The 40,935-nt window shown below is 64.3% G+C and carries 43 protein-coding genes and 1 pseudogene; 19 read left to right on the top strand and 25 right to left on the bottom strand.

Features of this window, described 5'->3' with window-relative positions:
• Together HKL97_RS02670 and HKL97_RS02675 are read right to left on the bottom strand one after the other, a co-directional pair.
• Positions 1 to 321, bottom strand: a pseudogene (locus HKL97_RS02670) (hypothetical protein); the annotation flags it as partial.
• Positions 318 to 1,745, bottom strand: a complete 1,428-nt coding sequence (locus HKL97_RS02675) for an FMN-binding glutamate synthase family protein (RefSeq protein ID WP_291422559.1) — start codon at positions 1,743 to 1,745, stop codon at positions 318 to 320. The pseudogene HKL97_RS02670 and the gene HKL97_RS02675, both read right to left, overlap by 4 nt.
• 107 nt (positions 1,746 to 1,852) lie before the next feature.
• Here HKL97_RS02675 and ppk2 point away from each other — a divergent pair, with 107 nt between their 5' ends.
• The 6 genes from ppk2 to lpxB all read left to right on the top strand — a co-directional run bounded on the left by ppk2 (position 1,853) and on the right by lpxB (position 7,335).
• Entirely contained in the window at positions 1,853 to 2,608 is a 756-nt protein-coding gene (ppk2, locus tag HKL97_RS02680; RefSeq protein WP_291422560.1) for a polyphosphate kinase 2, read from the top strand.
• The gene (gene hisI, locus HKL97_RS02685) at positions 2,605 to 2,985 is read left to right on the top strand and encodes a phosphoribosyl-AMP cyclohydrolase (protein WP_291422561.1); all 381 of its coding nucleotides are present in this window, start codon (positions 2,605 to 2,607) and stop codon (positions 2,983 to 2,985) included. The genes ppk2 and hisI overlap by 4 nt, the downstream gene beginning before the upstream one ends.
• A gap of 73 nt (positions 2,986 to 3,058) precedes the next feature.
• Entirely contained in the window at positions 3,059 to 4,705 is a 1,647-nt protein-coding gene (locus HKL97_RS02690; protein WP_291422562.1) for a cytochrome c, read from the top strand.
• Entirely contained in the window at positions 4,686 to 5,282 is a 597-nt protein-coding gene (locus HKL97_RS02695) for a GNAT family N-acetyltransferase (protein ID WP_291422563.1), read from the top strand. Before HKL97_RS02690 ends, HKL97_RS02695 begins: the two co-directional genes overlap by 20 nt.
• Positions 5,279 to 6,145, top strand: a complete 867-nt coding sequence (locus HKL97_RS02700; protein ID WP_291422564.1) for a carbon-nitrogen hydrolase family protein — start codon at positions 5,279 to 5,281, stop codon at positions 6,143 to 6,145. The genes HKL97_RS02695 and HKL97_RS02700 overlap by 4 nt, the downstream gene beginning before the upstream one ends.
• Positions 6,142 to 7,335 (top strand): lipid-A-disaccharide synthase, encoded by a 1,194-nt coding sequence (lpxB, locus tag HKL97_RS02705; protein ID WP_291422565.1) that lies wholly within the window; start codon positions 6,142 to 6,144, stop codon positions 7,333 to 7,335. Before HKL97_RS02700 ends, lpxB begins: the two co-directional genes overlap by 4 nt.
• 84 nt (positions 7,336 to 7,419) lie before the next feature.
• On the opposite strand, the gene HKL97_RS02710 is transcribed toward lpxB, so the two are convergent.
• The 3 genes from HKL97_RS02710 to HKL97_RS02720 are packed head-to-tail and all read right to left on the bottom strand — an operon-like array spanning position 7,420 to position 11,458.
• A complete protein-coding gene (locus HKL97_RS02710) occupies positions 7,420 to 8,943 on the bottom strand; it encodes a glycosyltransferase family 39 protein (protein WP_291422566.1) in 1,524 nt (507 codons plus the stop codon).
• Entirely contained in the window at positions 8,940 to 9,986 is a 1,047-nt protein-coding gene (locus tag HKL97_RS02715; protein ID WP_291422567.1) for an alpha-E domain-containing protein, read from the bottom strand. The genes HKL97_RS02710 and HKL97_RS02715 overlap by 4 nt, the downstream gene beginning before the upstream one ends.
• Positions 9,983 to 11,458 carry a circularly permuted type 2 ATP-grasp protein gene (locus HKL97_RS02720; RefSeq protein ID WP_291422568.1) on the bottom strand — a complete coding sequence of 492 codons (1,476 nt, stop codon included), beginning with the start codon at positions 11,456 to 11,458 and terminating at the stop codon, positions 9,983 to 9,985. Before HKL97_RS02720 ends, HKL97_RS02715 begins: the two co-directional genes overlap by 4 nt.
• A gap of 332 nt (positions 11,459 to 11,790) precedes the next feature.
• Here HKL97_RS02720 and HKL97_RS02725 point away from each other — a divergent pair, with 332 nt between their 5' ends.
• A complete protein-coding gene (locus tag HKL97_RS02725) occupies positions 11,791 to 14,001 on the top strand; it encodes a circularly permuted type 2 ATP-grasp protein (protein ID WP_291422569.1) in 2,211 nt (736 codons plus the stop codon).
• Entirely contained in the window at positions 13,998 to 14,864 is an 867-nt protein-coding gene (locus tag HKL97_RS02730; RefSeq protein WP_291422570.1) for a transglutaminase family protein, read from the top strand. Before HKL97_RS02725 ends, HKL97_RS02730 begins: the two co-directional genes overlap by 4 nt.
• On the opposite strand, the gene HKL97_RS02735 is transcribed toward HKL97_RS02730, so the two are convergent.
• From HKL97_RS02735 to HKL97_RS02750, 4 genes are all read right to left on the bottom strand, one after another.
• Positions 14,861 to 15,100, bottom strand: a complete 240-nt coding sequence (locus HKL97_RS02735; protein ID WP_291422571.1) for a hypothetical protein — start codon at positions 15,098 to 15,100, stop codon at positions 14,861 to 14,863. The two genes, HKL97_RS02730 and HKL97_RS02735, sit on opposite strands and share 4 nt — an antisense overlap.
• A gap of 30 nt (positions 15,101 to 15,130) precedes the next feature.
• A complete protein-coding gene (locus HKL97_RS02740; RefSeq protein WP_291422572.1) occupies positions 15,131 to 15,997 on the bottom strand; it encodes a phosphotransferase in 867 nt (288 codons plus the stop codon).
• Positions 15,998 to 16,061: 64 nt separating this feature from the next.
• On the bottom strand, positions 16,062 to 16,928 hold the full coding sequence (locus HKL97_RS02745) for a YihY/virulence factor BrkB family protein (RefSeq protein WP_291422573.1): 867 nt from the start codon (positions 16,926 to 16,928) through the stop codon (positions 16,062 to 16,064).
• A gap of 56 nt (positions 16,929 to 16,984) precedes the next feature.
• Positions 16,985 to 17,875: an alpha/beta fold hydrolase gene (locus tag HKL97_RS02750; RefSeq protein WP_291422574.1), complete on the bottom strand. Its 891-nt coding sequence runs from the start codon at positions 17,873 to 17,875 to the stop codon at positions 16,985 to 16,987.
• Positions 17,876 to 18,171: 296 nt separating this feature from the next.
• On the opposite strand from HKL97_RS02750, the gene HKL97_RS02755 reads away from it, so the two are divergent.
• Both HKL97_RS02755 and HKL97_RS02760 read left to right on the top strand, forming a co-directional pair.
• The gene (locus HKL97_RS02755) at positions 18,172 to 18,939 is read left to right on the top strand and encodes an arginyltransferase (protein ID WP_291422575.1); all 768 of its coding nucleotides are present in this window, start codon (positions 18,172 to 18,174) and stop codon (positions 18,937 to 18,939) included.
• Between the two features lie 48 nt (positions 18,940 to 18,987).
• Positions 18,988 to 19,305, top strand: a complete 318-nt coding sequence (locus tag HKL97_RS02760; RefSeq protein ID WP_291422576.1) for a cupin domain-containing protein — start codon at positions 18,988 to 18,990, stop codon at positions 19,303 to 19,305.
• Here the strand turns inward: HKL97_RS02760 and HKL97_RS02765 are convergent.
• Positions 19,302 to 21,188, bottom strand: coding sequence for a hypothetical protein (locus HKL97_RS02765; protein ID WP_291422601.1), 1,887 nt, complete (start codon positions 21,186 to 21,188; stop codon positions 19,302 to 19,304). The genes HKL97_RS02760 and HKL97_RS02765 overlap by 4 nt on opposite strands.
• Before the next feature lie 2 nt (positions 21,189 to 21,190).
• Positions 21,191 to 22,123, bottom strand: coding sequence for a mitochondrial fission ELM1 family protein (locus tag HKL97_RS02770; protein ID WP_291422577.1), 933 nt, complete (start codon positions 22,121 to 22,123; stop codon positions 21,191 to 21,193).
• Between the two features lie 89 nt (positions 22,124 to 22,212).
• On the opposite strand from HKL97_RS02770, the gene HKL97_RS02775 reads away from it, so the two are divergent.
• Positions 22,213 to 23,184 carry a succinylglutamate desuccinylase/aspartoacylase family protein gene (locus HKL97_RS02775; protein ID WP_291422578.1) on the top strand — a complete coding sequence of 324 codons (972 nt, stop codon included), beginning with the start codon at positions 22,213 to 22,215 and terminating at the stop codon, positions 23,182 to 23,184.
• Between the two features lie 22 nt (positions 23,185 to 23,206).
• Here HKL97_RS02775 and cobA read toward each other — a convergent pair whose 3' ends face one another.
• Together cobA and HKL97_RS02785 are read right to left on the bottom strand one after the other, a co-directional pair.
• Positions 23,207 to 23,980: a uroporphyrinogen-III C-methyltransferase gene (gene cobA / locus HKL97_RS02780; RefSeq protein WP_291422579.1), complete on the bottom strand. Its 774-nt coding sequence runs from the start codon at positions 23,978 to 23,980 to the stop codon at positions 23,207 to 23,209.
• Positions 23,981 to 24,033: 53 nt separating this feature from the next.
• Positions 24,034 to 24,873, bottom strand: coding sequence for a division plane positioning ATPase MipZ (locus HKL97_RS02785; protein WP_291422580.1), 840 nt, complete (start codon positions 24,871 to 24,873; stop codon positions 24,034 to 24,036).
• Positions 24,874 to 24,997: 124 nt separating this feature from the next.
• Here HKL97_RS02785 and HKL97_RS02790 point away from each other — a divergent pair, with 124 nt between their 5' ends.
• Entirely contained in the window at positions 24,998 to 25,603 is a 606-nt protein-coding gene (locus HKL97_RS02790) for a Pr6Pr family membrane protein (protein WP_291422581.1), read from the top strand.
• A gap of 3 nt (positions 25,604 to 25,606) precedes the next feature.
• Here the strand turns inward: HKL97_RS02790 and HKL97_RS02795 are convergent, their stop codons facing one another.
• Positions 25,607 to 27,022 (bottom strand): nitronate monooxygenase family protein, encoded by a 1,416-nt coding sequence (locus tag HKL97_RS02795; RefSeq protein ID WP_291422582.1) that lies wholly within the window; start codon positions 27,020 to 27,022, stop codon positions 25,607 to 25,609.
• 211 nt (positions 27,023 to 27,233) lie between these two features.
• Between HKL97_RS02795 and eno the strand changes: the two genes are divergently transcribed.
• On the top strand, positions 27,234 to 28,511 hold the full coding sequence (gene eno, locus HKL97_RS02800) for a phosphopyruvate hydratase (RefSeq protein ID WP_291422583.1): 1,278 nt from the start codon (positions 27,234 to 27,236) through the stop codon (positions 28,509 to 28,511).
• Positions 28,512 to 28,590: 79 nt separating this feature from the next.
• On the opposite strand, the gene HKL97_RS02805 is transcribed toward eno, so the two are convergent.
• Complete coding sequence (locus tag HKL97_RS02805; RefSeq protein WP_291422584.1) at positions 28,591 to 28,956, bottom strand: 6-carboxytetrahydropterin synthase; 366 nt, start codon at positions 28,954 to 28,956, stop codon at positions 28,591 to 28,593.
• Positions 28,956 to 29,588, bottom strand: a complete 633-nt coding sequence (gene queE, locus HKL97_RS02810) for a 7-carboxy-7-deazaguanine synthase (protein WP_291422585.1) — start codon at positions 29,586 to 29,588, stop codon at positions 28,956 to 28,958. Before queE ends, HKL97_RS02805 begins: the two co-directional genes overlap by 1 nt.
• Positions 29,589 to 29,811: 223 nt before the next feature.
• Between queE and HKL97_RS02815 the strand changes: the two genes are divergently transcribed.
• The 5 genes from HKL97_RS02815 to HKL97_RS02835 all read left to right on the top strand — a co-directional run bounded on the left by HKL97_RS02815 (position 29,812) and on the right by HKL97_RS02835 (position 33,339).
• Positions 29,812 to 30,318: a YbjN domain-containing protein gene (locus HKL97_RS02815; protein WP_291422586.1), complete on the top strand. Its 507-nt coding sequence runs from the start codon at positions 29,812 to 29,814 to the stop codon at positions 30,316 to 30,318.
• A gap of 13 nt (positions 30,319 to 30,331) precedes the next feature.
• Positions 30,332 to 31,141, top strand: a complete 810-nt coding sequence (gene proC / locus HKL97_RS02820) for a pyrroline-5-carboxylate reductase (protein WP_291422587.1) — start codon at positions 30,332 to 30,334, stop codon at positions 31,139 to 31,141.
• Between the two features lie 69 nt (positions 31,142 to 31,210).
• The gene (locus HKL97_RS02825; RefSeq protein ID WP_291422588.1) at positions 31,211 to 32,143 is read left to right on the top strand and encodes a ribose-phosphate pyrophosphokinase; all 933 of its coding nucleotides are present in this window, start codon (positions 31,211 to 31,213) and stop codon (positions 32,141 to 32,143) included.
• A gap of 29 nt (positions 32,144 to 32,172) precedes the next feature.
• A complete protein-coding gene (locus HKL97_RS02830; RefSeq protein ID WP_291422589.1) occupies positions 32,173 to 32,790 on the top strand; it encodes a glutathione S-transferase family protein in 618 nt (205 codons plus the stop codon).
• Positions 32,791 to 33,339, top strand: a complete 549-nt coding sequence (locus HKL97_RS02835) for a histidine phosphatase family protein (protein WP_291422590.1) — start codon at positions 32,791 to 32,793, stop codon at positions 33,337 to 33,339.
• Here HKL97_RS02835 and HKL97_RS02840 read toward each other — a convergent pair whose 3' ends face one another.
• The 9 genes from HKL97_RS02840 to HKL97_RS02880 form a co-directional block, all read right to left on the bottom strand.
• Positions 33,340 to 34,143, bottom strand: a complete 804-nt coding sequence (locus tag HKL97_RS02840; protein WP_291422591.1) for an exodeoxyribonuclease III — start codon at positions 34,141 to 34,143, stop codon at positions 33,340 to 33,342. It abuts the gene before it with no gap.
• 6 nt (positions 34,144 to 34,149) lie between these two features.
• A complete protein-coding gene (locus tag HKL97_RS02845) occupies positions 34,150 to 34,728 on the bottom strand; it encodes an outer membrane lipoprotein carrier protein LolA (protein ID WP_291422592.1) in 579 nt (192 codons plus the stop codon).
• A gap of 76 nt (positions 34,729 to 34,804) precedes the next feature.
• Positions 34,805 to 35,182 (bottom strand): MarR family transcriptional regulator, encoded by a 378-nt coding sequence (locus HKL97_RS02850; RefSeq protein ID WP_291422593.1) that lies wholly within the window; start codon positions 35,180 to 35,182, stop codon positions 34,805 to 34,807.
• A 275-nt stretch (positions 35,183 to 35,457) separates the two neighbouring features.
• Positions 35,458 to 36,315: a M17 family metallopeptidase gene (locus HKL97_RS02855; RefSeq protein WP_291422594.1), complete on the bottom strand. Its 858-nt coding sequence runs from the start codon at positions 36,313 to 36,315 to the stop codon at positions 35,458 to 35,460.
• The gene (locus tag HKL97_RS02860; RefSeq protein WP_291422595.1) at positions 36,243 to 36,872 is read right to left on the bottom strand and encodes a hypothetical protein; all 630 of its coding nucleotides are present in this window, start codon (positions 36,870 to 36,872) and stop codon (positions 36,243 to 36,245) included. Before HKL97_RS02860 ends, HKL97_RS02855 begins: the two co-directional genes overlap by 73 nt.
• A 102-nt stretch (positions 36,873 to 36,974) precedes the next feature.
• Positions 36,975 to 37,220 carry a cold shock domain-containing protein gene (locus HKL97_RS02865; RefSeq protein WP_291422596.1) on the bottom strand — a complete coding sequence of 82 codons (246 nt, stop codon included), beginning with the start codon at positions 37,218 to 37,220 and terminating at the stop codon, positions 36,975 to 36,977.
• Positions 37,221 to 37,449: 229 nt separating this feature from the next.
• Positions 37,450 to 37,899, bottom strand: coding sequence for a GcrA family cell cycle regulator (locus HKL97_RS02870; RefSeq protein ID WP_291422597.1), 450 nt, complete (start codon positions 37,897 to 37,899; stop codon positions 37,450 to 37,452).
• A 105-nt stretch (positions 37,900 to 38,004) separates the two neighbouring features.
• The gene (locus tag HKL97_RS02875; RefSeq protein WP_291422598.1) at positions 38,005 to 38,529 is read right to left on the bottom strand and encodes an SH3 domain-containing protein; all 525 of its coding nucleotides are present in this window, start codon (positions 38,527 to 38,529) and stop codon (positions 38,005 to 38,007) included.
• Positions 38,511 to 39,272 (bottom strand): molybdopterin-synthase adenylyltransferase MoeB, encoded by a 762-nt coding sequence (locus HKL97_RS02880; protein ID WP_291422599.1) that lies wholly within the window; start codon positions 39,270 to 39,272, stop codon positions 38,511 to 38,513. The genes HKL97_RS02875 and HKL97_RS02880 overlap by 19 nt, the downstream gene beginning before the upstream one ends.
• Before the next feature lie 139 nt (positions 39,273 to 39,411).
• Here HKL97_RS02880 and HKL97_RS02885 point away from each other — a divergent pair, with 139 nt between their 5' ends.
• Entirely contained in the window at positions 39,412 to 40,878 is a 1,467-nt protein-coding gene (locus HKL97_RS02885; RefSeq protein ID WP_291422600.1) for a methyl-accepting chemotaxis protein, read from the top strand.
• Positions 40,879 to 40,935 lie beyond the last annotated feature (57 nt).

Below are 40,935 nucleotides of genomic sequence, written 5' to 3' on the forward strand. Positions count from 1 at the left end.
CGCTGTGCCCCCCAGCGGCCCGAGCGCCACCCCCGCCACATACAGCGCCCGGTGCCAGCCGAGAAACGGCGCGAAAGGCGCCGCCAGCAGCCACAGCACCATATCCAGCAGGCGTGACCACTCCACCATCACCCCCGCGCCGGAATCATCGCGCGCCACCGTTATCACCAGATGCCCGGCGCGGATGCCATCCTCCAGCCGCAGCAGGCGCATGTAGCTGTCAGGGTCGTTCAAACTACCTGCGAGCACGCCGGGCCATTGATGCGCCCCGGCCACGATGTTGAGCGCGGCGGCAAGGAGAAAAAGCAGCGGATACATCATCCCGCATGCGCCCTGAAACCGCCCACACCGCGCTCGATCTCGGTGACATGGCGCGGCCGCAGGCCGCTGGCGTCCGTCAGCCCGCAGGAATGCGCGATCATCTCCACCTCTTCCATCAGCCGTCCGGCATAGCGGCTTACCCGCACCGCCTTGTCCGCCGGGTCCAGCCCCGCGATCAACCGCGGGTCGGCGGCGGTCACCCCCGTGGGGCAGCGCCCGGAGCCGCATTTCATCGCCTGGATACACCCGAGCGAGAACATGAAGCCCCGCGCGGAGGAAACGAAATCCGCCCCCATGCACAGCGCCCAGGCCACCTTGTCCGGCGTTATCAATTTGCCCGCCGCGATGATGCGTATCCGCCCGGTCAGCCCATGTTCATCGCGCAACGCCACCGCATAGGGCAACGCCTGGGTTATTGGCAGCCCCATATAGTCAGCCAGCGGCTCCGGCGCCGCGCCGGTGCCGCCTTCGCCGCCGTCCACCTGGATATAATCAGGGCAATGTTCGGGGTTCTCCACACAGTCGTTGAACCATTCATCAAGGAAGCGCGGGTCGCCGACGACGAACTTAACCCCCACCGGCTTGCCGGTGATCCCCCGCACCCGGGCGATGAAGGCGCCCAGTTCAGCGATGTTGGCGATGTCGCGGTGGCGGTTGGGGGAGATGCTGTCATGCCCTTCGGGAATGCCGCGAATGGCGGCGATTTCCGCTGTCACCTTGCCGCCCGGCAACACGCCGCCCTTGCCCGGCTTGGCGCCCTGCGCCAGCTTCACCTCGAACATCTTCACCTGCGGCATCGCCGCGATCTCGCGCAGCCGCTCCTCGGAAAGTGCGCCGCTGGCATCACGCACGCCATATTTGGCGGTGCCGATCTGCATGATGATATCCGCCCCGCCCTCCAGATGGAATTTAGAGAGTCCGCCCTCGCCGGTGCTCATCCAAACGCCCGCGAGCTTTGCCCCGCGCGAGAGCGCGCTCACCGCCGCATGGCTCAACGCGCCATAGCTCATGCCCGAGATGTTGAAAAAATGCTGCCCCATGTAAGGCTGCGCGCACGCCCCCGGGCCGCTGGTGATGCCGATCAGCTTGCCGGGAAAATGCCGCTTCTCCTCATCGAGCACCGGAAACGCGGCATTGCGGAACACAAAGCTCGGCACATTCTCCGAGCCGAAGCTCACCAGATTGGAAACCCCTTTCGCCGAGCGATACACCCAGCTGCGCTCCAACCGGTTGAACGGCCGCTCCGCCCAGTCCGGCAGATATTGGTACTGGCGCATATATTCGCCCCAGGTCTCGGCAAAGTAGCGGAAATGCCCGATGACGGGGAAATTGCGCAGCACGGTATGTTTTTGCTGGTGCGTGTCGCGCCAATACACCACCGCCAGCCCCGCCGCGGCACCGGCCGCCAATATCCCCAGAACCATATAAGCGCTCCCCGGCCTTTTGCCTGAGCGTGATAGCCTTGAATCGCGCGCATGTCTCTGTTCTCGCGCGATCTGGCATCCGAACCCGCTTGGGCTTATGATTACGCATGGCAAAAGATAAGAGCTACGACAAAACCCTGCGCCACCTGCAAGTCGAGCTGGTGAAACTCCAGCGCCATGTGATTTCACGCGGCCAGAAGGTGCTCATCATCCTTGAAGGCCGCGACGGTGCTGGCAAGGACGGCACCATCAAGCGCATCATCGAGCATCTCTCCCCGCGCGATATCCGCGTCGTGGCGCTCTCCAAACCATCCGACGTTGAAGCCACCCAATGGTATTTCCAGCGTTATGTGAACCATCTGCCGGCCGCCGGCGAGATCGTGCTGTTCAACCGCTCCTGGTACAACCGCGCCGGTGTGGAGCATGTCATGGGCTTCTGCTCGGACCACGACTACCACACCTTCCTGCGCAACGTGCCGGTGTTCGAGTCCATGCTGGCCGATTCCGGCATCACGGTGATCAAATACTACCTCGACATCGACCGCAAGGAACAGAAGAAGCGCCTTGAGGCCCGTCATGACGATCCGCTGAAACAATGGAAAATCAGCCCGATCGACGAGAAGGCCCTGAAACATTTTGATGACTATACCAAGGCCCGCAACATCATGCTGCGCGCGACCGATAGCGCCACCGCGCCATGGATGGTGGTCCGCGCCAACGACAAAAAGACCGCCCGCCTGGCGATTATAGCCGATCTCATCACCCGGGTGGATTACGCCGACGCCACCCCGCATGACACCCATACAGAGATCGTCTGCCGGTTTGATGAAGCCTGCCTCACCAACGGCATGCTCGCCTCATGAACGCGCTGCTGGACAAGCTCACATTCGATGCCAACGGGCTGATCCCCGCCATCGCCCAGCAGCATGACACGGGTGAGGTGCTGATGATGGCCTGGATGAACCGCGACTCCATCGAGGAGACGCTCAAGACCGGCCAGGTCTGCTATTGGTCGCGCTCGCGGCAAAAACTCTGGCGCAAGGGCGAATCCTCCGGCCAGCAACAGAGGCTGGTGGAGTTGAGACTCGACTGCGACGGCGACACGCTGCTGCTCCTGGTCGACCAGAAGGGCGTCGCCTGCCACACCGGGCGGCGAAACTGCTTTTTTCTTGCCTGGCGCGGCGAAGATTTGGTGGAAATCGCCGCGCCACTGGTGGACCCGGCACAGCTTTACAAGTAACCGCGCCCCCTCCACTTGATAGATTCTGAAATTTGGCGAAATAAGTAAGGGCAAAATTCTGATGGGTCCGATCATGTCGCTCAAGCTGCCGAAATTCCTTTCCGCCCGCCCGGTCATCGCCGTGGCGGCCCTTGCGCTTCTCCTCGGTGGCGCGGCAACCAGCCGCTTCGCCAATGCGGATGATACCGCCGATTACCCGGCGGCCAGCCTCACCGCCCCCACCGACCCGGCGGCGCTGATCGCGCGCGGCAAATACCTGACAGAGGCGGCTGACTGCATGCCCTGCCACACCGGACCCAACCACGCGCCCTTCTCCGGCGGCTTGGTCATGGCCACGCCCTTCGGTGGCCTCGCCACCCCCAATATCACGCCTGACAAAGCAACCGGCATCGGCAACTGGACGGATGCGCAATTCTACAACGCCGTGCACTACGGCGAAGCGCCGGGCCGCTCTTATCTGTTGTTCCCCAAATTCCTCTACCCGGCGATGCCCTACACCTCCTACACCAAGCTCTCCTACGCGGACGTGATGGCGATCAAGGCGTATCTCTTCTCGTTGCCGCCGGTGAACGTAGCGCCCACGCCGAGCACCATGCTGTTTCCCTTCAACCAGCGGCCCGTGCTGCTCGGCTGGCGCATCTTGTTCTTCCGCTCGGGCCCGATGCACATGAACCCGGCCTGGAGTGACAGCATGAAGAACGGCGCCTACCTCACCGAGGCGCTGGGCCATTGCGGCGAATGCCACACACCGCGCAACTTCCTGAGCGCCATGATGCTGGACAAAGCCTACGCAGGCGCGCCGATTGACGCCTTCTTCGCCCCCAACATCTCGTCCGACAAAAAATATGGCGTCGGCGGCTGGGCGCAGGCGGACCTCGTGGCCTACCTGCATGACGACGGCAACATGGTCAAAGGCTCGCCCTACGCCGCCATGGGCGAGGTTGTGGACCATTCCACCAGCCAGATCCCCGTGTCTGACGATGTGGACATCGCCAACTACCTGCAGAACGAGACGGTGCCCCAGCATGTGCCGCCCACCCCCGCGGTGCCCAACGCCGCAGCCTCCATCGCCCTTGGCGCCACTGTGTACACCGCCAACTGCGCCGGGTGCCACGGCAAGACCGGCGGCGGCATGGCCCCGATCATTCCCAATCTCGCGGGCAATGACTCCGTCACCGCCTCGGAACCCACAAACGTGATCGGCGCCGTGCTGAGCGGGCTGGACCCGTGGAAGGCCAACGGCCCGGCCATGCCGGCTTTCGCCAACAGCCTGTCGGATGCACAGATCGCCGCCGTCACCAACTATGTGCGCACCAGCATGGGCAACAACGCCACCGCTGATGCCTCCCCGCATGATGTGATGAAGCTGCGCGCAATCGCCGTGGTGCCGCCCTCCGCCACCAAATCGGCTGATCTCTTTGGTTGCCCGCATATCTCCGCCGCCGGCGGGGCCACCAGCATCGCGGACCCTGGCAGCGACCTGTTGAACAGCTACGCGGGCGCCACCCCGGCAACCATGCCGAACCGGACCCGCACGCTGATCTCGGCCATCCGCGCCGGCAACACCACCATCAGCAACGCGGACCTGACCAACGACCTCATCGCGGCATACTGCCCCGTGGTCGCCAACCAGAGCGGGCTGAGCAATGCCGCCAAACATCAGGCAATGCAGAACTTCGTCGCCAGCGTGCAGCCGCTCATTGCCTCGGCCGTCAATTAACATCGAGACGCTGACGGGAGCGGCCGTCGTGCCGCTCCTGCCGGAACTCGCCCGGCTGCGCATCAGCGTCTTCCACGAGTTCCCCTATCTCTACGACGGCGATGCCGCCTACGAGCAAACCTATCTGCGCGTTTACGCGCAGGCGCCGGGTGCTGCCGTCATCGTCGCGCGTGACGGCGGAAAAATCATCGGCGCCTCAACCTGCCTGCCGCTGACGGCTGAAACCGCGAATGTGCAAAAACCCTTCCTCGATGCCGGGGAGGATATCTCCAAGGTTTTCTATTTCGGCGAGAGCGTGCTGGAACAGGCTTATCGCGGCCAGGGCATCGGCGTGCATTTTTTTGATGCCCGCGAGACCCAGGCGCGCGCCACTGGCCATCCCGTCACCGCCTTCTGCGCCGTGCGCCGCCCGGCGGACCACCCGCTGCGCCCGGCGGGTTATGTCCCGCTGGATGAATTTTGGCGCCATCGCGGCTATACCAAACGCCCAGCACTTAGCTGCACCATGTCCTGGCGCGACATCGGCGAGAGAGAACCGAGCGAAAAAATCATGGATTTCTGGACCAGGACCCTATGAAACTCGCGCTGGCGCCCTTTGGCGTCTCTCCACCTCCCAATTTCAAATCCTTCATCACCCGCATTGAACGCCTGGCCGCCGAGGCGGCACTCGGCGGCGCTGATCTGCTCGCTTTGCCGGAATATTTCTCCATGGTCCTGGCCGGGGCCAGCGTCACCACGCCTGATCTCGCGGCCGAGCTTGCCATTGTCACCGCGCAGGCCGATGAGCTGACCGCCGCCCTGCGCGAGACGGCCGCGCGCCACAAAATATACCTGCTAGCGGGTTCCATCCCCATGCGGCTTGGCACCGTGTTCAATAATCGCGCCGCCTTCATCGCCCCTTCCGGCGCGCTGGCCTTTCAGGACAAGCAATGCATGACCCGTTTCGAGGCCGAGCGATGGGGCATCACCGGCGGTAATCCACCCCAGGTGTTCGAGACCAGCTTCGGGCGCATCGGCGTGTCCATCTGTTATGATAGCGAATTCCCGCTGCATGTGCGCGCGCAGGTGACGGCAGGGGCCAGACTCATCCTCATCCCCAGTTGCACCGACAGCCCCGCCGGCTTCAACCGCGTGCGCCTGAGCGCGCGCGCCCGCGCCATCGAGAATCAGTGCTACACCGCCGTCATCCCGCTCACCGGCCAGGCGCCCTGGTCCGTCTCGATTAACGAAAACTACGGCCAAGCGGCCCTGTTCACCCCGTGCGACGCCGGTTTCCCGCCGGACGGCGTGGCTGTGGCGGGGCGCATGAACGCATCGGAGCTGGTGTTCGCCACCGTGGATTTCGCCGCCATTGATACGCTGCGTACCCAGGGTGCGGTGCTCAACCACCGGGACTGGCCAGAGGCAATCCCCCCCTGCCCCGTGGTGCCCCTGGCGTGACCAGGGTTTTCCTTATCGCCGGCGAGGCCAGCGGCGACGTGCTGGGCGCGCGCCTGATGGCGGCGCTGCGCGCACAACGCGAAGATCTGGTGTTCTCGGGCATCGGCGGGGCGCGCATGGCGGAGGCGGGGCTTGAGTCCATCTTCCCCATGCAGGAGCTGGCGGTGATGGGCCTGGCTGAAATCCTGCCCCGGATTTTCGCGCTGAAACGGCGCATCAACCAGACGATCGAGACAATCAAGGCCACCCGGCCGGATATCGTCGTCACCATCGACAGCCCCGGCTTCTGCCTGCGTGTGCTCAAAGGCATCTCCGGCACCGGCATTCCGCGCATCCACTACGTTGCCCCGCAGGTCTGGGCCTGGCGGCAGGAACGGGTGAAGCACTACCCCGGCCTGTGGGACGAGCTGCTCTGCCTGCTCCCCTTCGAGCCCGCGTTTTTTGCCCCGCACGGGTTGAATCCGGTTTTCGTCGGCCATCCGGTTCTGGAATCGGGTGCCAATATGGGCGACGCCGCGCGCTTTCGCGCCCAGCATAACATGGCCCCAGGCGCCGTGCCGGTGGTGCTCATGCCCGGTTCGCGCGTCACTGAAACCTCGCGCCTGCTGCCGGTATTCCGCCAGAGCATGGTGGAGCTTTCCGCACGCATCGCGCAGCTGCAACCCGTGCTCGCCGCCGCCGCCGGCGTTGCCGAGGCCGTGGCCGCCCAAACGCGCGACTGGCCGGTCTCCCCCATCATCGTGCGCGATGTCGCCACCCGTTACGACGCCTTTGCCGCCGCGCGCGCGGCGCTGACCAAATCCGGCACCTCCACGCTGGAACTCGCCATGGCCGGCGTGCCGATGGCGGTGACCTACCGGGTCAACCCGCTCAGCGCGATGCTGGCGCGGCGCATGATCAAGGTGGAACATGTCGCCATGATCAACCTGCTGGCAGGCCGCGCGCTGGTGCCCGAGCTGTTGCAGCAGGATTGCACCCCAGCGAAACTGAGCGCGACGCTGTACGGGTTGATCACCGGCGAGGCCGCCGCCGCAACGCAGCGCGCGGGTTTCGCCACCGCGCTGGCAAGCCTGCGCGCACCCGCCGGAACCCCCTCATCCGCCGCCGCCGCCCGGGTTCTCGCCAGACTTGGAACAGGGGGGAATCAGGCTCTATCGGGACACGTCATTGAAAATGCCGTGTCCCAATAGCGTCATATTTAGCGCGCGCCGCCCACCAACCCGCGCGCAGTACCCTGCGTCATGAATGACGCAGGGTACTATAGCCTCGCCCGCTCATTCAGCAGTGCCGGCCCCATTCTGGTTTGCCGGGTCATAAAGCGCGATCATAATCCGGCTGCCCGCCACCTGCGTCAGGCTGGGTTTGCCAAGCGCCTGCGCCCCGGCGAAAAACTTCGAGAACGCCGCATGCTCCGCGCTCTGCCCCGCGTGGCCATACACCACCCACACGCGCTTACCCTGGCTCGCGGCCTTTTCGGCATGGTTCAGGCCGCCCGCAGCATCCTTCAGCACCACACTGCGCGCGCCCGGCGGCAGATACATGCGCAAAATCGGCAACGCCCCAGTATCGTAGAGATACACCACATCCCCGGGGCTGACATCCTGCGCCAGCAATTTCGCGGCGATATCCCAACGCGGTTTGGTCTCGGCATTGTAGTAGGGCACGAGGTTCACGAGCAGCAGCAGCGCCCCGCCCGCCACCACCAGCGCGCGCGCGCGCGGCGCGGCAAGGTCCAGCAGCGCCGCGCCGCCAATCCCGGCGAGGATCGCGAAGGGCGCGGCACTCCACAAAATATAGCGGGGCAGCAGAATTGGCCGCCAGATCGAAACGATCGTGAACATCAACGGTAGAAACACAAAGGAGATGCCCAGCACCGCAAGCACCGCGGGGCGGCGGCGCAGCGCCCAGGCGGCACTGGCCACGCCCAGGGCCAGGGCTGCATCAATCACCCAGACCAGCGCGAGGGGTGTGGGTACATGCATGAACTTGAAGGTCACCGAATCAGCGATCCGCATGAAGTAGACCGAGCCAAGATCATACCAAAGCCGCGAGGCGTTCAGCGGTGGAATCCACATCACGCTTTGGATGTAGCCCTGTCCCTGGTGCAACGTCATCAGGTAGTAGAACGGCCCGCACAATAGCGCGACGATGAAATCGGAGAGCAGGAAATTGCGCAGCAGCTGCCAGCGGTCCGGCGATTGTACGAGCAGCGCCGCGCCGATGACATTGGCAACAATCAACCAGGGCAGCCCGTCGCCCAGCACATCCAGCGCCACGGCCGAGCCCAGTATGAACACCGCCCAGCAAGCCCCCGTCACATTCCAGCGGATTGGCTTTGAGGCGGCGGAAATATCCATGGCCAGCCGCGTGATTCCATAGAGCGCGACCAGAATCAGAAACATCTCCAGCGTATAGGAGCGCGCCTCCTGGCTGAAGGCGAGCGCCGTCGGCGAGAGGCCGATGATGAGCGCGGCCACGATCCCCGCGGTGCGCCCGGCGATCCGGTACGCGATCATATACACCAGCATCACCGCCAGCGCGCCGAACACCGCCGAGGGCAGACGCAGCCAATATTGCGGGTCGCCCAGCCCTACCAGCGGCGAGAGCATGAGGAAGAAGCTCGGCATATGGTGGTTTATGAAGGAATCGTTCACCAGCGCCGCCGGCGCCAGCGAGGCGCGCTGGAAGGTGAACGCCTCGTCAAGCCAGAACGGCCTGGCGCCCAGGCCGCTCAGCCGGGGCAGCAGCGCCAGCACGAACACCAATGCCGGCCAGCACAACGCACGCAGTCTGTTCACGCAAGCGCCTCCGCCGGTCCCTGTTTCTGGTTCTGTGCCTGGCCTTGCGCAGCCGCCGGCAGCGGGTCAGCCGGTTGCCAGTCGCGAAAAAACGCGCGGCCGACGGCACCCGCGAGCGCCTGAATATGGATCTGGACCATGTCCAGATACTCGTGCAGCCCCGTGGCGAGAATATGGCTGATTGGCTTCTCCAGCAACAATTCGCGCAAATATTGCGCCATCTCAATCGCCTCGGCCGCGGCTGGCAGCCCGTAGATCCGCCGCAAATCGTCCAGATGCAGCTCTGCTCTGCGCACGCACAGCAGCGCCGAGCGCGGCGAGGAGGGATCGCGCAGCAGGAAGTGCACGACATCCTCCGCCGAGAAGCTGGCGCGCGAGCGCCGCTTGAAGGCATGATACCCCGCGGCGGCGCGCAAAATCGCGTTCCACTGCGTCAACTCGGCCACGCGCTTTTCCTCGCGCCCCTGCGGCAGAATGGCGGTGTATTTGATATCAAGCATCCGCGTGGTCTGGTCGGCGCGCTCCAGCAACCGGCCTAGCTCATAAAAATACCAGCCCTGGTCGCGATACAACGTCCCCTCGGTGATGCCGGTATGCGCCTGCACCCCGTCCTTCAGCCTGGTGCACAGCCGCGAGAGCGCGTCGCCTTCCAGATCCTCGGGCGTGATCTGCCCCACGAAGCGGTGGAACATATTGATCTGGCGCCACATCTCCGTGCTCATCAGCGGGCGCAGCGTGCGCGCGTTGGTGCGCGCGTCCTCCAGATTGCCCGGCACGGAGGTTGGGTTGCCGCGGTCCAGCAGATAAAACCGCTTCACATGCGCCGCATCCGGCGAGAACCCGCGCGCCGCGAAATTCTTCTCATCGGCGTTGATGCGGATCAGCCCGAACCAGGCATCCGTCTCAAATCCCGGACTCTCGAAACTCTGCGTCACATCGATCAGCCGTGCCAGATTCTCCACCCGCTCCAGGTAGCGCGCCATCCAGAACAACCCCTCGGCATCGCGCGAGAGCAGCACGGCATCAAAACGCATCGCGCTCATTTTCCCGCCCCTTCCGTCAGATCATCCGCCAGAACCCAGGTGTCCTTGGAGCCGCCGCCCTGGCTGGAATTCACAATCAAACTGCCGCGCTTCATCGCCACGCGGGTCAGCCCGCCGGGCAGCACCCAGCTCTCCCGGCCGGTGATGATGAACGGCCGCAAATCCAGATGCCGCGGCCCAACCCCCTCGGCCGCCAGCGTCGGCGCGACGGAAAGCCCGATCATCGGCTGGCTGATCCAGTTGCCCGGATCGGCCAAAATGGAGGCCCGCGCCGCCTCCAGCTCCTCCTTGCTGGCGCGCGGCCCGATGGTGATGCCATACCCGCCGGACTCGCCCACCGGCTTGGTCACCAGCTTGTGCAGATTCTCCAGCGTATATTGCAGCCCCTCCGGCTCGCGGCAGATATGGGTCTCCACATTCTTCACCAGCGCCTCCTGCCCGAGGTAATATTGGATGATGCGCGGCATGTAGGCATACACCGCCTTGTCATCGGCAACACCGGTGCCCACGGCATTGGCGATCGCGACATTCCCGGCCTTCCACGCGCCAATCAACCCGCGCACGCCCAGCATGGAATCCGGCCGGAACACCGCCGGGTCCAGAAAATCATCGTTCAAACGCCGGTAGATTGTATGCACCCGGCGCAACCCGCTGGTTGTGCGCATGTAGACGCGCTCATCCTCCACCACCAGGTCCGCGCCGACCACCAGCGGCACGCCCATTTCGCGCGCCAGGAACACATGTTCGAAATAGGCGGAGTTATAAATGCCCGGCGAGAGCAGCACGACCTGCGGATCATCCGCCCCTCCCGGCGCGATCTCGCTCATCGCCGCGCGCAGCCTGCGCCCGTAATCATCCACCGGCTTCAGCCGTATCCCCGCCATCAGATCAGGGAAAGCGCGCAGCATCAGGTGCCGGTTCTCAATCACATAGCTCACCCCGGAGGGCGTGCGCGCATTATCCTCCAGCACGCGGAAATCGCCGAATTCGTCGCGAATGATATCAATGCCGCAGACATGCACATACGTCCCGTGCGGTACGGGAAAATCCTTCATCTCCGGCCGGTAGTTGGAGTTGCCATAGACCAGCTCGGCCGGAATCACCCCGTCGCGCACGATATGCCCCGGCCCGTAGATATCGCCCAGAAACGCATTCAGCGCCGCCACCCGCTGGATGCACGCCCGCTCCAGCAGGCTCCATTCCGCCGCCGTGAGCACGCGGGGAATACAGTCAAACGGCAAAATCCGGTCGATGGCGGTGGCATCGGAATACACGGTGAAGGTCACGCCGAGGTCGATCAACTCGGTCTCCGCGGCCGAGGCGCGCGCGCGCAGCGCCTCCAGCCCGATCGTCCCGAGTCGTTCGACCAGCCAGTCCGGCACCGGGCCGGCATCGGCCCGCTTGCGCGTGAGTTCGCAAAAATAGCGGCCCGGATCGTACTCCGGCCAGATGGTGCGAAAGATTTCGTTCATACCAGCAGCTCCGATCGGAAATTGCCCAGACCGGCCTGCGGGGCTGGCGCCGGAACGGTCAAGTCATAGGCAAAAACTGCGCAAATTCGCGCCAAAGCAAAAATAACCGCGAAGGAATTCATCAGCTGCCAACCATCCAACAGTACCTTCTCACCATGGTTCCTGACAGGCTGCATCCAAAATCGGTGTTCCCGCAAGTCCCTGCCGGGTTCCATGCAAACCGCGGACCAGCCGGCCCCACCGGCTGGCAAACCATATGCCCGCGCGGCTCATGTTGCGGCGCAACCTGATTCGCCATAGCCCGCGGGCAATCAGTCTGTTAACCAGGACGAATGAGTGCAGTGGCTTCCTGCGATGAAATGATCGACCGGTCCGGCCGGGTACGGGGCCACTGGGCGCCACTGCTCGAGGCCGTGCGCGATGTCGGGCATGAGGAGCTGGCCCGCCGCGCCGCCGCACTGAACCGGCAGATGCGCCTCGCCGCCCCCTTCGGCGCCGCGCCAACCCGCCATTACGATCCCTTGCCCGCACTGCTCACCCCGTTCGAATTCTCCGGGCTTGAGGCGGGGCTGCTGCAACGCGCGCAACTGCTCAGCGCCGCGCTGCAAGACCTCTACGGCCCGCAAACCTTGCTGCGCGATGGCAGCCTCCCGCCCGCGCTGGTACTGGGCAACCCGCATTTCCTGCGCAGCCTGCACACGCAAACCCCGCTCAACTTCCCGCGCCTCAGTCTCTACGCGGCCGATCTCATCCGCGGGCCGGACGGGCATTTCCAGGTCCTGCGCGACCATACCGGCGTCATCCCCGGTCTTGGCCATGCGCTGTCGCTGCGGCGCATCGCCTCCGGCACTGTGCCTGAGCTTTTCCGCGCCGGGGGGCTGCGTAGCCTGCGCCCGGTGCGTGAGATGCTGGTGGACAATCTGCAACGCGCGGCCCAGGGCGGGCTGGTCGCCGTGCTTTCGGCCGGGGCCGCCAACCCGGCCCTGGCGCCCGACGCGATGGACGATGCCCTGCTCGCCCGCGCGCTCGGCGTGCTGCTGATTGAACCCGGTGACCTCGCCACCCGCAACGGCGGCCTGCACATGAAAACCCTAAGCGGCCTGCTGCCCGTCGCCAGCCTCATCCGCGGGCTCCCGGGAATTGATCTGGACCCGCTGGAACAAGGCGGGCGGCCCGGCGCCGGTATCCCCGGCGCCTTTGGCGCCATCCGCTCCGGGGCGCTGAAAATGCTCAACGCCCCCGGCAGCGCATTGATGGAAGCCGCTGAACTTGCGGGATATATTGAACCACTGTTCCAGCGCCTGCTCGGTGCCGCCCCGCTGCTGGCGAAAGCCTCCGGCGACCCGGTGGCAAGCGCGTCCCGCGCCCCTTTCGTCAGCGGCACCAGTCTGGTCTCCCCCCCCATCCTCTTCCGGCTCTACGCATGGCACGACGGCAACACCTGGCAGGTTCTCCCCGGCGGCCTCGGTTTCGGCCTGGAGCAGACGAACGCGGCACAGGGCATCATCCTCACCGGCATGAAGGACCTTTGGGTGCTGGACGCCGACGAGCCGCATATCATCTCCGGCGCCGCCCAGTCGGACGTTCCAAGGCGCACCCAGTTTCTCGCCGCCGCGCATCTGCCCTCGCGCGTGGCTGACAATTTGTTCTGGCTCGGCCGCTCGGTCGAGCGGCTGGAAGCCGCCGCGCGTCTGCTCATGCTGGCGCTGCCCCGGCTGGAATCCGGCACTTCGCTGCCGCGCGACCTGGCCGAACGCGCGCTGATCGCCAAATGCCTTGCCCAGGCCGGGCTGCTCCCGGCTGACCTCGCGGGCGGCGCGCTCTCGGGCCGCCAGCTGCGCGGCGCGTTGGCGCGGCGTAAGCCAGTTACCGGGCAGCTCAAGGAAGTCGCCCGGCTGGTCAACGCCGCCAGCGAGCGCTTGAGCCCCAGCATGCTGGCCACTGTGCGCTTCGCTCTGAACCAGGCCACCGAATCCCTGCCCAACGAGGAGCTGGCCCTGCCCGCCATGCTCAGTTTCGCCGCCACTTTCGCGGGCATCGCGGCGGAGAACATGTCGCGCGACGGCGGCTGGCTGTTCCTGGAGATGGGCCGCAGGCTGGAACGCGCCGAAACCCTGGCCGAAAACCTCGCCATTTTGCTCAACGCCCCGCCCGAGCGGCTGGAACCCGGCATGGCGCTCGGCATCGAGCTGGCTGATTCCGTGCTCAGCTATGATTTGCGCCACGCGGGCATTCTGGCGCCCGGCCCCGTGCTCTCCATGCTGCTGGCCGATTCCGGCAACCCGCGCAGCCTGGCTTATCAATTCATCGTGTTGCGTAGCTGCCTGCAGCATCTGGGCGCCGAGGATGACGCCGAATCCCTGAAGCAGTTGCAGCAGGAGGCGGTGAACCTTAGTGGCGAGACCATCGGCCTGGCCAAGCCGCTGGCCGCCATCGCCGCCCGCCTGCGGCTGATCTCCGACCATGTGCACCGCCGCTTCTTCAGCCTGCTGCCAGAGGCCCACCAGCTCGAGGACGAGCTGGAGCTGGAAGCCGCGCAATGATCTACCGGCTGCACCACACCACCACTTATGACTATGCGGAGCCCGTCGTCCTCGGCACGCATTTCATGCACCTGCTGCCGCGCGCGCGGCCCGGCCAGTTCATCCGTGAGGCTATGCTCAGCGTCTCCCCGCAACCGGAAACAAGGCGCGACGAGACCGACCATTTCGGCAACATCACCACCACCATCTCCCTCACCGCCCCGCACCGGCAGTTCTCCGTGGCGCTCAGCGCCACCATTGAGGTGGAGCAGCCTCCCCCGCCGCCACCCGCGCAAACGCCGCGATGGGAGGCCATCGCGCTATGGGGTCTTAAAGACCCGGATGTTGCCGAATTCTGTCTGCCCAGCGCGCTGGCCAAGCCGAATGGGGAAATCGCTGACTACACCGCCCTCAGCTTTCCCCCCGGCCGCACCATCCTGGCCGGCCTGCTGGAGTTGAACCTGCGCATCTGGACGGACATGACCTACACCCCAGGCGTGACCAACAATTCCACCACGGCGGCGCATGTCTTCAAAACCCGCGCCGGCGTCTGCCAGGATTATGCGCATTTCATGCTGGCCTGCCTACGCGCTCTGGGCCTGCCTGGGCGCTACGTCTCCGGCTATCTGCGTACCTCGCCCCCCGCCGGGCAGATCAAACGCCGCGGGGCCGATCAGTCTCACGCCTGGGTCTCCGCCTGGCTCGGGCCGGAAATCGGCTGGGTTGACTTTGACCCCACCAATAATCTGCTGGTCAGCGATGAACATGTAACGCTCGCCTGGGGGCGTAATTTTCAGGATGTCAGCCCCCTGCGGGGCATCATCCTCGGCGGCGGGCGGCACTCGCTGCGCGTGAATGTGGACCTAGACCCGGTGCTGACCTAGCGGCCTGCTTGTCCCTGAAGCTTCATAAACAAAAACCCCGCGAGGCCGAGCAGCACCAGAACCGGAACCACGAACACCGCGGCCCAGAACATCAGCCAGAACATTACCCCGGCGAGGCATAAAAAAAGCCCGAACATCACCAGCCGGAGCAATATCTCCCCCAGCTTGGGTTTGGGTGGCTCAATGAAGTTGCCCTCCGGTGTCATGTCGATCACCGGACCGTTTGAATTTGCCATCACGCCAATATAATCCCCGCCCGCCGCAATTCAACCAAGCCCCGCCAGCGCGCCCTCGAAGCGCGCCAGATTCTCCGCCGTATACGCTGCATAGTCGAAATCCAGCTTGGAGGTAATCTCCGAGACAGCGCTCCAAAGCGTCTCGCGCAACAGCGAGGCGCATTGGCTCACCCTGAAGCCATCCCACACCGCGGCACCCGGCGGCCTGCCGAAATAAGCCTCCAGCAGCGCCGCATCGTGCTGCGGGCCAAATCCGTTGTTGGAGGCAAGGTTCGCCAGATCAAACAACGATGAATTAAACCCGGCGTAGTCCCAGTCCAGCAGCCACAGCCGCGCCCCGTCATCGAAGATATTCCCCGCCAGCAGGTCGTTATGCGAAAATACGACTTCCACCAGCCCCATCCGCCGCTCCAGCATGTCATTCAACCCCAGCAGCCGCTCCAGCTGTCCATCCAGGCTGGAGCGATTACCGCGCAACGCCGCGCCATAGGAGCGGTTGATATGAAACACCCAGAAAGCCAGGATCGGCCCTTGCAAATAAGGCCCCAGCCCGGTGTGGCATTGCTTTATCAACGCCGCCACGCGCGGCAGGTTCGCGGGCGCGCGGATTTCCTCCGGGCTCAGCGTGCGCCCCGCCAGCAGCCGGCTCACCATCACCCCCGGCGCGGTGTAATAAATCTCGGGCGAAAGCCCGGCCCGCGCCGCCGCTCTGGCCGCCGCCTGCTCGTTGAAGCGCATCACCCCGTGCTCGGGAATGTCCTTGCCCAGCCGCACGGCAAACCGCCGCCCGTCGTCCTGTTCCACGCCGAAATTGCGGTTGGTGATCCCCCCGGTGAGCGGCCAGATTTTAATCTCCCCCGTCCAGACCGGCAGCGCCTTAACCTCAGCCTCGCCCATTTGCCCCCCGGGTTGGAATGTTGCGGTCAGGTTTCCACATTCCACCACCTGCGGCAATGCGGGGCTACACCTCGCGCCCGGCCTGGCGCTTCCATTCGCGGTCCATCGCCGCGTTCACCTCGGCGCCGAACAGCACCACATAGGCCGAGAGATAAAACCACATCATCAGGCCGATCAGCGTGGAGAGCGGCCCATAAGTGGCGCTGTAGGCCGCGAAATGCCCGACATAGAAGCCAAACGCCCAGGACACCAGCAGCCACAGCAGGGTCGCGATGCCAGCCCCCGGCGCGTAGAAAATCCGGTTGCTCCCGGCTGGGCCAAAGCGATACAGCAGCCCCAGCGCCACCAGCACGAACAGCACCATTGCCCCCAGGCTGAGCAGGTTGACGATGATTTTCGTATTCCCCGGCAGGCCAAGGAACGCCAGCGCGACGGGGATGAACACCAGCAGGCCGATGGCCAGGGCCGCGCCGATCACCGCCACCAGCGTCATGCCCAGCGAGACCAGCTGAAACCGGATGATCCCGCGCTCCTCGCGCTCGTGATACGCCAGCGAGAGCGCGTTGAGGATTGATTTTGTCCCCGTCGATGACGACCAGAACGAGATCAGCAAGCTCAACCCAAAGCCCAGCCCCAGCCCCTGCGCCGGGGCCTGCACCAGGCTCTGAATCCGATCCGAGATCAGCGCGAAAGCCGCCGGCGGCATGAAGGTCTGCAGATATTGCAGCTGCGGCTGCACCGTCGCCGGATTATACACCAAGCCGTAGAACGAGATGAGCATGGTGATGGTGGGGAACAGCGCCAGCGTCGCGTAGAAGGCGCAGCCCGCCGCCACCAGCGAAACCCGCTGCGAGGCCGTGGCCTGCCCCGCCGCCACGAAGGAGCGCCGCAGAAACGGCATATGCGCGCAGTCCAGAATCCTGCCGATCATGCGCTGACCCTACGGATTTTCCCGTGCCGCGCAATCGCGCCACGAAAGCTTAACAACTACCGGCGCAACAAAAACGCCCGCACCGCCGCGATCGCGGGCGCGTCCATCAGCGCCGGGGCATGCCCGGCATCTTCCACCACATAACCCTCCGCGCCGGCCTCGCGCATACGCTCAAAGGTGCTGGGCAGCAGCAAATCGCTGGCGGCGCCGCGAATGGCCATGATCGGGAGCTTCAGCATCTCCCACAGCGGCCACATGTCCACATCCAGCGGCACGGTATTGCGCAGCGGCTCGGCGATCTTCGGATCATAATTCATGGCGAAGGCCCCGGCCCCGGTCTGGTCCAGCACCACCCGGGCGGAAAACCGCGCCAGATGCGCCCATTGCCTGTCGCTCAGCCGGCCAAAGGGCGCGTAGATCTCGCGCAGATGCGCCTCCAGCGCCGCCATGGTGGCAAAACGCTCCCCCTGCGTGGCCAGCGTGCCGCCAATGCGCTTCAGCGAGGCGGCGGGAATATGCGGGCCGATGTCATTAAGCACCAGCCGGGTGATCGGCGTGTTTTGCGCCGCGGCGATCATCATGCCGCAGATGCCGCCCAGCGAGGTGCCCACCCACGCCACCGGCTTGTTCAGCGCCGCCAGCAAATACGTCAGCGCCGTCACATAGCTCGGCGGCTGGTAGGCTAGGGCGTCGGGCAACCAGTCAGACTTGCCGCGCCCCGGCAGGTCCGGGCAGATGACATGGAAACGATCCGAGAGGGCCTCGGCCAGCGGGTCGAAATCGCGCCCGTTGCGCGAGAGCCCATGCACACACACCACAGCGGGCGCGGCCGGGTTGCCGAACTCGACATAGGCCATTTTGTGGAAGCTCGTGCCCAGCAGATAGTTAACCGAATTCGCCCGCGCCATGCCCAATCCCTTGCCAAACGCCGTGCGGGAATCGACCATCCGGCGCGGCTCGGTTATGGCTTAAATGATGCCGCGCCGTGCCACAACCAACCCCGGAAAACTCATCGTCACCGCCATGCTTGGCGCCTGCGCGGCCCTCAATCTCACCGTTTGAACCTTCTGCCTGCTGCACCCGCCCGCCCTTAACGGCGATTTCATGGCCTTCTGGTCCTACCCTCAATTTGCCGCCACGCACCCCATCGCCCAGATTTACAACACACAGGCGCTAGGCGCGGCGGGCAGCCTCCGCAAAACAGTTGTTGACGCAGGCCCCTGAACACCCAAACATACGCATAATGAGCTTCAAGCCCGCCCGCCGCCCGCATTTCTTCTACACCACGGCGCCGCTGCCCTGCCCCTATGTGGAGGGCCGCACCGAGCGCAAGGTGGTGACCGAGCTTGCCGGCGTCTCGGCCGAAACCCTGCACGACCGTCTCTCCCGCGGCGGCTTCCGGCGCAGCCACAACATCGCCTACGCGCCGGTTTGCCCCAGTTGCAGCGCCTGCGTGCCCATCCGCATCCGCGCGCGCGACTTTACCCCCAACCGCACGCAAAAACGCATCGCCCGCATCAACGCCGATCTGGTGGTGCAGGAAATCCCGCCGCGCGCCACCACCGAGCAATACCAGCTCTTCCAGCGCTACCAGCAGGCCCGCCACGGCGAGGGCGACATGGCGAGCATGAGTTTTTATGACTACCGCGCCATGGTCGAGGACACGCCGATTGAAACCTCGGTCATCGAATTCCGCACCCACCAGGGCGCCTTGCTCGGCGCCTGCCTCACCGACCATCTCGGCGACGGGCTTTCCGCCGTCTACAGCTTCTTTGAAACCAGCATGGACGAACGCTCGCTCGGCACTTACGCCATCATCTGGCTGGCGGCGCGCGCGGTGGCGATGGGCCTGCCGTTCGTCTACCTCGGCTACTGGGTCGAAGAGAGCCGCAAAATGGCCTATAAGGCCAAATTCCGCCCCAGCGAGGTGTTAAAACACGGGCAATGGGTGCCGCTGGCGGAGCACCGGGTGCATCAATTTACCCCGGCGGCTTTGGCGCCCGCCGGATAGGCCGCGCATTCCCCACCAGAACATTCCCCACCAGAACAAGGAGCCTGAATGGCCTTCGCATGCACCACCCCCGCGGTCCCCACCCTACAGCGCGACGATGCCGATGTTCGGATCACGCGCTGGGATTTCGCCCCCGGCGCGGTGACCGGATGGCACAGCCACGGATTACCCTATTTCATCGTCATGCTGACCGATTCAACAATGCGCGTTGACGACGGCAAAAACATTACCGACTACCCGCGCAAGGCCGGAGACTCATACAGCCGCGCCTCGGGCATCGCGCATGACGTGATGAACGCCTCCGACACGCCGATGGCCTTCGTCGAAATCGAGGTCAAACGGCTCGAGGCGCTGATTTTCAGCTAAAATCCAAACATATGGTCGAATGAAAACCCGCCCGCGCCATCGTCAACCCCATGAAACCCGAACAGCCGGCAGGTGGTATCGCGGATGAGCACATAACCCGCCTCCCCCGCCGCGCTTAATTCGGCTCCGGAAAAATACTTCGCCGGATACACAATGGCCGAACCCGAACACGCGATCCGCAGCGCCGCGCTCGCCAGCAACGTGCCCGCCGCATCATAAAGCTCCAGAGCCGTGCTGGAAAAATCAAGCCACCGTGCGGATGCCGGATAGATCAGCACGCAAAAACTCTGCCGCCCGCCAAACCCCAGCTTCAAAAACAACCGCGTCGAGAGCCCCGGCGCCTTGCCGGTGTAGCTCTGCGGCTCGTTTTTATAGGTCATGATCGTATTGAAAATATGCCCGCCAAAACTGCTCTCCGCCGCATGGCCGCTCGCCCGGTCCTCAAACCGGAACAGTGCATGCAGCCAGCCGTTGGCCTCCCCGCCCTCACGAAAATCGTAGACCAGCTCGGCATGCCCGCCATCGGCCAGCACGCCGGGGCGCAGCACATCGTCCATATCCACAGCCAGGCCATGGCCGCGCGGCAGCACGCCCAAGAACCGCTCCGCCAGCTTCTCGCCCTGCGCGCTGAAAACATCCAGCCTTAGCGGCATGTTGTGCTCATGCACCGCCATCGGCGTCGGCTGCACGATGGTTTTGAACCGCCCGCGCGGCAGCACCGGGAAGGGCAGCAGAAACCCCCGCCCCATCTCTGAATACAGCGCTTTGATCCCGGCGTCGTCGCGCAAATCCGCGCGCTCCACATTCACATGCGCGATGCGCGTGCGCGCGGCGCGCGTAACCTCATAACGCGGGCGCACCACATGCCGCCCGGCGCGCAATTCCACTTGCGCCGGCCAGGAAACACCCGGCAGCACCGCCGCCACATCCACCGCCAGAGTCGCGAAGGGCGCAACCCCGGCGGCAATTCCCACCGGCGCCTCGGCGCCCATGCGGTCCAGCGCCATCGCCCCGGCGGGGACCGGCACGGCATGGCTGTTCTGCACCCACAGAATCACCCGTTCATCCGCGCGCGGCGCGGGCAATCCGGCAAACCGCTCCGACGGCCAGGCATTCGCATCATGCGTGCAGGAGAGCGAGGCCCCATTGTCAGCGGCGTAGGTGTCCAGCGCATATTTCACCACATCATGCCCCGCCACGCCGATCGCGTGCAGGAACAACTGCCCGGTGAACGGCCCCAGCCCGAAGCGCGCGCGCACGGCGGCGCTATCCAGCACGAAACCGCCCGCCCCGGCCGGCGCCGGATCTTCCCATTGCGCCAGAACCTCGCCCGCCGCGCCGTAGAGGCGGCAGAAAAACCGCACTGCCTTCGCACCATATCCGGCCCAGTAATTCGCCGTGGTCAGCCGCGTGGAAAAATGCCCATCCTCACGGAAAAACACGAAATTGGTGGCGAAATTGAGCGGATCCAGGTAGCGCGCCGCATTGGTCAGCATCGCCTCCGGCAGTTTCGCGCCGTCCAGCGTCAACACCCGCGCGCCCGGCGGCGCAAAGCGTGCCAGCCGCTCCACCGCCCGCCCGGCATCGAAGGCGGCAACCAGCACGCTTTCCACCTGGGCCGCGCACAGGCAGGTGAGCGCGCGCGCCACATGCCCGCCGCGCAGCTGGCCGATGGCCAAACTATCCTGCACATACACACCCTCGGCATCCAGCCCTGGGCAAAGCGCCAGCAGCGGCCCGGCAATGCCGTCGGGGTCGAAAATCGCCACCCGCCCGGCCCGCGCCGCCAGCTGCTTCAGCCCCTCGGCCGCCACCGGATGCGCCAGCGCCTTATAGGCCACGTTGCCGCCACGCAGATTATCGAAAGTCTCAATATCCAGCATCATTACAATCCCAAGCGGTCACGCATCTGTTGCGCCGCCATCTGCGTGTCATCCAGGGGCCCGGTATCCCACAGCTCCAATTTTCCGGCAAAATCGCGTACCCGCCCGGCATCCACCAGACTATCCATGAACGCGCCGATCCGCGCGGACTTGCCCGGCAGCCGGAGCAGAAACACCGGTGCGGATGTCGCCACCGCCTCGGAGACCATGGAGACCGAATCCGCCGTGCACAAAATTGCATCGGCGCAGGCCAGCATGCCGAAATAAGGATTTTCCCCGGCGCCATCCCAGATCCAGGCCCCCAGCGGCTCCAGCGTCTCTCGTAGAATTTTTACAATCTCCGGCCCTGTGCGGCGCGAGGGGGTTATCACCACGCCGATTTTCTCCTGGCGGATCAGCGCGGCCAGCTGCCCGGCCAGCTCGCGCCCCTGCGCCGGCTCAAACCGGTAGCGCCCATTGCTGCCGCCCAGCAGCACCGCCAGCAGCGGGTGCTGATACGGCGCAAACACCGGCGCCCATTTCAGCAGCTCCGCCGCCAGGCGCGGCTGTGTCACCCGGTGCAGCGCCGTGCGGGTCACGATCACATTTCCGCCAGTTATGCCATCATGGCGCGCCGCCATCACCAAGTCGAACTTATTGAGATTCATGCGCGGATGCTGAATCGCCACCGCCTTCACCCCCGGCCCGCGCAAGCTCGCCGCCACCCGCGCGCCCGCGCCGCCGCAGCCCAGCAACACCTGCGGCAAGGGCGGCGCGAACGCCTCGCTCTTCACCGCCCAGCGGATTCCCGGCCACAACCGGGGCGAAACCTTATCCCATGGCGGCAAAAACGCCAGCGTGCGCATGTCCACCTCCATGCCCGCGGCCTCTGCCAGACCAATCCCCTGCGAGCGCAACCCCGCGATGTCGGTGCATAAAATTCTTGCGGTAACCATGCGGCGGCTTTGCGGCGTGTGCTCGCTGGCGTCAATCCCGCACAAACCCGCGCGATTGCGCCTTGTCACAACTTCGTTACACTGCACCCATGACTCCTGGCCACCCGCCGGCTGATTCCGCCCCCGCAGACCCCGCCAGCCCGGCGGAAATACCCGCGTTTGCGGTCCAAATTGCAACACCGGACATCTCCCCCTTCCGCCAGGGCAACACCGGCATTCCCGGCTTCACCACGCGTGACTCCCGCACACCCGGCCCGCATGTGGTTCTGGTCAGCCTCATCCACGGCAACGAGATCGCGGGTGCCGCCATCCTGGCTGAGCTGCTGCGCGCGCGTTTCATGCCCCTGCGGGGCAAGCTCACCCTCGGTTTCGCCAATCTCGCGGCGTTTGACCGATTCAACCCCCAATCCCCCCTCGCCTCGCGCCATGTCGAGGAAGACCTCAACCGCGTCTGGGATGATCTGCAATTATTCGGCGTGCGCCGCTCGCTGGAACTGAACCGCGCGCGCGAAATCCGCCCATTGATCGACACGGCCGACATTCTGCTGGACCTGCACACAATGCTCTGGCCCTCATGCCCGGTGCTGCTCTGCGGCCCCACCGCCCGTGGGCGCGAACTGGCGATGAAGCTGGGCACGCCGGCCACCGTCGTCGCGGACCGCGGCCATGCCGGGGGCAAGCGCCTCATTGACTACGGCCGCTTCAGCGAAGCCGCCGGCATACTGGCTGAAGCCGGGCAGCACTGGGAACCCGCGGCCCTGAGCCAAACCCGCGCCACCGTGCACGCCCTGCTGCGCCAGACCGGCATGCTCACGGCACCGCCGCCGCCGCCATCACCCATCACCTTCGCGCAGGTCACCCACACCCTCACCGCGCGGACCAACCGCTTCGTCTTTCTGCGCAACTTCCATGGCGGCGAAATCATCCCCGCCGCGGGCACCCTCATCGCGCATGACGGCGAAACCGAAATCCGCACCCCTTATGATAATTGCATGCTGGTAATGCCGAGCCTGCGCGTCAGCCATGGCCACACCGCCGTGCGGCTGGCCCAGGTTGGGTGAGTATTCCTTCAAAAACAGATAATTATACTTCCATTTCAATTTGCAGCAACAAGCTGTCCAGCGCATCCGGCTCAGCCAGCGCCTCGCCGATCAGCACGATCACCGGCCCCGCGGCCCTGGCGTCCACCACCAGCCCGGGCAGCGAGCCGATGGTGCCGCGCATAATCCGCTGCCCCTCAAGGCTCACACTCTCAACCGCCACCGCCGGCATGCCCGGCGCCATCCCCGCCTCAATGAAATGCGCGGCCAAACCGGGCAACGTCTGCCCGCCCATATACACCACCAGCGTACCGCCGGATTTGGTGAGGGAAACCCAATCATGCGCCGGCAATCCGCTCTCGGCGCCATGCCCGGTGAGAAAATGCAGCGAGCGCGCCACGCCACGCCGTGTCAGCGAGCAGCGCAGCGCCGCCGCCGCCGCCGTCGCCGCCGTCACCCCGGGGATCACCTCAAAACCGATCCCCGCAGCCCGCAGCGCGTCCATCTCCTCGGTGGCGCGGCCAAAAACCATCGGGTCGCCGCCCTTCAGCCGCACCACAAGCGCGCCGGTGCGGCCCTGCGCCACCAGCAGGCGGCAAATCTCCGCCTGGCTGGCCGAATGCCGGCCGCAACGCTTGCCGACATCAATCAACCGCGCATCCGCCCTGGCCATCGCCACCACGCGCGGGTCCACCAGGCTGTCATACAGCAGCACATCCGCCGCCGCGATCACCCGCGCGGCCTTCACAGTCAGCAATTCCGGGTCTCCGGGACCAGCCCCCGCCAGAAACACGCGCGCCATCATACACTCCAGCATTTTGCCGCGATATAATGCGCCCGCCGCGCGAGCGTGAGTCCTAAATCCGCGTTTCAGGCCACCAGCGACATTTTCGCCGGCGGCAGCTTGATCGCGCTGATCAGCGAACGCACCTCATTACGGGCGGCAATATGCGAAAGCCCCAGCGCGATGCCGATATTCGCCTCACGCACATCCATCAGGGTCAGCCCCTGCAGGTAGAGCTCGCGGAAAATCACCCGCTCGCCAAACCCTTTCAGCGTGCGAAAGCCGATCCGCTTGGCCAGCAGGTCCAGCGTCTCGCCCACATCGCGCTTGTTGCGCGCCTCAGAGGCGGCAAGCCGGTTGCGCATCACCATCCAGTCGATCTTGCCGCGATCACGCGAGAAGCGGTTCTTGCGCGCCTCCCACACCATTTCCGAGTAGATGCTAGGGTTCACGATGTCGTGATTGTCCGGGTCCACCTTCGCCAGCATCGAAAAATCGACAAAACTGTCGTTGATCGGGGTGATCAGCGTGTCCGCGTGGCTATGCCCGTAGCGTGAGAGATATGTGTCGGCCCCCGGGCAGTCGATCACCACCACATCCATGCCCTCGAATTCGGCCAGCGCCGTATCGAAGCGCAAGCGTTCCTCCGCCTCCGCCTCTAGCCGGTTATCCAGGATCGCGCGATGCACGGAGCGAAACGCGGGCAAAGGCAGCACAATCCCCTTGCTCTCCACGAAATGTTTCCGGGCCGCCAGCGTGCCGGCCAGCGTACCCTGCCGCGCGTCAAGATCCATGGCGCCCACGCTGTAGCCATCGCGCAGCAGCGAGACGATGATATGGATGGAGGTAGTGGATTTGCCCGAGCCGCCCTTCTCATTGCCCAGCACAATGACATAAGGACGCGATTGGGCAGACACGCTGGCCATGGGTAACTCTCCGACTCGGGTTTCGAATCCTCCTTTAACCGAGTCCATCGATTCTGCCCAAGGATTCGTTATGCTGCACCGCCGCGCCCGCTTATAACTTCGCTGAAACAGGAGGTGGGATGCCATGAAGCCATACCGTATTCTGGGCGCATGCTCCGGCTGGTCCGCGCTGCTCACCCAATACTGTCTCACCACCGCGCACGCGGGCCTGCTCCCCGGCAGCATCACCTATTTCGGCTTCTTCACCATCTGGGGCAACCTTCTCGTGGCCCTGGCCTTCACCGCGCCGCTGCTGCCAGCCGCCACCCGGCCCACGTTTTTCCTCCGCCCCGGCGTGCGCGCGGCCATCGGGGTCTATATCCTCGTCATCGCGGTGGTGTATTATTTTCTATTGCGAAAGCTCTACCACCTCACCGGGCTGGACTGGTACGTGAACCTCCAGCTGCACGACATCAACCCGCCGCTTTATGTGCTGGATTGGGCGTTCTTCGTGCCCAAAGGGCAGTTACGTTTCCGCCAGATACCCTACTGGCTCATCTGCCCGCTGGTCTACGCGGGTTACGTCCTGCTGCACGGCGCGCTTAGCAGCTATTACCCTTACCCGTTCCTCAACGCGGCCACGCTGGGCTATCCTCGGGTCAGCCTGAACATCGCCGGTCTCGCCCTGCTGTTCGCGGGCACGGGCGCCGGCTTCATCGCTGCCGGGCGCTACCTGCCCAACCCCGCCTGAGGCTTATTTTCCGGTCAAAATCCGGTCCACCAGCTCGCGCACTGTCGGGATGAACCCGTTGGAATAGAACGGATCGCTGCCAAAACGGCAGGCATTATGCCCGGCGAACATCAGATTATGGTCCAGCGCATCCAGATCATCCGGCGCGGCATGGGCAATATCCTGCAAGGTCTTCTGGATGCAGAAGCTGCGCGGATCGGCCTTTTTGCCGTTGTCATATTCCGGCGGCTCCTGGCTCCAGTTGGAGAACCGGCATTGGCTCAGGCAGCCCATGCAGTTCACCTGGTCGGTATGGATCTCCTCGGCCTTCGCCGGGGTCACGAAGATCAGCGTGGAATCCGGGGTGCGCAGTGCATCCACATAACCGGCCTCTTCCCAGTCCCTCACCCGCGCATAATCCGGCGCGGTGAGGTACACGGAGCGCTTACGCGCACCCACGCCATATTCCACCACATGCTCGCCAACCGGCTCGGGCGAATACGCCACCTGCCGCTCGTTGCGCCCGCGCAGCTCCTGGATGAAGCTGTTGTTCACGGCGGATGAATAAAACCCCGTGGGGGAGAATTTGTTGAGGAACACATCGCCCGGCTTGAGCGTGCGCAGGCGCTCCTTCCAGCTCGCTGGAATCGGGCTTTCCCTGGTCAGCAGCGGGCGGCTGCCGAACTGAAAGGCAATCGGCCCCAACTCGGGATTATCGATCCAGTCTTCCCATTCCTCCAGCGCCCACACGCCGCCGGCCATGATGATCGGGGTCTCCCCCAGGCCGAATTCGCGCATGATCTTGCGCAGCGCCAGCACGCGCGGAAACGGCGCCTCGGGCTTGCCCGGGTCCTCGCTGTTGGAAAGCCCGTTATGCCCCCCGGCCAGCCATGGGTCCTCATACACCACCCCGCCGAGCAGATTCGCCGCCTTGGAATAGGCCCGCTTCCACAGTGCCGAGAACGCGCGCCCGGAAGACACGATGGGATAATAATGCACATTGAACTTGGAGGCGATCTCCGAGAGCCGGTAGGGCATCCCCGCACCGCAGGTGATGCCGTTCACCAGCCCCTTGGTGCGCTCCAGAACGCCGGTGATCACCCGCTCCGCACCGCCCATCTCCCACAGGATATTGGCATGGATGCGCCCCTTGCCGCCGGAAATCTCATAAGCGCGCTCAGCCTGGGCAACGCCGCCCTCGATCGCGTAGGCAATCAGCTCCTCATGGCGGTCCCGCCGGGTCTTGCCATGATAAACCGGCGAGATCACGTGCCCCTCCGCGTCGTAATTATCAGGATTGACCGCCGAGAACGTCCCCGCCCCGCCGCCCGCGGCCCAATGGCCGGCGGTTACGCCGTTGGAAACAGCAACACCCTTGCCGCCCTCCACGAGGGGCAGAATTTCAGTTCCGCCCATGCGGATGGCATTGATAAGCTTCATTTTCCGAACACCCTGGTTTGGCTTTTAGCCCACCCCCTTGAGTGGACGCGCCCATATATATGGAGTTCTATTACCAGATTGAAACACGGCGTGAAGTGGGGGCGTTCATTTAGCCTCATCATGCTTGGTAATTTACGCTAAAACCTTGCCTGTCCGCGTCCGCTGGTCTACCCCGCCCGCACAACGCGCCCATCAACCGGAGGATGCCAACATGACCGCCATTGCCGATATCGTCGCCCGCGAAATCCTGGACAGCCGGGGCAACCCCACCGTCGAGGTCGATGTGTTGCTGGAATCCGGCGCCTTTGGCCGCGCCGCCGTGCCCTCCGGCGCCTCCACCGGCGCGCATGAGGCCGTGGAACTGCGCGACGGCGATAAATCGCGCTACGGCGGCAAGGGCGTCACCATGGCCATCGCCGCGGTTGAGACCGAAATCCTCGACGCCATCGGCGGGATGGATGCCGAGGAACAGGTCGCGATCGACAATATCATGATCGACCTGGACGGCACCCCCAACAAGGCGCGCCTGGGCGCCAACGCCATCCTCGGCGTCTCGCTCGCGCTGGCCAAAGCCGCCGCGGCTGATAACGGCATGCCGCTGTATCGCTACATCGGCGGCGTCTCGGCCCGTACCCTGCCGGTGCCGATGATGAACATCGTCAACGGCGGCCAGCACGCCGATAATCCCATCGACATCCAGGAATTCATGATCCAGCCGGTCGGCGCCTCCTCCATCGCCGAGGCGGTGCGCATGGGCTCGGAAGTCTTCCACGCGCTGAAGAAATCCCTCGCCGAGGCTGGCCACAACACCAACGTGGGTGACGAGGGCGGCTTCGCTCCCAACCTGAAATCCGCCGACGAGGCGCTCAGCTTCATCGCCAAGGCGGTTGAGCGCGCCGGCTACCGCCCCGGCGAGGACATCACCTTCGCCATGGATTGTGCCGCCACCGAGTTCTACAAGGACGGCATCTACAACCTGCACGGCGAAGGCAAAAAATACGACGCCGCCGGGTTTATCGACTATCTGGCCGGGCTCTGCTCGCGCTTCCCCATCACCAGCATCGAAGACGCCTGCTCCGAGGATGACTGGGATGGCTGGAAACTTCTCACCGAGCGCCTCGGCGCCACCGTGCAGCTGGTCGGCGACGATCTCTTCGTCACCAACCCCGCCCGCCTGCGCCGCGGCATCGCGGCCGGCACCGCCAACTCCATCCTGGTCAAGGTCAACCAGATCGGCACGCTGACCGAAACGCTGGAAGCCGTGGATATCGCGCATCGCGCCGGCTACACCGCCGTGATGTCGCACCGCTCCGGCGAGACCGAGGATTCCACTATCGCCGACCTTGCGGTCGCCACCAACTGCGGCCAGATCAAAACCGGCTCGCTCGCCCGCTCTGACCGCACGGCGAAGTATAACCAGCTCATGCGCATCGAAGACGAGCTGGGCCTCACCGCCCGCTACAACGGCCCGGCCCTGCGCCGCGCCTGATTTCCGGCGATCGTCTAAAACACAAAGGCCCCGGCGGTTCGCCACCGGGGCTTTTGTTGTGCCGGATTTATTAGCCCGCCTACCCCGGCCCGAAATAGCTGCAGGCATCGCCCTCGCTGTCACGGTACACGCTCACCCGCGCCAGCCCCGCGCAATCGCCTTCCAGCCTGTGCCAGATCCAGCTTGCGAGATTCTCCAGCGTCGCCGGGCCCAAATCCGCGATCTCATCTAAAAACCGATGATCCAGCGCCTCGCGCACCTCGGCGATGCGCCGGGCAAAATGTCCCAGATCAATCAACATCCCGGTCCCGGCGTCAGGCGCACCGCGCAGCGCCACCTCGGCGCGGTACGAATGACCATGGATCCGCCGGCTGGGCTCGGCATCAATGCGCCGTTGCAGGGTATGCGCCGCCTCGAAGCGGAATTGTTTACTCAGCTCATGCATTAAGGAATACCCAGATATTTATGTGTCTGCACTGAAAGCCGCCACCGCGGGTTGGCGAGGCAGAAGGCGATGGCCGCCTCGGTATTGGCGGCGCGCTGGGGCCCATCCATCGGCTGCAACAGGAAATGCGTGAAACCCAGCGCCTCGAACCGCGCGGGCGGCGCCGCCTCCTGCGGAAACACCAGCTTCAGCTCATCGCCCCCGTTCACCGCGAGCGGCGCCCCGGCTTTGGGGCTGATGCAGAGCCAGTCGATCCCCTGGGGCGGCGCCAGCGTGCCGTTGCTCTCCGCGGCAACGCGAAACCCCCGCGCGTGCAGCGCCGCGGTCAACGCGGCATCAACCTGCAAAAACGGCTCCCCGCCGGTCAGCACCACCAGCCGCTCCGCCGCGCCGCCGCGCCAGGCCGCCTCAACCGCCCCAGCCAGCGCCTGCGCATCGCCAAAGCGCCCACCACCGGGACCATCCGTGCCAATGAAATCCGTATCGCAGAACGTGCATACCGCGCCGGCGCGGTCCTCCTCGCGGCCAGACCACAGGTTACAGCCCGCGAAACGGCAGAATACCGCCGCTCGCCCGGCCTGCAGCCCTTCTCCCTGCAGGGTCAGGAAAATTTCCTTCACCGCGTAACTCATCAGCCCATCCCTTCTGGCGCCCGGCCCAAACCGCACGCGGCCACAACCGGCGCCTCTATCATCGCCCCGGGCAAAACTGGCAAGACCGTCTCCGCCCCGAATTCCTTTATTGCAGCGCGGCACCAAAAACCGGTACACTCGGATTCGCGGGGGAGAGACGCTCCCGGCACCAAGGCTTGAGCCGTCTTCCCCGCGTTGACCACCTCTGGATCAGGAGACTCCCATGCCGAGCCTCGCTCTTTCTCTGGACAATACCTCCGTCGCCAATCCGCTGGACCTCGTCGAGCAGGTCATCTCCGCCAACGACTGGGCGTTCGACCGCCGTTCAGACTCTGACATGGCCGCGCAAGCCCCCGGCAAATGGTGCGACTACGGGCTGTATTTCTGCTGGTCGGATGAAATTTCCGTCATGCATTTCTCCTGCGCCTTCGAATTGAAATCCCCGCCCAAGCGCCGCGGCGCCCTCTATGAGCTGCTGGCCAAAGCCAATGAGCGCTTGTGGATCGGCCATTTCGGCATGGACGAGGACACCGGCATGCCAATCTACCGCCATTCGGTGCTGCTGCGCGGCACCCCCAGCGCCTCGGCGGAATCCATCGAGGACCTGGTGGACATCGCCATCACCGAATGCGAGCGCTTCTTCCCCGCCTTCCAGTTCACCCTCTGGGGCGGCAAATCCCCCAGCGATGCGCTGGAAGCCGCCATGCTGGAATGTGCCGGCGAGGCGTGATACCCCGCCCTGCATGACCGAATCTTTCCCCTCGCTTCTTCTCGTCGGCGGCGGCCGCATGGGCTCCGCTTTGTTGGCCGGCTGGCGCGAGCGCGGGCTCTCCTGCGCGCTGGTGGTAGACCCCTCACCCGGCGCCGCCGCGCTGGCCGGGCCAAATGTAACCGTCGTAGCCTCGGTGACGGATATTCCGCACGGCTTCGCGCCCAGCGCCGTCATCCTCGCGGTCAAGCCGCAAATGGCCGCGCAGGCCCTGCCCGCCTATGCCCGCTTTGCCGGCCATGCGGTGTTCATCTCCATCATGGCCGGCAAAACCCTTAACGCCATCGCCGCCATGCTCGGGGTCAAGACTGCCATCGTGCGCGCCATGCCCAACACCCCCGCCGCGGTGCGCCAGGGCATCACCGTCGCGGTGGCGGGCAGCCATGTCACCCCCGCGCAAAAATCCCTGGCTGATGATCTGCTCGCCGCCACCGGGCTAATCTCCTGGGTCGAGAGCGAAGCCCTGCTCGACCCCGTGACCGCTATTTCCGGCGGCGGCCCCGCCTATGTATTCCTCCTCACCGAGCTGATGGAGCAGGCCGGGCTGGACCAGGGCCTGCCCCCCGCGCTGGCCCGCCAGATGGCTCGCCAGACCGTCATCGGCTCCGCCGCCCTGCTCGCCGCCAGCGATGAGGACGCAGCCGCCTTGCGCGTCGCCGTTACCTCTCCCGGCGGCACCACCGAGCGCGCCCTGGCAGTGTTGCGCGCGGATGACGCCTGGCCGGAAACTTTCACAAAAGCGATTCAGGCTGCCACGGAACGGTCACGCGAGCTCTCCAGTTAATGGACATTGCCCCCCCCGGTTGCTAAACCCCGCCCAATTTAAATTTTAGCCAGCCCGGAAAGAAATTCCATGAAAATTGTTGCCTGCAACAGCAACCGCCCGCTGGCCGAAGCTGTCGCCGCCGGTTTGAACATCCCCTTGGCCAAAGCCTCCATCCGCCGCTTCGCCGACATGGAGGTTTTCGTGGAAATTCACGAGAACGTGCGCGGGGAGGACGTGTTCGTCATCCAGTCCACCTCCTATCCAACCAACGATAACCTGATGGAGCTGCTGATCACCTGCGACGCCCTGCGCCGCGGTTCGGCCCGGCGCATCACCCCGGTCATCCCCTATTTCGGCTACGCCCGGCAGGACCGTAAATCCGGCCCGCGCACACCCATCTCCGCTAAGCTGGTCGCCAACCTCATCACCGAGGCCGGCGCCAACCGCGTTCTCACCATGGACCTGCATGCCGGCCAGATCCAAGGCTTCTTCGATATCCCGGTGGACAATCTCCCCGCCGCCCCGCTGTTCTCGGCGGACATCACCGAGCGTTTCGCCGGGCGCGACCCGATGATCGTCTCGCCCGATGTCGGCGGCGTGCTGCGCGCGCGCATCATCGCCCGGCGCCTCAACACCGATCTCGCGATCATTGACAAACGCCGCGAGCGCGCCGGCGTCTCCGAGGTCATGAACATCATCGGCGAGGTGGAAGGCCGCGACTGCATCATCATTGACGACATCGTGGATTCCGGCGGCACGCTCTGCAACGCCGCTGAAGCGCTCATCAACGAGGGCGCGCGCTCGGTAAGCGTCTATGTCAGCCACGGCGTGCTCTCGGGCGGCGCCGTCGCGCGCATCGCCGCCTCCAAGATCGAGATGCTGACCATCACCGACTCCATCGCCGCCACCGAAGCCGTGCGCCTGGCCCATAACGTGCGCCAACTCTCCATCGCCCCGCTGCTGGCCGAAGCCGTGCGCCGCATTTCGACCGAAAGTTCCGTCAGCTCATTGTTCGACTAACCGCGCATCCCCATATCGCAAGGCATCTCATGAAACTCTTCTACTCCCCCGGTGCCTGCTCCATCGGCATCCAGATCCTGCTGCGCGAGATCGGCAACCCCTTCGAGCTGGTCAAAACCGACCTGCACAAGGGCGCGCAGCACACGCCTGAATTTCTGGCCGTAAACCCCAAGGCCAAAGTGCCAGTCCTGCAACGTGACGATGCCAGCATCCTCACCGAATTTCCCGCCATCTGCATCTACCTGGCGCGCACCAATCCAGACAAAAACCTGCTTCCCGCCGGGCTGGAGGGTGAGGTCCGCACGCTGGAACTGCTCGACTACATGGTCGCCACCATCCACATGCGCGGCTTTGCCCGCCTGATACGCACCGGCATGTTCAGCACAACCCCCGGCGATGAGGATAAAATCCGCCAGACCGGGCGCGAGATTGTTCTCCAGGGCTTTGCCAACCTGCAAGCGGCGCTGGGCGGCAAGCCCTATCTCTTCGGGGATTTCTCAATTGCCGACGCCGCGCTCTTCTACCTGGAATTCTGGGCCCGCAACCGCGCGCAAGTCCCCCTGCCGGCAAATCTTGACGCGCATCTGGACCGCATGCTCGCCCGCCCAAGCGTGCAGGCTTCCCTGGCAGCCGAAGGTCTGGCCTGAATGCAGCTCCCCGCGGTTCCGTTCTGGTTCCTTCGCCACGGCGAGACGGATTATAACGCCGCCGGCCTCTCCCAGGGCGCGCTGGACATTTCCCTGAACGCCACCGGCCGCGCGCAGGCGGAGGTGGCCGCCCCGCTGCTGGCCGGCCAGGGGATTCGCGCCATTATCTCCTCCCCCATGATCCGCACCCGCGAGACGACCGCCATCGTCAATGAATTTCTTAACCTGCCGGTCAGCTTCGAGGCTGATCTGCGCGAGGTGATTTTCGGCGGCATGGAGGGCAAGCCCCTGCAGCCCTGGTTCCCTGAATGGATGGAGGGCCGCTACACCCCCGAGGGCGCCGAAACCTTTGCCGAGGTCACCATCCGCGCGCGCATTGCCATGCGCCGCGTGCTGGCACAGCCCGGCCCGGTGCTCATCGTCGCCCATGGCGGCATTTTCCGCGCACTGCGCGACCTCATGGGCCTGAGCAAGGAGGGCCTGACCCCCAACGCCGTCCCCCTGTTTTGTGACCCAACGGAAAACGGCTGGGAAGTCCGCATGCCCTGATCAGCCCAGTTTGAGCGTCACGCTCACGGGCACATGGTCCGATGGCTGCTCCCAATTGCGCGCCTCCTTCAGAATTTTATACCCCGCCAGCACGGGTTCCAGGTCGCGGCTCACCCACACATGGTCCAGCCGCCGCCCCCGGTTGGAAGCCTCCCAGTCGCGGTTGCGATACGACCACCAGGTATAGAGCTTGCGCTCCGGCGCCACGAAATGGCGGAGCGCATCAACAAAGCCTTCCGCCATCCAGGCGTTCAGCCCCTGCGTCTCCACCGGCGTATGGCTGACAATGCCAAGCAACTGCTTGTGGTTCCACACATCGTTTTCCAGCGGCGCGATGTTCAAATCCCCCACCAGCACGCTGCGCCGCGGCGGATACGCAGCGAAATGCTCGCGCGCCTGCGTAATGAAATCCAGCTTATGAGCAAACTTCACGTTCAGCGCCGGGTCCGCGATATCGCCGCCCGCCGGCACATAAAAATTATGCAATACCAGCGCCGCGCCGCCTGTCTCCAGCCGGGCGGAAATATGCCTGCAATCATTTTTACCGCACCAGTCAGGCGTGTTCTCCTCCAGCGTCAGCGGCAGCCGGGAGAGGATCGCAACGCCGTTATAGCCCTTCATGCCGCGCTTCAGCACATGTGGAAAACCAATTTCCCCGGCAATGGCCTCGGGAAACAGCTCATCAGGCACCTTGGTTTCCTGCAGGCAGATTACATCGGGCGCCAGCCCGCTCATCAGCCTGGGCAGCAACCCCTGGCGCAGCCGCAATGAATTAATGTTCCAGCTTGCAATCGTCAGATCCATGAAGATTTAACCGCCGGAGGGCATCGGAGATGTGGCGGGAATGAACCGGAACAATGAATCCGGATACGGGCCGCCCGGCACGATGTCATAAAGGCTCACCCGCGTCTGCCGCCCCTGCGCGTCCATCACAACCCATTGCCGCAGTTCCAGCGGATCGGTGGCAAACACCAGGGTCAGGCTGCCCTCGGCGGCCTTGCCCTTGCGGATCAGCGTGATGTCATCTTCCCCCGGCTGCATCTGAATATTCGTGACCACCACGCCGGCGGAGTTCAAATTCACATGCTTGGCCAGCAAAATCCCGAGCGGCGTGCTACCCAGCGGAATATTCGTCGTCTGATTCAACGCCGGATCGTAATACACCAACAGCCCAAAACCCGCCACGAGCAGCTGCTTGTCGGGCGGATCATACTCAAAGCGCATCTTGCCCGGCCGCTGCAGCCAGGCTTTGCCAGTGCGCGTTGAACCATCAGCCGCCACCTGCAAAAAATTAGCAGTCAGCCCGGTCTGCTGGTTCAAATACGTCTCCACCTGCGAGACCAGAGTCTGGTCCGCCGGGGTCATCACAAAGGGCGCCGGCTGTGCCATTGCGGGCACGCCGCGCATAAGCAGCCCCCCCAGCATCGCCGCCAGGAGAACGCGCCGGGGATGCAAAGCCACCGCTCTAGCTCGCGCTGCGGCGGCTCGCGGCTTCTGTCTTGTTCGCGGCTAGGGCCTCGGTCATGATATGGCGCGTCTCACGCAAAAACGCAGCCCCCTTCACCGTACGCTGCACCAGCACACTGCGCCGGTCAGACGGGTCAACCTTCCGGCGAACAAAATCAAGCTCGGTCAAACGGTCCAGAGCGCGGGTGATCGCTGGCTTGGAAACATTGAGATCCTGCGCCAGTCCGCGCACGGTATGCCCGCCCTCGTTCAGATAGCAGGTCAGAAACACGCCTAGCTGCCGGGCGGAAAGATCAACCCCCTCGCGCCGTACCAGCGAGACAATTGTATCACGAAGAATTCCAACCAACTGGTCGGAAGAAAGTTGCGCCGCCATAAACTGAGATCCTTAACCAAAAATTTGAAAGTCGTTTTATTTTTACACGTGGCTTTATATCCACACCGTTGACGATCAAGGCACCACCATAAAGACATGGCAGACGATCAACAAGCCAAAAGCCATTCCCCGCTTGTCCCTGGTCAATAAACCGAAACCAGACAGCCAAAACATCCTGCAACGAAACAAGCATCTCAGGAAATACGCATTGTAGCTACATAATTCAAGCAGTTGAAACATAAAAACATTTCAACTTCGTTGAATGTTTCAAAGATTTAATCATCTCGTGATTGCAACCGGTTGGCCCGCGCACCAAGCGTTTCAACCGTTGCGAGCAACGCCCGCAAACTCTGCGCCTCGCCGCCTTCCGGCCTGCCGGGGCGGCTGGAATCGTTCCATGCGTAAACATCCACATGTGCCCAGGCGATTCCGGAAGGAATAAAACGTTGCAGGAATAAAGCCGCAACAATCGCGCCCGCCATGGGTTTCGCGGAAACAGTGTTGAAATCGGCAACCGGGCTATCCAGCCACGCGGCGTAACCATCGAACAACGGCAGGCGCCAGAGCGGATCGTTAACCAATTGCCCCGCCACCAGAATGGATTGCGCAAGCCGCTCATCGTTACAAAACAACGCCGGCAAATCCGGCCCCAGCGCCACGCGCGCCGCACCCGTCAACGTTGCGGCGTCTATCAGCCAATCTGGCGTTTCGCTGGCCGCCTCCGCGAGCAGGTCACACAGCACAAGCCGGCCCTCCGCATCCGTATTGCCAACTTCCACGCTCAAACCAGCAGCCGTTTGCAACACGTCAGATGGCCGCATGGCATGGCCGGAGATGCTGTTTTCCACGCAGCCAATCCGCAGTTGCAACCGTAACGGTAAATCCAGCGCCATCACCGCTTGCGCCAGTCCCAGCAAAATTGCAGCACCGCCCATATCTTTTTTCATGCGCAACATCGCAGCGCCCGGCTTCAGGTCATAGCCGCCCGTATCGAAGCACACGCCCTTGCCGCAGAGCGAGAGCAGCGGCGCGTCCGCATCCGCGCGAGAGCCCTGCCATGTCAGCAGCACCGCCTCCGCCCCGCGCTCAGACCCCGCCCCCACCGCCGCCAGCGCGGGGTAGCGTTCAGCCACCGCCGCGCCGTAACATGCGTGGTATGCGCGCCAAAACGCACGCCCAGATCCATCGCGGCCTGGGCCAGTTCGGCCGGCCCCAGCAGGTTCGCGGGTGTGTTGATCAGATCGCGCGCCGCGCAGACCGCGCTTGCAATCACCATTGCGCGTGCAGGCACCTGCGCGGCGGCAAGCTGCGCCTGCGGCTTTGGCGCCCTGGTTTTTAAATGTTCAAACCGGTAGGCGCCGAGCAGGAACCCCAGCGCGGCATCCTCGCCTGAGAAGTCGCCCGCGGCGATCCGCCACACCGTTCCGCTTGGCAATGCACCCGCCGCCGCGCCAAAACCATGCACCACCGGCGTGCTTCCCAGCCCCAGCACCGCGCCCTGCAACGCACCATCACCACCGGCGAGCAACACAACCGCCCCCGCCTGGCCTGCAAAACCTTGCAACCGCGCCAGCGCCGCCTGACCGGGCGGCAATCCGTCCAGCAGCGCGGCCACACCCTCCGGCCGCACGCCATAAAGCGGCAGCGCCGCGCCGTCATTCATCGCCAATCCCGCCAGTTCCCGCATCATGCCCGACTCCATGTTTACCGAGCTGTTATATCAGCTGCGGCCGGCCGGAGCTGCGCCCAAACCACGAGCGTACTGATTCTGCGGCGGATTTCAGAAGCGCGCCTAATGCAGCTTTTCGATACCCACGGCAGCCACCCGCCCCTCGCGCTGCTGCAACGCAAAGCGCACGCGCTCACCTTCATTCAACTTGCGCAACCCCGCATGCTGCACCGCGCTGATATGAACGAAAATGTCGTTTCCGCCAGTATCGGGCGCGATGAACCCATACCCCTTGCCGGGGTTGAACCATTTCACAACCCCTGTAATAGCCGTTTCCGGCCGTACACCCTCGTCATGCATCGTTTCCATATCGACACCTTCCTTGCACCGGTTTTGCCGGACATGCGCCATGGCACCGGTCACGCCCGCCGGGCGTGTGAGTCTACGCGCATTAATCCGAATTTATCAATTGGAACATGTGCTGCGCCGCAGCAGAAGGATTTAAAACCCCGCAAGAAATCCGAACCCTCGGTTACGAGATTTTGCGCAAGCCCCGGCGCACGGCCGGGGCATTCGCCAGATGAGATCCGCCTCTAAATCAGGCGGCGTCCTCGCGGCGGTCACGCACCCGCACATAGGCGACGGCGGCATGCTCCTCGCAATAGGGTTTCCCCGTCACCGCGGACGCATTGCAAAAATGAAAACTCGGCTTTCCCGGCTCGCCGATCGGCCAGCAGCACGGCGTGGCGCGCTGGCTGAATTTCACAGCCGGCAACATCGCCCGCAGCGTTGGCATCGGCGCCGACATCGAAGCTGAAAGCGGCGGCAGCGTTGCCCCCTGCACCCGCTTGGGCACCACCGGACGCACGGCAGCCGTTTCACCCTCGTTGCGGCGAATTGGCGAGGGACGCGGCGGCAGATTAAGGCGATGCGCCTTCCCGACCACGGCATTTTTTGAAATACTCAGCCTGCGGCCAATTTCCGCAGTCGAAAGCCCTTCGGCCCACAAGCTCCGCAATTTTGCAATTGCCTCTTCCGTCCACTCCATATTGTGGCCCCTCTCACTCAAACTACAAAATACAGTAGAGAGAGCGGGCCCCACTCGCAATATCTAGCGGGGTCTCCCCGAGTCCTTTTCTGTGGAAAACTATTATTACTTAACCGTCTCGCCCGGAAACGCGCCCCAGAAATCCTCGCGCGCCAGATAGCCGGTGTAGCGCCCGGCCGCCGCCTTGCAAAAATCCGAGCTCCGGTCACATGAAATCAAAGTACCGGTGACACCGCCCTGCAGATACGCCACGGGCGCGGCATCCGGGGCGGGGCTGCGCCGCAGCACCGCCTGCTGGGCGGTAATGAAAAACGTTCGCCGCGCGCGGATCGTCGCCATATGTACCCAGCCGGTGCCACCATCAGGCGCCACCACATGGCGCCATACGTCAAATTCGCCGATGATCTCTACCGGCAGCCCGTCGCGCTCGTAAACCCAGTTCACAGGGTACTGAAACCCCGGCCCGGCCCGGAAATTCACCTCATTGGTGCGCAGCGAGACAAAGCGCGGCACCGGCAGCTTCGTCACCTGCCCCACTGCCGGCCCCGGCCCGCTGCCCACGGGCGCCGCGGTCCACCCGCCAAGCAACAGCAGCGCGAGGGCAGCCCCCCTCAACCACATACGGGGCATGCCGTGTCCTTCCGCAACCTGATTTTCCTAAACTCCGCCGCCAGCGCATCCCAGATCAGCAGCCAGCCGGACATGGAAGCGCCGATGCCCATGATCTCCTTCAGCACCTCGCTCGCCTGCAAAGTGCCCATCACCCCGGTCACCGCGCCCAGCACACCGGCCTGCGAGCAGCTCGGCACCAGCCCTTCCGGCGGCGGTTCGGGGTAGAGGCAGCGGTAGCAAGGCCCCTGCGGGTCAGCGTGCGGCTTAAAGGTGGAAAGCTGCCCCTCGAAACGCAGCACCGCCGCGCTCACCAGCGTCCGCCGCGCCGCCACGCAGGCATCGGCGAGGAGAAAGCGGGTGGCGAAATTATCCGTGCCGTCACAGATTATATCGTAGCCTTCCACCAGCCCCGCCACATTGGCCGCATCCAGCCGGTGGTTATGGATGTTCACCTGCACCAGAGGGTTGATCCGGCGCATCGACTCCGCGGCCGACTCGACCTTCGCCTGGCCCAGATTTTCCATGCCGTGGGCAATCTGGCGCTGCAGATTGGAGAGCTCCAGCACATCGCCATCTACCAGCCCGATGCGGCCCACCCCGGCGGCGGCCAGATACAAGGCCAGGGGCGAGCCGAGCCCGCCAGCGCCCACGATGAGCACACGAGCGGCCTTCAGCCGCGCCTGGCCCGCCCCGCCAACCTCGCGCAACAGAATATGCCGCGCATAGCGTTGAATTTCGTCCTCGGAAAAATCTAAATCCATGCGCCTTTATAGAATACCCGCCAGCGGCGGCCAAATGCCCCGCCCGGGGCTGCAGTTTTACGCCCCGGTTTTAATCGGCGCTTAAGTTCCCCCCAGCACAGTGAAGCAACTTTTCCCATCTGCCCAAAGGATCCATGTAATGCCGGACGTGAACCCGCTGGCCGATCGTCTCAATTTCATTAATTTGAACGCAAAGGCACTGGCGCGGTTGCGGGGGATGAAATCCATCATCTGGCAGGCGTTGCCCGCGGCGCTCAACGCGCTCTACGCCAAAATTGGCGCGGAGCCGCGAATCAGCCGTTTTTTCGCCACGCCCGCGATGATAGAACATGCGCAGGCCCGGCAGTCGCTGCATTGGAGCACCATCCTGGAAGGCGATTTCGGCCAGGAATATCTCGATGAGGTCACCAAAGTGGGAGAGGTTCACGCCCGCATCGGGCTGGAGCCGCGCTGGTACATCGGCGGTTATGCGCTGATGCTTGAATCCCTCACGGCCGCCGTGGTCACCGCGCGCTGGCCCAAACCCGTGTTCTGGCGGCGCCAGAACAACGCCGGGGAGCTGAGCCACGAAATCGGCGTCCTGCTGAAGGCGGCTTTCCTGGATATGGACCTGGCGATTTCGGTGTATCTGCAAGCCGCGGAGGCCGCGCGCCAGGCCGCCGAGAACCTTGCCGCAACCACCAGCGCAAAAGTGATGAAGACGGTGACCGAGGCGATGAGCGCGCTCGCCGCGGGGGATCTCACGCACCGCATCGGTGATACGCTGCCTGATGAATACGCGCGGCTGCGCGAGGATTTCAACAACGCGCTGGAGCGTCTGGCAGGCACCCTCTCCGGGATTCAGGCGGCGACCGGGGTGATCAACAACGGTATCGACGAAATTTCCCAAGCCACCGACGACCTGGCGCGGCGGACCGAGCAGCAGGCCGCCAACCTGCTGGAGACGACCACCGCGCTCACCGAATTGACCGAAGGGGTGAAACGCACCGCCGCCGGCGCGGCGCAGGCGAATGTCGCGGTGGGGGGCGCCAATTCGGGCGCGGCCAATTCGCGCAACGTGGTAAGCGATGCAGGTGATGCGATGAACAAGATCGAGGCATCCTCGCAGGAAATCGGCCAGATTATCGGGTTGATCGACGATATCGCCTTCCAGACGAATCTTCTCGCGCTGAACGCCGGGGTGGAGGCGGCGCGCGCCGGTGATGCGGGGCGCGGTTTCGCGGTTGTGGCATCCGAAGTCCGGGCGCTGGCGCAGCGCTCAGCGGAGGCGGCAAAGGCGATCAAATCGCTCATCTCAACCTCCTCGTCCCAGGTTGTCCAGGGAGTGGAACTGGTGCGTAAGACCGGACAGTCGCTGGAGACCATTGGCACCAATATGGGGCAGATCGAGGGGCTGGTCTCGGGTATCGCCAATGCGGCACAGCAACAGTCCGGCGGGCTGAACCAGGTGAGCGAGGCGGTGAACCAGATGAACATGGTGGTGCAACAGAATGCCGCCATGGTTGAGGAGGCCTCGGCAGCGGTGCATTCGCTGAAAAGCGAAATCAACGAACTCATACCAGCCGCCGAATTTTCTGACTCTCCGGGGATTCCCCCGGCGCGGTGAGTTGTGATTCGGTGTTTCCCGTTGATTTGATTGATGGGAGGCGGTGATGGCTATGGC

Origin of the sequence: Acidocella sp. (assembly GCF_013044125.1) — a bacterium.
Lineage (GTDB): Bacteria > Pseudomonadota > Alphaproteobacteria > Acetobacterales > Acetobacteraceae > Acidocella.

What these genes read in the sequence shown, in the direction of transcription:
- HKL97_RS02675 (WP_291422559.1), bottom strand. Translation starts at nt 1,745, where the DNA reads ATGGTTCTGGGGATATTGGCGGCCGGTGCCGCGGCGGGGCTGGCGGTG.
- ppk2 (WP_291422560.1), top strand. Translation starts at nt 1,853, where the DNA reads ATGGCAAAAGATAAGAGCTACGACAAAACCCTGCGCCACCTGCAAGTC.
- hisI (WP_291422561.1), top strand. Translation starts at nt 2,605, where the DNA reads ATGAACGCGCTGCTGGACAAGCTCACATTCGATGCCAACGGGCTGATC.
- HKL97_RS02690 (WP_291422562.1), top strand. Translation starts at nt 3,059, where the DNA reads ATGTCGCTCAAGCTGCCGAAATTCCTTTCCGCCCGCCCGGTCATCGCC.
- HKL97_RS02700 (WP_291422564.1), top strand. Translation starts at nt 5,279, where the DNA reads ATGAAACTCGCGCTGGCGCCCTTTGGCGTCTCTCCACCTCCCAATTTC.
- HKL97_RS02715 (WP_291422567.1), bottom strand. Translation starts at nt 9,986, where the DNA reads ATGAGCGCGATGCGTTTTGATGCCGTGCTGCTCTCGCGCGATGCCGAG.
- HKL97_RS02720 (WP_291422568.1), bottom strand. Translation starts at nt 11,458, where the DNA reads ATGAACGAAATCTTTCGCACCATCTGGCCGGAGTACGATCCGGGCCGC.
- HKL97_RS02725 (WP_291422569.1), top strand. Translation starts at nt 11,791, where the DNA reads ATGAGTGCAGTGGCTTCCTGCGATGAAATGATCGACCGGTCCGGCCGG.
- HKL97_RS02730 (WP_291422570.1), top strand. Translation starts at nt 13,998, where the DNA reads ATGATCTACCGGCTGCACCACACCACCACTTATGACTATGCGGAGCCC.
- HKL97_RS02735 (WP_291422571.1), bottom strand. Translation starts at nt 15,100, where the DNA reads ATGGCAAATTCAAACGGTCCGGTGATCGACATGACACCGGAGGGCAAC.
- HKL97_RS02740 (WP_291422572.1), bottom strand. Translation starts at nt 15,997, where the DNA reads ATGGGCGAGGCTGAGGTTAAGGCGCTGCCGGTCTGGACGGGGGAGATT.
- HKL97_RS02745 (WP_291422573.1), bottom strand. Translation starts at nt 16,928, where the DNA reads ATGATCGGCAGGATTCTGGACTGCGCGCATATGCCGTTTCTGCGGCGC.
- HKL97_RS02750 (WP_291422574.1), bottom strand. Translation starts at nt 17,875, where the DNA reads ATGGTCGATTCCCGCACGGCGTTTGGCAAGGGATTGGGCATGGCGCGG.
- HKL97_RS02755 (WP_291422575.1), top strand. Translation starts at nt 18,172, where the DNA reads ATGAGCTTCAAGCCCGCCCGCCGCCCGCATTTCTTCTACACCACGGCG.
- HKL97_RS02760 (WP_291422576.1), top strand. Translation starts at nt 18,988, where the DNA reads ATGGCCTTCGCATGCACCACCCCCGCGGTCCCCACCCTACAGCGCGAC.
- HKL97_RS02765 (WP_291422601.1), bottom strand. Translation starts at nt 21,188, where the DNA reads ATGCTGGATATTGAGACTTTCGATAATCTGCGTGGCGGCAACGTGGCC.
- HKL97_RS02770 (WP_291422577.1), bottom strand. Translation starts at nt 22,123, where the DNA reads ATGGTTACCGCAAGAATTTTATGCACCGACATCGCGGGGTTGCGCTCG.
- HKL97_RS02775 (WP_291422578.1), top strand. Translation starts at nt 22,213, where the DNA reads ATGACTCCTGGCCACCCGCCGGCTGATTCCGCCCCCGCAGACCCCGCC.
- cobA (WP_291422579.1), bottom strand. Translation starts at nt 23,980, where the DNA reads ATGCTGGAGTGTATGATGGCGCGCGTGTTTCTGGCGGGGGCTGGTCCC.
- HKL97_RS02785 (WP_291422580.1), bottom strand. Translation starts at nt 24,873, where the DNA reads ATGGCCAGCGTGTCTGCCCAATCGCGTCCTTATGTCATTGTGCTGGGC.
- HKL97_RS02790 (WP_291422581.1), top strand. Translation starts at nt 24,998, where the DNA reads ATGAAGCCATACCGTATTCTGGGCGCATGCTCCGGCTGGTCCGCGCTG.
- HKL97_RS02795 (WP_291422582.1), bottom strand. Translation starts at nt 27,022, where the DNA reads ATGAAGCTTATCAATGCCATCCGCATGGGCGGAACTGAAATTCTGCCC.
- eno (WP_291422583.1), top strand. Translation starts at nt 27,234, where the DNA reads ATGACCGCCATTGCCGATATCGTCGCCCGCGAAATCCTGGACAGCCGG.
- HKL97_RS02805 (WP_291422584.1), bottom strand. Translation starts at nt 28,956, where the DNA reads ATGCATGAGCTGAGTAAACAATTCCGCTTCGAGGCGGCGCATACCCTG.
- queE (WP_291422585.1), bottom strand. Translation starts at nt 29,588, where the DNA reads ATGAGTTACGCGGTGAAGGAAATTTTCCTGACCCTGCAGGGAGAAGGG.
- HKL97_RS02815 (WP_291422586.1), top strand. Translation starts at nt 29,812, where the DNA reads ATGCCGAGCCTCGCTCTTTCTCTGGACAATACCTCCGTCGCCAATCCG.
- proC (WP_291422587.1), top strand. Translation starts at nt 30,332, where the DNA reads ATGACCGAATCTTTCCCCTCGCTTCTTCTCGTCGGCGGCGGCCGCATG.
- HKL97_RS02825 (WP_291422588.1), top strand. Translation starts at nt 31,211, where the DNA reads ATGAAAATTGTTGCCTGCAACAGCAACCGCCCGCTGGCCGAAGCTGTC.
- HKL97_RS02830 (WP_291422589.1), top strand. Translation starts at nt 32,173, where the DNA reads ATGAAACTCTTCTACTCCCCCGGTGCCTGCTCCATCGGCATCCAGATC.
- HKL97_RS02835 (WP_291422590.1), top strand. Translation starts at nt 32,791, where the DNA reads ATGCAGCTCCCCGCGGTTCCGTTCTGGTTCCTTCGCCACGGCGAGACG.
- HKL97_RS02840 (WP_291422591.1), bottom strand. Translation starts at nt 34,143, where the DNA reads ATGGATCTGACGATTGCAAGCTGGAACATTAATTCATTGCGGCTGCGC.
- HKL97_RS02845 (WP_291422592.1), bottom strand. Translation starts at nt 34,728, where the DNA reads ATGGCACAGCCGGCGCCCTTTGTGATGACCCCGGCGGACCAGACTCTG.
- HKL97_RS02850 (WP_291422593.1), bottom strand. Translation starts at nt 35,182, where the DNA reads ATGGCGGCGCAACTTTCTTCCGACCAGTTGGTTGGAATTCTTCGTGAT.
- HKL97_RS02860 (WP_291422595.1), bottom strand. Translation starts at nt 36,872, where the DNA reads ATGATGCGGGAACTGGCGGGATTGGCGATGAATGACGGCGCGGCGCTG.
- HKL97_RS02865 (WP_291422596.1), bottom strand. Translation starts at nt 37,220, where the DNA reads ATGGAAACGATGCATGACGAGGGTGTACGGCCGGAAACGGCTATTACA.
- HKL97_RS02870 (WP_291422597.1), bottom strand. Translation starts at nt 37,899, where the DNA reads ATGGAGTGGACGGAAGAGGCAATTGCAAAATTGCGGAGCTTGTGGGCC.
- HKL97_RS02875 (WP_291422598.1), bottom strand. Translation starts at nt 38,529, where the DNA reads ATGCCCCGTATGTGGTTGAGGGGGGCTGCCCTCGCGCTGCTGTTGCTT.
- HKL97_RS02880 (WP_291422599.1), bottom strand. Translation starts at nt 39,272, where the DNA reads ATGGATTTAGATTTTTCCGAGGACGAAATTCAACGCTATGCGCGGCAT.
- HKL97_RS02885 (WP_291422600.1), top strand. Translation starts at nt 39,412, where the DNA reads ATGCCGGACGTGAACCCGCTGGCCGATCGTCTCAATTTCATTAATTTG.